This is a genomic window from Flavobacterium sp. GNP010, from assembly GCF_056428945.1.
The window spans coordinates 57,672-102,758 of the sequence record NZ_JBWJVK010000012.1; the positions used below are offsets into that span (position 1 = coordinate 57,672).

At 34.5% G+C, this 45,087-nt stretch carries 33 protein-coding genes, 1 tRNA gene and 2 pseudogenes (1 of these 36 cut by a window edge); 19 read left to right on the forward strand and 17 right to left on the reverse strand.

Annotated features, from left to right (window positions below):
* The 7 genes and pseudogenes from AC061C_RS07020 to AC061C_RS07050 all read left to right on the forward strand — a co-directional run.
* Positions 1 to 507, forward strand: the 3' end of a protein-coding gene (locus AC061C_RS07020; protein WP_478290579.1) for an N-6 DNA methylase. The gene continues 804 nt to the left of window position 1, outside the view; only the last 507 of its 1,311 coding nucleotides appear in the window; the start codon falls outside the window, past its left edge; its stop codon occupies positions 505 to 507.
* Positions 508 to 737: 230 nt separating this feature from the next.
* Positions 738 to 2,396, forward strand: a pseudogene (locus AC061C_RS07025) (type ISP restriction/modification enzyme).
* Positions 2,397 to 2,942 carry a proton-conducting transporter membrane subunit gene (locus AC061C_RS07030; RefSeq protein ID WP_478290580.1) on the forward strand — a complete coding sequence of 182 codons (546 nt, stop codon included), beginning with the start codon at positions 2,397 to 2,399 and terminating at the stop codon, positions 2,940 to 2,942.
* A gap of 99 nt (positions 2,943 to 3,041) precedes the next feature.
* Entirely contained in the window at positions 3,042 to 4,298 is a 1,257-nt protein-coding gene (locus tag AC061C_RS07035; RefSeq protein ID WP_478290581.1) for a Shedu anti-phage system protein SduA domain-containing protein, read from the forward strand.
* Positions 4,299 to 4,300: 2 nt separating this feature from the next.
* Positions 4,301 to 5,968, forward strand: a complete 1,668-nt coding sequence (locus tag AC061C_RS07040; protein WP_478290582.1) for a coiled-coil domain-containing protein — start codon at positions 4,301 to 4,303, stop codon at positions 5,966 to 5,968.
* 100 nt (positions 5,969 to 6,068) lie between these two features.
* Positions 6,069 to 6,893, forward strand: a complete 825-nt coding sequence (locus tag AC061C_RS07045) for a Fic family protein (RefSeq protein WP_478290583.1) — start codon at positions 6,069 to 6,071, stop codon at positions 6,891 to 6,893.
* Entirely contained in the window at positions 6,893 to 7,162 is a 270-nt protein-coding gene (locus AC061C_RS07050) for a Fic family protein (protein ID WP_478290584.1), read from the forward strand. Before AC061C_RS07045 ends, AC061C_RS07050 begins: the two co-directional genes overlap by 1 nt.
* A gap of 245 nt (positions 7,163 to 7,407) precedes the next feature.
* On the opposite strand, the gene AC061C_RS07055 is transcribed toward AC061C_RS07050, so the two are convergent.
* From AC061C_RS07055 to AC061C_RS07080, 6 genes are all read right to left on the reverse strand, one after another.
* Positions 7,408 to 7,494: transfer RNA gene (locus AC061C_RS07055), tRNA-Ser, on the reverse strand.
* Between the two features lie 55 nt (positions 7,495 to 7,549).
* On the reverse strand, positions 7,550 to 8,578 hold the full coding sequence (locus AC061C_RS07060; RefSeq protein WP_478290606.1) for an asparaginase: 1,029 nt from the start codon (positions 8,576 to 8,578) through the stop codon (positions 7,550 to 7,552).
* Positions 8,568 to 9,704 (reverse strand): 1-acyl-sn-glycerol-3-phosphate acyltransferase, encoded by a 1,137-nt coding sequence (locus tag AC061C_RS07065; protein WP_478290585.1) that lies wholly within the window; start codon positions 9,702 to 9,704, stop codon positions 8,568 to 8,570. Before AC061C_RS07065 ends, AC061C_RS07060 begins: the two co-directional genes overlap by 11 nt.
* Before the next feature lie 65 nt (positions 9,705 to 9,769).
* On the reverse strand, positions 9,770 to 10,537 hold the full coding sequence (locus tag AC061C_RS07070; RefSeq protein WP_478290607.1) for a TatD family hydrolase: 768 nt from the start codon (positions 10,535 to 10,537) through the stop codon (positions 9,770 to 9,772).
* 115 nt (positions 10,538 to 10,652) lie between these two features.
* A complete protein-coding gene (locus tag AC061C_RS07075) occupies positions 10,653 to 11,378 on the reverse strand; it encodes a tetratricopeptide repeat protein (RefSeq protein ID WP_478290586.1) in 726 nt (241 codons plus the stop codon).
* A gap of 6 nt (positions 11,379 to 11,384) precedes the next feature.
* Positions 11,385 to 11,966, reverse strand: a complete 582-nt coding sequence (locus tag AC061C_RS07080; protein ID WP_478290587.1) for an RNA polymerase sigma factor — start codon at positions 11,964 to 11,966, stop codon at positions 11,385 to 11,387.
* Positions 11,967 to 12,320: 354 nt separating this feature from the next.
* Between AC061C_RS07080 and AC061C_RS07085 the strand changes: the two genes are divergently transcribed.
* From AC061C_RS07085 to AC061C_RS07105, 5 genes are all read left to right on the forward strand, one after another.
* Positions 12,321 to 13,298 carry a hypothetical protein gene (locus AC061C_RS07085; RefSeq protein ID WP_478290588.1) on the forward strand — a complete coding sequence of 326 codons (978 nt, stop codon included), beginning with the start codon at positions 12,321 to 12,323 and terminating at the stop codon, positions 13,296 to 13,298.
* 210 nt (positions 13,299 to 13,508) lie between these two features.
* Positions 13,509 to 15,461 (forward strand): PKD domain-containing protein, encoded by a 1,953-nt coding sequence (locus AC061C_RS07090; RefSeq protein WP_478290589.1) that lies wholly within the window; start codon positions 13,509 to 13,511, stop codon positions 15,459 to 15,461.
* A 145-nt stretch (positions 15,462 to 15,606) separates the two neighbouring features.
* A complete protein-coding gene (locus AC061C_RS07095; RefSeq protein ID WP_478290590.1) occupies positions 15,607 to 18,234 on the forward strand; it encodes a CHAT domain-containing protein in 2,628 nt (875 codons plus the stop codon).
* On the forward strand, positions 18,231 to 18,671 hold the full coding sequence (locus tag AC061C_RS07100; RefSeq protein ID WP_478290591.1) for a retropepsin-like aspartic protease: 441 nt from the start codon (positions 18,231 to 18,233) through the stop codon (positions 18,669 to 18,671). The genes AC061C_RS07095 and AC061C_RS07100 overlap by 4 nt, the downstream gene beginning before the upstream one ends.
* Before the next feature lie 52 nt (positions 18,672 to 18,723).
* Positions 18,724 to 20,235, forward strand: coding sequence for a T9SS type A sorting domain-containing protein (locus AC061C_RS07105; RefSeq protein WP_478290592.1), 1,512 nt, complete (start codon positions 18,724 to 18,726; stop codon positions 20,233 to 20,235).
* Between the two features lie 174 nt (positions 20,236 to 20,409).
* Here the strand turns inward: AC061C_RS07105 and AC061C_RS07110 are convergent, their stop codons facing one another.
* The 4 genes from AC061C_RS07110 to AC061C_RS07125 all read right to left on the reverse strand — a co-directional run bounded on the left by AC061C_RS07110 (position 20,410) and on the right by AC061C_RS07125 (position 28,408).
* Positions 20,410 to 23,298, reverse strand: a complete 2,889-nt coding sequence (locus tag AC061C_RS07110; protein ID WP_478290593.1) for a T9SS type A sorting domain-containing protein — start codon at positions 23,296 to 23,298, stop codon at positions 20,410 to 20,412.
* Between the two features lie 397 nt (positions 23,299 to 23,695).
* Entirely contained in the window at positions 23,696 to 24,958 is a 1,263-nt protein-coding gene (gene odhB, locus AC061C_RS07115; protein ID WP_478290594.1) for a 2-oxoglutarate dehydrogenase complex dihydrolipoyllysine-residue succinyltransferase, read from the reverse strand.
* A 67-nt stretch (positions 24,959 to 25,025) separates the two neighbouring features.
* Positions 25,026 to 25,619 carry a hypothetical protein gene (locus AC061C_RS07120; protein WP_478290595.1) on the reverse strand — a complete coding sequence of 198 codons (594 nt, stop codon included), beginning with the start codon at positions 25,617 to 25,619 and terminating at the stop codon, positions 25,026 to 25,028.
* Positions 25,620 to 25,636: 17 nt separating this feature from the next.
* A complete protein-coding gene (locus tag AC061C_RS07125) occupies positions 25,637 to 28,408 on the reverse strand; it encodes a 2-oxoglutarate dehydrogenase E1 component (protein ID WP_478290596.1) in 2,772 nt (923 codons plus the stop codon).
* A 120-nt stretch (positions 28,409 to 28,528) separates the two neighbouring features.
* Here AC061C_RS07125 and AC061C_RS07130 point away from each other — a divergent pair, with 120 nt between their 5' ends.
* Positions 28,529 to 29,071 carry a hypothetical protein gene (locus tag AC061C_RS07130; RefSeq protein WP_478290597.1) on the forward strand — a complete coding sequence of 181 codons (543 nt, stop codon included), beginning with the start codon at positions 28,529 to 28,531 and terminating at the stop codon, positions 29,069 to 29,071.
* Between the two features lie 24 nt (positions 29,072 to 29,095).
* Here the strand turns inward: AC061C_RS07130 and AC061C_RS07135 are convergent, their stop codons facing one another.
* Entirely contained in the window at positions 29,096 to 29,482 is a 387-nt protein-coding gene (locus tag AC061C_RS07135) for a hypothetical protein (RefSeq protein ID WP_478290598.1), read from the reverse strand.
* A 142-nt stretch (positions 29,483 to 29,624) separates the two neighbouring features.
* Positions 29,625 to 30,599, reverse strand: a complete 975-nt coding sequence (locus AC061C_RS07140) for a polyprenyl synthetase family protein (protein ID WP_478290599.1) — start codon at positions 30,597 to 30,599, stop codon at positions 29,625 to 29,627.
* A 267-nt stretch (positions 30,600 to 30,866) separates the two neighbouring features.
* Here AC061C_RS07140 and AC061C_RS07145 point away from each other — a divergent pair, with 267 nt between their 5' ends.
* From AC061C_RS07145 to AC061C_RS07165, 5 genes are all read left to right on the forward strand, one after another.
* A complete protein-coding gene (locus tag AC061C_RS07145) occupies positions 30,867 to 31,388 on the forward strand; it encodes a YceI family protein (protein WP_478290600.1) in 522 nt (173 codons plus the stop codon).
* 139 nt (positions 31,389 to 31,527) lie between these two features.
* Complete coding sequence (locus tag AC061C_RS07150) at positions 31,528 to 32,124, forward strand: TetR/AcrR family transcriptional regulator (protein ID WP_478290608.1); 597 nt, start codon at positions 31,528 to 31,530, stop codon at positions 32,122 to 32,124.
* Position 32,125: 1 nt separating this feature from the next.
* A complete protein-coding gene (locus tag AC061C_RS07155; RefSeq protein WP_478290601.1) occupies positions 32,126 to 33,466 on the forward strand; it encodes a TolC family protein in 1,341 nt (446 codons plus the stop codon).
* A gap of 5 nt (positions 33,467 to 33,471) precedes the next feature.
* Entirely contained in the window at positions 33,472 to 34,539 is a 1,068-nt protein-coding gene (locus AC061C_RS07160) for an efflux RND transporter periplasmic adaptor subunit (RefSeq protein ID WP_417976584.1), read from the forward strand.
* A gap of 64 nt (positions 34,540 to 34,603) precedes the next feature.
* Positions 34,604 to 37,771, forward strand: coding sequence for an efflux RND transporter permease subunit (locus AC061C_RS07165; protein WP_478290602.1), 3,168 nt, complete (start codon positions 34,604 to 34,606; stop codon positions 37,769 to 37,771).
* 103 nt (positions 37,772 to 37,874) lie between these two features.
* Here the strand turns inward: AC061C_RS07165 and AC061C_RS07170 are convergent, their stop codons facing one another.
* The 5 genes from AC061C_RS07170 to AC061C_RS07190 form a co-directional block, all read right to left on the reverse strand.
* A complete protein-coding gene (locus AC061C_RS07170) occupies positions 37,875 to 40,505 on the reverse strand; it encodes a hypothetical protein (RefSeq protein ID WP_478290603.1) in 2,631 nt (876 codons plus the stop codon).
* Positions 40,505 to 41,323 (reverse strand): GLPGLI family protein, encoded by an 819-nt coding sequence (locus AC061C_RS07175; RefSeq protein ID WP_458566433.1) that lies wholly within the window; start codon positions 41,321 to 41,323, stop codon positions 40,505 to 40,507. Before AC061C_RS07175 ends, AC061C_RS07170 begins: the two co-directional genes overlap by 1 nt.
* Before the next feature lie 58 nt (positions 41,324 to 41,381).
* Positions 41,382 to 41,714 (reverse strand): hypothetical protein, encoded by a 333-nt coding sequence (locus AC061C_RS07180; RefSeq protein WP_458566432.1) that lies wholly within the window; start codon positions 41,712 to 41,714, stop codon positions 41,382 to 41,384.
* Between the two features lie 652 nt (positions 41,715 to 42,366).
* Positions 42,367 to 42,807, reverse strand: a complete 441-nt coding sequence (locus tag AC061C_RS07185) for a LexA family protein (protein ID WP_086455031.1) — start codon at positions 42,805 to 42,807, stop codon at positions 42,367 to 42,369.
* Positions 42,798 to 44,072 carry a Y-family DNA polymerase gene (locus AC061C_RS07190; protein ID WP_478290604.1) on the reverse strand — a complete coding sequence of 425 codons (1,275 nt, stop codon included), beginning with the start codon at positions 44,070 to 44,072 and terminating at the stop codon, positions 42,798 to 42,800. Before AC061C_RS07190 ends, AC061C_RS07185 begins: the two co-directional genes overlap by 10 nt.
* Positions 44,073 to 44,473: 401 nt before the next feature.
* Here AC061C_RS07190 and AC061C_RS07195 point away from each other — a divergent pair.
* Positions 44,474 to 45,087, forward strand: a pseudogene (locus AC061C_RS07195) (hypothetical protein); the annotation flags it as partial.

Below are 45,087 nucleotides of genomic sequence, written 5' to 3' on the forward strand. Positions count from 1 at the left end.
GACATTGCAGGTTACGACTTAGATACACGCTTGGTTTGGATAGTAGATGAATTAATTTCTATTTTCTTGGCTAGTGATGTCGAGGATATTATGAAGAACTTCGGAAGAAGCACCAAGCAAGAAGATCCTGTGGTGCATTTTTACGAAACCTTTCTGGGTGAATACAATCCAGCCTTACGTAAAGCTCGTGGAGTTTGGTACACGCCACAACCTGTAGTAAATTTTATAGTTCGTGCTGTAGATGATATTTTAAAGACCGAGTTCAATTTACCACAAGGTTTAGCTGATACCAGCAAAATTAAAATCAAGAAAAAAGCCGTTACTCAAACAGGTGTAGGTGCTAAATCTAAAATTGTAGAAGTAGAAACCGAAGTCGAAGTTCACAAAGTACAAATCTTAGATCCCGCCACCGGAACGGGAACCTTTCTGGCCGAAGTGGTAAAACACATTCACAAGAAATTAAAGGACAACAAGGTATTTGGAGCAAGTACGTTACTAACGATTTAATACCACGTTTAAATGGTTTTGAGTTATTAATGGCCTCTTACGCCATGGCGCACCTCAAAATGGATATGTTACTCACCGAAACAGGCTATAAACCCACAGATGACCAACGTTTTAAGATTTTCCTAACCAATAGTTTAGAAGAAGCCCATCCCGACTCTCAAACCTTATTTAGCAGCTGGTTGAGTGACGAAGCCGACCAAGCCAACGCTATAAAACGCGACGCGCCTGTTATGGTTGTAATAGGGAATCCGCCGTATAGTGGAGAGAGTGCCAACAAAGGCGAATGGATTATGAACCTCATGGAAGATTATAAAAAAGAACCAGGTGGTAAAGAAAAACTAAAAGAAAGAAATCCTAAATGGATAAATGACGATTATGTGAAGTTTATGCGTTTTGGGCAACATTTTATTGACAAAAACGGTAGCGGAATTTTAGCATTTATTAATCCTCATGGCTTTTTAGATAACCCTACTTTCAGAGGAATGCGATGGAATTTACTGAAAACTTATGATAAAATTTATACCATAGATTTACACGGAAATAGCAAGAAAAAAGAAGTTTCACCTGATGGTTCTGTTGACCAAAATGTCTTTGACATTATGCAAGGAGTTTCCATTAACTTATTTATAAAAACAGGGAAGAAAAAAGTTGATGAATTAGCAGAAGTTTTTCATTATGATTTATTCGGAAAGCGAGATTTGAAATATGATTTTCTATCAAATAATTCAATCAAAACTATTGATTATAAAAAGTTACCAAATGTGGAACCTAATTATTTTTTTGCAAGTAAAGATTTTGAAGTAGAAGAAGAATACAATTCAGGCTTTATAATTAGTGCCCTTTTTCCTTTAAACAATGTTGGAATTGTTACTGCAAAAGATATTGTTTTAATTAATGAAAATTGTGAAAATTTAATTTCTAATGTCAATAAAAATTACAACATTGAAGTAAATACTAATTTACTTCAAAAAATAAACTATAGACCATTTGACAGAAAATATATATATTATGATGTAAAAATTATAGAAAGAGCACGCCAAAAAGTAATGCAACATTTAGTGAATAATAAAAATTTAGGACTAATTATAGGAAGACAAGGACAGGTTGTTGGAAGTATGCCGTAGAACTTATCTTTTATCACTAATACAATTACTGACTTTAATTTATATTATAGAGGTGGTGGCGTATTATTCCCACTCTACCTCTATCCAGAAAAAACCGACCAACCAAGTTTATTAGATGAAGTGGTTCGCACGCCTAATCTTAATATGGAAATTGTAAATCAAATGGCGGAGCAATTGGGTTTGCATTTTAATCCAGAGGAATTTGATGGCACGACAACCGTAGAAACCAATCAGTTTACACCACTAAATATTTTAGATTATATCTATGCTGTATTACACAGTCCAACATATAGAGAGAAATACAAAGAGTTTTTAAAAATTGATTTTCCAAGAGTACCGTATCCCAAAAATCAACGTCAATTCATTGATTTGATCGATTTGGGTAGTCAATTACGCCAAATCCATTTACTAGAAAGCGAGACAGTAGAAAATTACATCACAGAATATCCCGAAGATGGCGACAATATTGTAGGTAAACCAAAGTACGAACAACGCAACTTTGTAATGGAGAACGACACTATAACCCATAATGATACTACCGAGCCAATGGGACGCGTGTACATAAACGAAACCCAATATTTTGACAACGTTCCCAAAGTCGCTTGGAACTTTTACATAGGTGGCTACCAACCCGCTCAAAAATGGCTCAAAGACCGCAAGGAAAGAGAATTATCCTTTGAGGACATTCTGCATTATCAAAAGATTATTGTGGCGCTGAGCGAGACCGATAGGATTATGAAGGAAATTGATAAGATTGAGATATAGATGGAAGATTTAGAAGAAAAAGAAAGACAAGATTGGATAGATTACCGTAACGCTGTTTCTGAAAATAAATGTAAAAGTCAAGGTGATTTCGAGAAATACATCAACCTACTTGCTTCGGGAGGAATTGTATTATCATTAACTTTTCTAGAAAAAATTATTACCGTTGATAAGACAATATTTAAAGCATTTTATGTAATTGGTTTAATTCTTCTTGTCGTAACATTACTTTCCAATCTGTACTCACACTATAAATCTATTATAGATTCTGATTTAACAATTCAAGAAATTGACGAGAAAAAGTATGAGGAAGTTTTTAAAAACATAAAAAAGCGTAATACAATAATCAATCGATTAAATAGAACCTCAATATGGAGTTTAATAATTGGAGTGATTTTCATTTTAACATTTGTAACTATAAATTTATTCAACATGAGCGACAAAACAACACCTAGACCAACGACGCAACCAGCACCCTCAACAGAAGAAAAGGGTCGAACAATTCCACAACCTCCTCAAAGCAGACCAAATAATGATCCTAAAAAATAAAACATGCAAACCTACATGGTTTAGAAAATCGACCAAATTGGTTATGCGTTAAAAGCAATAAGTAAAGAAGAGATTAATATAGTTGAGAATAGTTAATTTATGGGAAGATTAGATACGTTTAGTAAGCCTTTTGATAATTTGTTTAATATCTCAAAAAATGATATTACAAAGCTATTGATAAAAGAAAACAATGAGAGGACTAATTGTTATCTACAAGATTCAGGCGGAACATTGTATGGTGGATTTATTATCAATGAAACAAAAACCACAAAAACTATTTGCAAAGTTTCATTTTATAAATCAAGTGAGTCGAAAAACTATTTACCAAGACTAGAATTTAGAAAAGAAGACAACAAAGGGCAACCAAAAAAGCCTATAAAAGACGACATTATAATTAAATTTTCAAATAGCGATGAAGTAAAAAACTTTTGGATTTTGGTAAATTTTCTTGATGGCTTTAAGGAATTTGTAGACACAGGAGATTTTCAGACAAAATACAAGGCTGTGAGCTTTGATAATTATGTAATTGAATTTAAAAACAAAACTGAAGAAGAAAAAATAAAAGAACTTAAAGAACTTGTTGAAAACACAAAACTATCAAACGAGGATATAAAGGCTATTTTGAATAATCATAGAAAAAAAGCATTATATGGGTTTTATTGTTTGTTAAAAAATCACAAAGTCCATGATGAAAATCCTTTTGAATATTATAGGAAATCTAGAAATATTAGAGAAAAAGGTGAAGAGGTAATATGGCATAGTTTTTTGAAAGAAAACGATTGGATAATAGGATTAAATGTTGATATCAAATTTATTAGAGATTTTCTTTCTGAGCAAAAAGTCGGTACCGAAAACTCAAAAGGCTCTGGAAGTCCCAAGGTAGATTTACTAGGAATTTCATACTTCACAACTTTAATCGAATTAAAAACATCAAAAACCAAAATTTTTAAAGATAGTAAAACTTCAAATTCAAGATCTAATACCTGGGATTTTTCAACTGAGTTTATTGAAGCATATAGCCAAGCTTTAGCACAAAGAACAGAAATAAGATCAGACAAAGATTTTATAGATGAAAACAAAAACATTTTAGACACAAAAAAATATAGAATCTTAGATCCCAAAGCTATACTGATAATTGGTAATAGAAATTTAGAATTTCCTCATAATAGAAATTTAGAAAACGAATATAAAACAGATTGTTTTGAAAGACTTCGCAGAGATATTAGAAATTTAGATATAATAACTTATGATGAGTTGTTTGAAAGAGCATTTCATATTGTTTTAAATACTAAACTTCCTAACGACTGGATTGCTATAAATGAGAGCACTTTTATTAAAGATATTTTAAAATTATAAATTTGAATTCTAGTTATCCCACCAATTCAGAACAAGACAACGACTGGGCAAAAAACCTAGAAGGTGACTATGTCCATATTTCTCAAGCACAAAGTGGTGCTCAGGGCTATTATTGTCTAGGGTGTGGAAAAGAAATGTTAGCAGCTAAGGGTATAATTAAAAAACATTATTTCCGCCATGTTGTAAAAGATGCTGATAATTCCAAGAAAGAGTGTGTTAATAGTAGTAGAGAATATAGAGAAAAACTCGCTTATTTTTATTTTATGCGAGTCAAGAAAATTACTGTTCAGGCAGTTTATAAATATCCTCCAAAAGGTATTGAAGGTTTTCCTTATTTAATTGAAGAAAAGGAAACAATTTATGCACACAGAGTTGATAGAGAAGTAACTTTTTTTGAAGATGAGAATGGTATAATTCACAGTGGTAAAAATACTAAAGTTGATGAACGCTATTTATGGATTCGACCCGATGCTGTATTTTATGATGTCAATGACAAACCAATTTTATTTATTGAGTTCATTGTCACACACAAACCTGATTTGAATAAATTAAGGCGTTTAGGAATTAATACGGTACAAATAATTGTTCCAAAAAAAACAGAAGAAGAACTAGAAAAAGAAATAAGCAGAGCATCTAAAGTAAAATGGACCTATAATGAAATCGAATCCGACACCGAATATATACCAGTTTCCAAAGGAAATTCAGAAGGAATACCATCAATTGATGAAGAGCAAAGAAAGCTTTTTGAAGAATCTTTTGCCTGCCGAAGAGCGCAAGTTGAGAATCTCATACGGTCAATTACAAGATGTGTGGAATCTCAATCTTACAAACGAGTTGAACACCAATTTGAACGAGAAATATCAAGAATTGAGGAGGCTACAAAACGACATAGAGAAAGACTGGACGAATTGGAAAGAAGATATGAGGAAAAAATATTCGCTGAATTTGAAAGTGAAATTAGATCAATTGAAGAAAGAGGAAGAAATCTTAGAGAAAAAGAAAAAAAATGGCGAGAATACTATTCAGATGTGGAAAGCAGATTTTATTCAAAATCAAGAAAGCTTAAACAAGAACAAGAAATTACTAGAGAACAAATCTCATCAAAATTCGGAATTAGGAATACTGAAGAAGGAATTAGAGAAGAATATCATGACCGAATTAAAAGTATTAGAGAAGAAGAAGAATATATTGCAAGAGAAGAAGAGCTCTTACTCAATCGAGAAAGAGCAAGTAGAGAAGAGGAAATCAACTATAGAGAACACATTAAACAACTTGATTCAGAAGAACAATCTAGATCTAAATCAAAAATTAATAGAATTTCAAAACAAATCGAAGATATTGAAAGAACAATGGAATCCTTATCTGCAGATTTTGAACGAGAAAACGTTAAGTTGGAAAGAGAATATCTCAACCTTGAAGAACAGCTTAGAGAAGGAATTAGAAACAGAAAAACAGGAAATCGATCAAGACTTGAAGAATTTAGAAAATCAGTACTACAAGTCATGGATGGAGAAATCCCTTTTGGAATTGAATTGTCCGACAGAATTAAAAAACTATCTGAAGCACGAAGATTTTTATACAATTATGAAGAAAGAAAACGCTCTGAGGAAAGACTTAGAATCATTATCGAATGTATTCGAAAAGGAGATTACAAAAAATGGGATCGATGAGAAATGGTTTCTTGAGAATTTCGAAAAGAACCATTAAAATAAAAGCCTATTTTTGAAAAAATAATATTCTACTAAGTTTTAAATTATACAGATTGAAAAAATGAGCCAATTTAAACTTCCTATATTACCTTTTGAACAAGATGTAGAAACTAAAGTAGTCCTAAAAAAACTAGCCTTAGCACATCGAGCTCTTGCTGAACTTAATGGAGTTGCCGAAACAATCCCTAATGAAGTTATTGTATTAAATACTTTGTCATTACAGGAAGCAAAAGATAGTTCTGCTATTGAAAATATTATAACTACACATGATGAATTATTTTCAAGTGACAGTATTGCGCGACAATTTGCAAGTACAGCTGCGAAAGAAGTTTTTAATTATGCCACCGCTTTAAAGGAGGGTTTCAAGTCGGTTCGTGAAAATAAAATCTTAACTAGCAATCAAATTATAGAAATTCAGGGTGTTTTAGAAGAAACAAAATCAGGCTTCAGAAAACTTCCAGGAACAGAATTAAAAAATGGTCAAACTGGTGAAGTCGTTTATACCCCACCTCAAGTACATGAAGAAATAGTAAACCTGATGCGTAATTTGGAAATTTTTATTAATGATGATGAATTAACCGATTTAGACCCATTAATAAAAATGGCTATTATACACCATCAATTCGAAAGTATTCATCCTTTCTACGACGGAAATGGCCGTACGGGCAGAATAATAAACATTCTGTACCTTGTAAAAGAAGATCTACTTCATTTACCTATTCTATATCTAAGTAGGTATGTTAATCAAAACAAAGCTACTTATTATCATCTATTACAAGAAACTAGGATAACTCAAGATTGGGAACCTTGGATTCTTTTTATGCTTGAAGCAGTTGAACAAACCTCTATTCAAACAACAGCAATTATTCGAGGGATAAAAAACTAATGATGGACTATAAAAAAGAAATTCGTGTAAACTTACCCAAAATTTATTCTCAAGATTTGATTAATAATTTGTTTAAACATCCCTACACAAAAATCGATTTCATTGTTGAAGACTTAGGTATTACCAGACAAACAGCCTCAAAATACTTGGATCAATTAATAGAATTAAAATTGATTACTTTACATAAAATTGGCAAAGAAAACTTTTACATTAATACTGCGCTTTATGAATTTTTACAAAATGCGCCACAAAAACTCAAGTTCAAATAATTCAATTTTGTTGACACGTTTGTCTTGTCATGTTAAAATAAAAGAAAAAAGTTAACACGTTACAATAGTCATGTTAAACAAATCGATAAAATATAACTTATTTAAATAGCTATTGCTATCCATTTAAAACACAAAAAAACCAACTGCAGCAGTTGGTTTTTTATTTAAAGCTTCGGTCAAATATGGTTTTCTGGGTGTGAAACTGGGTGAAAAAACCGTAACACACTGAAAATCAGATGATATTGCAGAGAGGATGGGATTCGAACCCACGATGCAGTTACCCACATACTAGCTTTCCAGGCTAGCTCCTTCAACCACTCGGACACCTCTCTATTTTGGTTTGCAAATAACACAAAAAAAACTGGTTTAGAAAAGTAAAATCTAATATTATATCATTTCACCTCTTAAAGAAGTCTCATACACGGTTTTGAAATCCTTTGCAGGGATATTTTGTCCCAATAAATACATCAATTTTGTAATTCCAGCCTCGGTGGTGATGTCTTTTCCAGAAATCACCCCTATTTCTTTCATGCCTGTACTGGTCTCGTATTGTCCCATATTGACACTTCCGCCAGAACATTGTGTGACATTTACAATATGTAAACCTGTTGAAATTGCTTTTCTTAATAGATTTAGAAACCAATCTTCGGTTGGGGCGTTTCCAGCTCCATACGTTTCTAAAACAATCCCTTTTAGATTTGGAATATTCAAAATCGCCTCAAGCACAGCTTCGCTAATCCCAGGAAACATTTTTATAATGGCTACATTCGTATCTAAGTTTTTGTGAACTATAATTTCGCTAGTAGCACTTTTGGGTAAAAAAAGATCAGCGCTCCATTTTAAATGCACTCCTGATTCTACTAATTGTGGATAATTAGGTGACGTAAATGCTTTAAAATGCTCTGCATTAATCTTCGTCGTTCTGTTGCCGCGGTATAATTTATATTCAAAATAAAGCCCTACTTCACTGATTACCGGACCGTTTTCATTTCGCAAAGAAGCGATTTGAATGGCCGTGATTAAATTTTCTTTGGCATCAGTACGCAGATCGCCAATTGGCAATTGAGAACCAGTAAAAATTACTGGCTTTACTAAATTTTCGAGCATAAAACTCAATGCTGATGCAGAATAAGACATCGTATCAGAACCATGAAGCACGACAAAACCATCAAACAGCTTGTAGTTATCAGCGATTACGGTGGCGATTTTGGCCCATTCCGCTGGATTCATGTTAGAGGAATCAATAGGATTTTCAAACGAAATGGTTTCAATCTCACAGTCCAACTGTTTCAGCTCTGGTATGCGTTGCAATAATTTACTAAAATTGAAGGCTTTGAGAGCGCCTGTCTCAAAATCCTTGCTCATACCTATGGTTCCACCGGTGTAGAGCAAAAGTATTTTAGCTTTATACGACATCATGGTATTTTAAAGTACTAACAACCGGATTGGCGTACATAGCCAAAAAGCCCTCTAGAGCGACTGGATTGTCATGATCAATTCGCATTTCAAGACGACGTTCAAATAATGACTTTTCATTTTCGCTGTACAAATGTGCGTATCGATCTGTTTTGTGTACAATATCGTAGGCAATAAAATTCGTTGGCCAAAGCTGGTAATTACTTAAAATAGCATCATCTATAACTTGTGCCAAAGCGACCACCTGCTTGTTAGAACTGTCATTATCTGCCTTGATAACATCAATTTCAGTGTCTAAAACTTTACCTACGTGAATATGAATGCGTCTTTTTTGCCCTAGAGCACCACTAAGAATCGTCATGAAGTCTTCGTTCTTTTCCTTAACATACACTTCATTATTGGCCTCAGCCATTAATTGTGGCATTTTCAATGCATCAGTAGGATCGTACTCATAGGAAATAGAGACCGGAACAATTTTTACTTTTTTGAAATAATCCATTAAGTTTTTTTCATCAGAACCCATTCCGAGCATTTTCAAAACTCCTGGATTGGTTTCGTCATTGCCGTCCTTGGTTCTACCTTCGCGTTGCGCAATCCAAACTGATCTGTTTTCGTGCTGTAACAAGTTTCCGATATATTCTGATAGTAATTTAGAACTCTGCAACATCTCTCTTGGCGTTAAGCCGCGTTGTACTAAAAAGTTTCGGTTTAGTTTTGCTAAGGTATTCAAAAACGCTTTTTTGACTAAATTATCACCAATAGCCGATGCTGTCATGACCAAACCATGCTCAAACAGAGCCGTATTTAGCAAGGTTGTATCTAATAAAATGTCCCGATGATTGGATATAAATAAATAGGAAGTATTGGGTTGTAAGTTTTCAAAACCAGAGGTGGTTAAGCCATCAGAACTTTTTTCCAGTACTCTTTGTACAGACTGGTAAATAAAATTACACTGAAAATCCCTAATAGAGTGCGTTTTTCGAAGTTGTTCTTTCCACACCTCATCAGCAACATCTGGAAAAGTAAAGTTCATCAATGCTTTCATCATAGGATGATTCACTACGTTTTGAAGAGCTTCGTTTATTTCGGAATCATAAAAAGGCCGAATAGCGTCAAATTTCTGCATTTTGGTTCTCAATTTTTGTGTGGGCAAATGAACAAAAAAAATATCAAAATAAGGTAAATTCTAGTTTAAATCCCAAAAATAGCTTTCGAATTTGCTGTTGTAATTGCCGCAATTTCATCTGCCGAAAGGCCATAAATTTGAGCCAACTTATCGACTACACTAACAATATAACTGCTTTCATTTCTTTTACCGCGGTACGGAACTGGTGCTAAATAAGGGGAATCTGTTTCTAGAACGATGTGCTTTAGTTCGATTTGTTTCAAAAACTGATCTACTTTTCCATTTTTAAAAGTCACCACGCCGCCTATTCCCAACTTCATGTTGTACGAAATCGCTTGTAATGCCTGCTCATGCGTACCTGAAAAGCAATGAAAAATTCCAAATAAATCATCCGACTTTTCTTCTTCCAAAATCTCAAAGATTTCGTTAAAAGCGTCTCTACAGTGAATCACGATAGGTAGTTTGTAGTGTTTTGCCAATTGGATTTGTTTTCTAAAGGCGGTTTGCTGCTGAAGCAAATGGGTTTTGTCCCAATACAAATCGATACCAATTTCGCCAATTGCATAGAATTTTCGTTTGGCTAGTTCGTCCTCCACATGTTGTAATTCCTCCAAAAAATTATCCTTCACATACGTTGGGTGCAGTCCCATCATCAAGAATACATTTTCAGGATAATCGTTTTCTAAGTCGTACATGGCTTGTGTACACGTAGAATCGATTGCAGGAATAAAAAAACGAGAAACACCCGCATCCATAGCGCGTTGCATCATTTCGTTGCGATCTTGATCAAATTCCTCTGCGTATAAATGGGTATGCGTATCGGTGATTGTTATCTGTGCTTCCAATGGTATCGTTTAAGGCTGCAAAATTACAACTATTACATAAAGAAGACACAATTTAGCACAAAGGAAATAGTGAAACTATAGTGAAAATCGTTGCAACAGCATTCTAATCTAGTTGCTGAATCAAATCCTGAACTTGATCATAATTTTCATAATCTGCAGGAATAGTCAATAAGATCTCTTTACAGGATGTGTAGTCTTTTTGTTTTAATTTGGCCAAAGCCAAGCTCCAAATAGCCTTGTTTACATAAATGGAATTTCCTGATTGCAGTGCTTTAAAAACAACTTCAGATTCTTTTATATTATTATTTTCTAACAATGCTATTCCATAAAAATACTGAATTTCAGGAGTTTTATCTACCTTTAAGAGTGCTTCAAAAATAGGAATTGCCGTTGCATACTCTTTGGCATTAAATGCAATCTCCGCTTTTTTTAAGGTACCATCTGCTTCACTTCTCTCCGTAAAATAAGCATTTTCGTGTTGGTTATACTCTTCAAAACTTGGGTTGGAATTAAATTGAGAAACAAACAATCCCATCATTACAACAACCGACGCTGCCACGGCGTACATCCACGGTTTAAAAAACACCACTTTTGGACGATTGGTTTCAGATTGGTTACTTGCAATGGCTTTCAGATTTGCTAAGAAAGCATTTCGCTCTTGCTCGATTCCAAATTTATTTGCTAATTGTCCTTGTATTTCTTGAAAAGTTTCGAATGCCGATGCCAACTCTGGGTTTTCGATTAAATTTTTCTCGAATAGTGACTGTTCTTCACGAGATAATTCACCCTGAAGGTATTGATCAAATACGATATATTGTTCCTCGTTCATGGCTAGTTAATTTTTTAATGATTTAAAGCGATTGGTTTCTTGAATCCACTGCGTTAATTGCCCCGTACACAAGGATTTTTTCTTGCGGACATAACCATAGGTTACATTCAGTTTTTGGGCCACTTCTTCCATAGATTGTAAAGAAAAACTCAACTGTAAAACTTCTTTACATTTATCGCCTAATTTTTGAAACATCAAATCGAAAAGTTGTTGTTTCTCATCGAAAAGTTCCGTTTCAGAGCACATTACTTGTGTGGATTCAGTAGTAGATGTAAAATCCTCTTGTAATGTTACCCCTTTATTAGCTGATTTTTTCAACTCATTTAACCATTTTCTTTTGCAGAGTAAAAAAAAGTAAGCATCAAACGGACAGGTGAGCTGCAGTTTTTTGGCTTTGGCTTGATTAAACAAGAGTATCAAAACTTCTTGAACTACATCTTGAGCCTGATCTTCATCACCAGAATTGTTCCTAATATAAGAAACAACTTTAGGAACAAACTTTTTATAGATGGATTGAATAACTGCCGAATTGTTATTCGCAAGTCCTTCAATATACATCTGGTCGGGATGAAGCTCAGTTTTAGCCATATAAAAATATTTATCTGCTAATGTAAAAAAGAATCTGAAATAAATTCAGATTAAAGGGGTAACAAATACAAAACCAACTTGATATAACGGTATAGATCAACAATTGGAACTTATAAAACATTTAGATTATGAAAAAGTTGAAAAAAATAGGGATTAACTTCATCACAAAACTTTGGGCATTAATTACACGATAATTAATTTTCAAAAACAAGGTAACAAATTTTACAACAAATTGATATAGTTAAGAAGCCCAAGAAATCAACAAATAAAAAAAATCGAAAAATAGGGTAACAATTTCAAACCAAAAAGTATCTATTAAAAAACAAGTAAACAACAATTTAAAAATTAGAAATTATGAAAACAAATTTTAAAAACATCGGATTAGTATTTTTAGCAACAATTGCATTCGTAAGCTGTAACAACGATGACGAAATGGCAAGCACGCCACCATCAGCAGCCGAATTTACTGCTATTACAAAAGAAGCTTTAACAGGCAAAACACAAAAATTTACTGCAACAGCAGGAAGCGGAACCATCAGCTTGACATCAGCAAAAGGTGTATCAATTACCATAAACGGAAACGCACTTACTAAAAACGGAAGCCCTGTAACAGGCCCAATCGACATCACTTACGTAGAAATTTTTGACAAAGGATCTATGTTGGTTACTAACAAACCTACAATGGGAATTATGGCAGATGGCAAACATGCCATGCTAAAATCTGGCGGAGAGTTCTTCATCAAAGCAAGTCAAGGCGGAGTCGATTTAAAAACTACTGCTAACATTATCCTTAACGTTCCTAATACGTTGACCGGTGGTCGAGATGCCTTAATGACTTTATGGGAAGGCGTAATCGACACTAAGGATGAACTTGCTTGGAAAGATGCTCGAGATGCTGCAGGAGCTAATGGTGTAAAAGGCGGTGTAGAAGCTATGCAGAACGGGTATTACGTTTCTTTTGGAAACTTTGGCTGGACCAATGTAGATCGTTTTTATAGCGACCCAAGACCTAAAACATCGATTCTTGTGGGTGCTCCAGAAGGATATGACAATACCAATAGTGCTATTTACTTATCGTATGATGGCGAAGGCACAAATGCTCTTGCAAAATTAGACACCTTCACTGCTGCTGGATTATTTAGTGAACACTACGGACAAGTTCCAGTAGGCTTAGCGTGTCACATCATATTTGTAACGGAGGACAACGGACAATGGAAATACGCTATTAAAGGAGTTACAATTACATCCGGAGCCGTATACAACTTTACTCTTGCTGAAACTACAGTGGGCACCGAAGCTCAATTAATAGCCGCAATCAATGCTATTCAGTAACTTACAAAAATATTTTTTTTAGAAAAGTGGTGATTTGCTCACCACTTTTTTTTACATTTAAAAGATTTTTAACAGTCACCAGTGCCAATTTCAAACCAAATAAGTTAGTTCTTAGGAGCTAATCCTGCTATCCGTTGCAATCTTTTTATTCGCCAAAAAGGCCAATAAAAAGGATTTCCACTGCTATCAGGGCTAAAAAAAAACCAGAATATGAAACCACTTTTAGTATTCGCCGTTTGCCTTTGGTCAATGCTGTTGTTTTCGCAAGCAAAAGTCAAAGATACAGTCACCCGAAGAGCTTCTATTAATTACAATCAAAAAGGGAATCTCGTTTCTTTCAAACCAGAAACTCCGCCACTTATCCCTATTGCTGGCGCACCTAAACCTAGTTATTCCTATTTATGGGAATTAGGAGATGGTCATTACAGCAAAGAGGCCGAACCCAAACACACCTACAAAAAAAAAGGAACCTATACTTCCCGCTTGACCGTAACTAACAATTATGACAACGGAAAACCTCCAGCCACAAGGCCTAAAAAAGTCGTTGTAAATGAAATAGATACTGATTCCTATAAAAATATTGCGTCTATAGAAGAACAAAATGGATTTGCAATTCAAAAAAATAGAGATCCAATACCGGAGCAAGAAATTGTGGTAATTGTGAGTTATCAAAATACGGAAAACTATGTTTCGAACGGTAAACTCTATCTTTTTTACAATGAAAAACAATTCAAAAACAATAATTTTGAATTGGTTGACTTCAGGACGCATGCCGGCGAACGTGAAATCAAAGAAAATGCTATCACATCTGTGAACGACCTTGATAATTCTGATTCCTATTTGGCCTCCAGTTCTCCTTTGGCTCCAGCCAAAAAACACAAAAACACTTCATCAGAAGAAGACTTAGATGCTAGTTTAAAAATAGCAAACGAAACCTATAAAAATGTTTCTATTCTAGAATTTGACGATTGCGATCCTAGTGAAACCCGCAATGTTTTTTATACTTTCCAAACTACTCCAGAAATGATTAAAGATACTAGTGCAACGATTACCATGCGCGGTATATTTGTCCCCAATCGAAGTTTTAAAAACCACAAGATTAAGAATCTGGAGATGGAAATCGTTACTTCTCATGATCCAAATAAGATGGGCTCCAACGGAAGCTTTATGAATTATAGATTGGTCCGCTTTAAGAGAGTAAATTTTAAAGCTCGTTTTCAAAATAACGGTGAAGGGCCCGCAAGAATGATCCGACTTGAAACCGATATTCCGACTATGCTAGACAAGAAAACTTTTCAAATAGAGGACATGTATCCCAAATGCCCTATTTGTCCCAAAGACGAAATACCAACCGTGAGTTGTTTGGATACAATCATAAAACAAAACCAAATCATTTTTACTTTCAAAAACATTTATCTTCCAGGAAGCAACCAAAAAAATGTCAAAGAAATTGACAGCACCAAAGGATTTGTCAAATACTCGATGAAGTTCAGTGAAGATTTTCACAAAATAAAAACCAAAAGTAGAACGGCAATTATTTTTGATAAAAACGAACCCATCCTAACCAATTATGCTACCACTCGATTCCTTCCGGGAATTTCGGTAGGGATTAAAACTGGATATAACTGGTATCCTAGTTTAGAAAATTCTAAAAGTTATTTTATGGGCACAACGCTTTCGCCCTTTAAATCCTATCGTTATTATTGGCAAGTCGAATTTTTGAACAGTCTTCACTCCTATTCGAGCGAAATCACGGTACAAGATGCTATAACTACAACGCCTAATGGTGTGCGACAATTGCAACGCACAACCACTGAAACTAGTAATGAAAACATCAATTGGGAAGTTCCTGTATTGCTGCGTTACAATATCAATAATTACATTGGCGTTGGAGTCGGTTTACAAGCCAATGTAAATGCAGGGGCAAAACAAAATACAAACCAAAAAATAGAAAACTACGAAGGCACTACCGATAAATTTTTGATTAGTAGTCGTTCAGAATCTTCATCAGCTTCTCAAACTTTTACTAGTATTAAAAGTGGTCTCATCTTAGACTTAACCCTTGGAGCTGCTAGAATTGGCCCGAGTTTAGGCGCAAGATATGTTATAAACTTTAAAGAAAATTTTAGTTATTTTCAGTTGTATGGGATTTGGAAATTTTAGAAAATAATAACTTAAATTGAGTGGTTTTTTACTAATTTTTTATTGGTGAAATCTGAGAAATCTTTACGTGTCCAAGATTAAGAATTCGTTACTACCCGATTGAACATTGCCAATAGCATCGCTTAAATGACCTTACATTCCTTATATGGTTAAAAATATTTTTCTTCTTCTTCTACTGTTTACGACGCTAACTATTTTTGGACAAAAACCAAATACAGTAGAAGATAGGATATACACAGCACTTGATGCGTTTACCGCAAATCCTAATGAAGAAAATTTAAATACATTAGAGACGTTTCATAAAAGCATCGCCACCGCGCTCGATGTAACGTCTAACAAAAATACACTCTTGGCTTACGTTGTTCTAAATTGCAACAAAGCCTACTATGAAAATCAATTTGGCAAAACCAATCAAGCTATTTCCAGTTATGAAAAAGCATTAGAAGTTTTTCAAAAAAATAAATTAGCAAATTACGATATTGTAGATTTTTGCTTGAAACCATTGGGGAATTTATATACCATTGTGGGCGATTACGACAATGCAGAAAGCACTATTAAACAATACTTTTATCTTGCTTCTAATGCTAAAAATCAGCAACAGAAATTAGCAGCAATTTTAAATTTATCTAATGTGTATCAAAGTTCTGGGCGAAGTTTATTAGCAATAGAATTACTTGAAAAAACGATTCAAACAGAGCGATTATCAAACATTCAAAAAGGTATTTTACTGAATAATTTGGGCAATAATTATGTGTGGAGCTATAAACACTCTAATTCATCTAAACCAATTCCTGGTATTTTCAACAAAATAGAAAAAACCTATTTTGCTGCAATCCAATTGTTGCAATTTGAAAAATCGCAATCTGAAACACTTGCAAATTGTTATCGAAACTTAGCTGCATTGAACTTGCAATGGCGAAAAATCAAGTTGGCTAATTCCTATTTTAAAAAAGCTAACACCTATTTTTCTGAAATTCCCAATGTATCTCCGCAAAAACTAGCCAAATTCAGATACGAAGAAGCTAATTTGTTATTAGAACAAAAAAAATACGGTGAAGCGACCGAAATTATTTCTGATGTTTTCAAGATATTAATACCTAATTATTCCAATCGAGCAAGCATTTTACCCAACTCAAAATTCCTTTATGCCGAAACAATTTTATTGGACGCACTTGATTTGCAGGCAGTTATTTTTTTAGAACAAAATCAACCTAAAAAAGCCTTACAAGCTTATGCACTTTCGTTTCAAATCGAAGATTTATTTGCCCATTTACTCATTTATGAAAACTCTAAAATAATTAGCCAAATTCGCATTAGAAATCGCACCGAAAAATGCCTTTCTATATACGAGGCTCTGTACCAAAAAGAAAATAAAATCGCCTATATAGAAAAGGCTTTCCAACTTGCGGAACGAACCAAATCTGGTGTTTTAAGAAATTTTCTTTCTAATAAAAAAACAGCTTCAAGAGAAGAAAAATTACAATTGGAACAATTACAAAATTGGAATAATACCATTCTAAAAGAACAACAAAAAGGAGATTTGGCAAACGTATCGAAAATAAACGCAGCCTTAAAAAACCAAAACGAATTGATGCTTTCGCTAAAAAAAATCAGAAGCAAAAATCAAAGTAGTAGTGAAGAAAACATCGATTTGAAAAGCTTGTATTTGAAACTAAAAAAAGACAATACTACACTGATAGAATATTTTTCGGGATATAACAAAATGTATTCCTTTACTATACTTGATAATACAATTTCCCTAAACTCATTTAGCAATGCTGCTGAAACGAGTGTAAAAATCATGCAATTTATCGACTATTTTAACAATGCTAATTCTATTACAAATGATATTGCAGGCTATAATCATTATGGAAATAGTGCTTATAAATTATTAAAATTACCTAGAAATACGATCGCGGAGAACCTCATCATTATACCTGATGGCATTTTGAATTTTCTACCTTTTGAAGCGTTGATAACAAAAGAATCGGCAACGACAAATTTTGCTAAAATGCATTATTTACTCCATGATTTCAAAGTTGGGTATACTAATTCGGCCACATTTTATTTAAATGAAAAACCAATTCAACATCAAGAAAAAACGGTTTTGGGTATATTTCCCATCTTTGAGAAAACTAATTATACTTTGACCTATTCTAAAGAAGAATTGCAATCGATAAAAAATAATTTTAAAGGCAAGTACTTTCAAAACTCCACAGCTACATTCAAAAACTTTAAAGAAAATGCTGGCAGCTATTCCATTTTACATTTGTCTACCCATGCATCTTCGGGAGATACTGAAACTCCTGCCAATATAAAATTTTACGATCAGGAAATCTTATATTCCGAATTGTATACTTTAAATATCAATCCTGATTTAGTGGTTTTAAGCGCTTGCGAAACGGGAATTGGAAAACTATACAAATCAGAAGGTGCTATGAGTATTGCCAGAGGATTTCAATTTGCAGGAGCTCAAAACTTGTTATTCTCGCTCTGGAAAGTAAACGATTATACAACCGCTTTATTTATGGACAAATTTTATACCTACATTTATAACGGCAGCTCCTATTTAGAGGCAAATCACCAGTCTAAACTAGATTTTTTAGCCGATACAAACATATCAAACACGAAGAAATCACCCTATTATTGGAGCGCTTTTGTGTACTACGGCGCATTGACAAATAAGACTGAAAGTACAAATTATATCTTTTACGGAATTGGAATGTTGCTACTGATTGACTTATTTTTGTTTTACAACAAGCTCCAAAAATGAAAAACCTCCAAAATATTCTTAAAAAAGAAAACTACAAAAAAATAAAATTCAAGATTACCAAGACACAACATCTTTTGGTAAAAGCAAAAATAAATGGTGTAGCAGGGAATTTCATTCTGGATACAGGAGCTTCAAATAGCTGCGTGGGATTTGAGAGTGTCGATTTATTTGCATTAGAAGCTAAAAAATCAAAGACAAAAGCAGCGGGAGCTGGAGCAACTGGAATGTTTACACAACTGGCTTTAAAAAATAAATTACAACTTGGTTCTTGGAAAGATTCTAATTTTGAACTCGTTATTTTTGATTTATCACATGTAAATGAAGCGTTAACGCAACACAAAGCAAAACCCGTTCATGGAATCATTGGAGCCGATATTTTGATGAAAGGAAAAGGAATCATTGACTACTTTAACAATTGCTTATATTTGCTAAAATAATTTATCTTAAAAATCATACAATTGCTCTCATTCTTATAACAACCATTCACTTATGAAGAAAATTTTACTTTCTCTTTTTTTATTCACGTCATTAAGTTTTTATGCTCAAGTTGCTAATTTGACGAATTGCGCAGACAATAAAATTTTTAACTTAACACAAAACTACACTTTACTAATTGGGACTTTAAACCCTAATCAGACTGCAGTAACCTACCATCTTACGGCCGCAGATGCCTCAAGCGGTACGAATGCAATCTCTAACCCTACCAGTTTTACCATTACTGCTACTCCAGCTAACGGAGTAATTTCACAAACCATTTATGCAAGAATTAATAATCTTGGCAACAGTACCACAAATTACTTTAATTTGATAGTAAACACCGCTCTAATCCCTACTGCGACGATCATTAAACAAATAGATTGTACAAGCAAAGGTATTCTAACAATTACAGCATCTGGTGGAACTGCTCCATACACGTATTCTAAAAATGGAAGTGCATTTACACCAAATAACGTTTTTGATAACTTAGTTGCTGGCGCCTACGCATTCGATGTAAAAGATGCCATTGGTTGTGTAAATACATCTAGTATTGTCATAACTATTCCTCAACCTACTCCTCTTTTCATGACTGCTGCTAAAATCGACGTAAATTGTTACGGCAATGCAGATGGCTCTATGACAGTATTTACTACTGGAGGCTCTATTCCTTATAGGTATGCATTAAATAATGGACCTAGCCAAAACGGTTCTATGTTTACAGGTTTACCAGCTGGAACGTATGTCATAACCGTAACAGATTCTAATAATTGCATGGCTACTATTACAACAACTGTAACAGGACCAAGTCCTTTAACAGTCACAACTGTGAGCAACAATCAAACTGTAACCGCTACTGGATCTGGCGGAACACCACCTTATTCATATTCAATAGATAATGGACGAACTTTCACAGCTAATGCTACCTTTAATAATCTAGCTCCAGGAAATTACCTTGTTTCTACAAGAGATTATAATGGATGTATAACCCAAAATGCAATTGTTGTAAATACGCCTTCACCTTTAATAAATGGACAAACCAAATTAACTATAGAATTTAAGGCTGGTCAAACACTGGCCGATCTTGTCATTGAAGGTCAAAATATTAAATGGTATTTGAATCAGAATCCATTGGCTGGAAAAACAAATAAAACAAGTGAAGCTCCTTTGCCATTAACTACTGTCATTGTAGATGGAACCACCTATTATGCCTCACAAACCATCAATGGAATTGAAAGTATAGAAAGACTCGCGGTAACTGTAAAATCAGGCACATTAGGAATAGATGAATTGGCATTCAAAAACTTTTCTTATTATCCAAATCCCGTGAAAAACGGTATTACAATTTCAAATGATTCCGTTATTGACGAAGTTACTTTTATCTCTGTTAAAGGGGAAACGCTTTTAACCAAGAAACTAAATAGTTTGAGTGCTGAAATTGATACATCTAATTTATCTACAGGCGTTTATTTTTTAAAAGTAAAATCAGGTGAAGTTAAAAAAACAGTAAAAATCATAAAAAATTAACTCGTTACAAAGCATCAAAAAACCCGACTTGAGCATAACAAGTCGGGTTTTCTTTTATTTCGAAAAATTATATTCTTTGTTTGTAAAACTCCAATACTTTTTTAGGATTGTTGTCCATCAATAATTCTATTGAATTTTTCTAACATTTTTCTTCTACTACTAATCCAAACAAATTTATTCTTTGATCAGTTTCTGGATAATTACTTTTCCGTCAATACTTGTTCGAACGATATAAACACCTTTTGAAAGTTCATTTGTTTGAAGTATTGCAGTATTATTTTTTGGATTTTTAACCAAAACTTCCTGACCTAAGATATTATATATACTCACATTTTCTATAGTACTATTGGCTTCGATCGTTAAAACATTCGAAACTGGATTTGGATACATCATAACTTTTGCCGTTTCAAAACTAGCCAAACTTAACGTGCTCGCTACCTTACTGAAATACACATTATCAATATAAACAGTTCCCGCTGGTGCTCCTGATAATACTAATTGAGCAATATGTGCTTTGGTAATCAAGCCAGTAAACTCCGATAGAGGAATATCATAACGGTTCCATCCAGATAATGTAGGCGTACGCGTTACCTCAAACTCTACATCATTGCCTCCTTGATACACCCCATCTGAACCAAAATCTACTAATTTAACTCTAAAAGCAGTCAAATCTGGTGACCACACATCAATATGAAAATACAACATTTGTGAAGCATCTAGCGAACCAGTTACATCTACACCAAAATAATTCAAATTTGTATATTTTTTAGTATCATTTCCAGCGATTTGCATATCAGTTAAAGTACTTCCAGCGGACCAATCGGTTCTCCAAGTGGTAACAGGAATGTTTGAATAGGCATTACTAAACATAGAAATAATATTGGTTGCCGCAGTTGTAGGCGTTGGTGCTGCAACAGTAGGTTCTGTCGGTGTTACTACTACAGTTGATTTATAAAAGTAAAAATTGTCTAAATAAACCGTTGTTCCCGCAGGAGTAGAGGACAAACTCATTTGAAATACGTTACTAAAGTTGATTCCAGGAAAGTTAGAAGCGTTCAATAGTACATCAAAACTATTCCAACCTGCTGCAATTGTTAAGGTCACTCCAGATTCAACTGGACCCGGATTTATTAAATTGATTTTAACAGAAGTTGCACTAGAAGACCATAAATCAACGTGCATTTTAGTCATATCGGAAAGGTCAAAAACCTCTGCGCCAGGCAATGTAATTCCTTGATAATTGAAATTACTTAATTTTCTTGTATTGTTGGTAGCAATGACTTCATCAGTAACATCCGTAGACTGACCCCAACACTTACACCAATCGCCTGCCTTGTACACTGCATAAGCGTCACTGTAAATAGATTTTACATCTGTTGTAACTCTAGCTGGAGGCGTTGGTGCGGCAACAGTAGGCGCAGTGGCAGCAACTGGAGCCGCTATTTTTGCAGAAAAAGTGATATTATCCACATAACATACATGATTCGCCGATCTTGTTGTCCCTTCTGGAATAAAATCTGGAAATACAATAATTTGATCAATACCTGTAGAAACACCTTCTCCTATTTTACCTGCAAAATTGAACGTTAACTCTTCCCATTCGTTTATTTTAGTATTAGTAACCGAAATCTCTCCGGTAGAACCGCCATCAGGACGAGCAAACTTTATCCCTACCTTACTAATTACATCCTTGTACACCATTACTTTTATCGTACTATTGGTTTCATTTAAAGTAAAGGTTCCAATACCATTGGTACCAGAAGCATGAGCTGTTTCGAAACCAGTATACCAAGCCCCTGCAACCAATGCCGTAAATTTTGCCGCTGTATTAGAGGTATTTATTCCTGTTTTATTTGGATTTGGAGCTAATAAAGATGCGGTTGAAGCTCCCGATGGATTGTCAAAAGAAGTCAAAACCCAAGTTGATCCATATTCTCCTGTTTCGAATGTAACAGGTGCATAAGGAGCAGCAGCTGGCGGAGCCACTATGGCTACCTTGTTAAAATAGACATTATCGATGTAGATTGTTCCTGCAGAACCTGAAAATACGAATTGTGCAACATTCGATTTTGTTGTTAAACCAGTAAATTCTGATAGCGGAATTTCTAAGCTGTTCCATCCGCTTAAGGCTAAAGTACGTGTTATTTCAAACTCTTTATCATCACCACCTTGGTAGGCACCATCAGCTCCAAAATCGACTATTTTCACTTTGAATGTTGTCACATTTGGCGTCCATACATCGATATGAAAGTTTAACATTGTTGAAGCATTAATTTTATTGGCTTCCGTAATTACTCCAAAATAACTTAAATCTGTATACTTTTTAGTATCATTTCCGGCAACTTGAATATCAGATAAAACATTTCCTGATTGTCCCCAATCTGCTCGCCAAGTATCTACTGTAACATTGGTATACGCATTACTAAATAACGAAATTACATTAGTCGCAGCAACTGTAGGAGTTGGCGCAGCAGCTGTTGGTATAGTTGCAGCAGGTTTTGCAGAAAATGTTACGTTATCAAAATAACTGATTGTTTCTGTAGTTCTTTCTTTAAAATCTAAAAAGAGTATGATTTGATCAATATTTATAGTTTCGAACAACCCTATCTTTCCAGAGAAATCAAAAGTCAATTCTTCCCATTCGTTAATTTTTGTATTGGGTACTTTAATTTCTGGTTGTGCACCACCGTTTGCTATTGCAAATTTGATAGCCACATCACTGATAACCGTTTTGTACACCATTATTTTTACAATACTGTTAGAAGCACTCAAAGTAAAAGTGCCTATTCCATTTGCACCCGAAGCATGGGTAGTTTCAAATCCTGCATAAGGCGCTGCGCCAGAAACTGTAGTTCCTGCTACAAATTTTCCAACCGTTGCAGAACTGTTGATTCCACCTGGAAATGGATTAGCTACTTTAGAGTATCCTGCTCCACTTCCATTTTGAAAAGTGGTAAAGGGCCAAGTAGAACCAAACTCACCTGTCTCTAAGGTAACTGGTGCGTTTTGTGAATATCCTATCGTAAAATACAACAGGGAAATAATTAGAGTAATGTTCTTCATATTGTTGAGTTAAGAGTTATTCTCAAAGCTATGAATGTATTGTGTTGCGATTTTATAAGAAAAGTATCTAAAAACTATACAACGAAACAAAGAATTATCAAGAACAAAACACACCTCAAATAGCAGTATAACTGACGCTTAGCTTACATTAATGCCGTTTAGAAGAACTTACACAAACCTTTACAACCCAATATTGTTGTGGTAATGTTATGGTAAATAAATTATTTTTTAGACTTATTTTTAAACAAAAAATAATTTTTTATTAAATTAAAAACCATAATCATAAATAAATTGCAAAAAAAATAGCTATTTCTAAATCAGAAGTCGCAAAAAAATCCCGTCTGAGTATTAAACTAGACGGGACTATATAGGAAAGCATATCTTGACAAAAGTCAACTTATAACTCTAACGCTTTTTTAGGATTGTTATCCATTAATAATTCTAAAGGATTTTCTAAGGCTTCTTTCACAGCAACCAAGAAACCAACAGACTCACGACCATCAATAATTCGGTGATCATAAGAAAGTGCAACATACATCATAGGATGAATTTCAACTTTTCCGTTTACAGCAATAGGACGCTCGATAATATTGTGCATTCCTAGTATTCCTGACTGAGGAGGATTGATAATAGGAGTACTCAACATACTTCCAAAAACACCACCGTTAGTAATGGTAAATGTTCCTCCAGTCATGTCGTCAACCGTAATTTGACCGTCACGAGCTTTAAGTGCTAATCTTTTTATATCGGCTTCAACACCTCTAAAAGTTAAATTTTCAGCATTACGCACCACAGGAACCATCAATCCTTTTGGTCCTGATACTGCGATTGAAATATCACAAAAATCGAAAGCAATCTTGTGATCACCATCCATCATACTATTTACATCTGGGAATAATTGCAACGCTCTGGTTACAGCTTTTGTAAAGAACGACATGTATCCTAAGCCAATCCCACCATGTTTTGCTTTAAATGCATCTTTGTATTCATTACGAATCAAATTGATAGGTGTCATGTTTACTTCATTGAAAGTAGTCAACATGGCTGTTTCATTTTTGGCTGCTACTAATCTCTCTGCTACTTTACGACGTAGCATCGATAATTTTGTACGCTCTGTTCCACGAGAACCACCAGTTGGAGTTCCCATAGAAGGCACTGCATTTACGGCATCTTCCTTAGTGATTCTTCCCGCTTTACCTGTTCCTGTTATGGATGCTGGCGCTATATTTTTTTCGTCTAATATTTTTCTTGCTGCTGGAGATGGAGTTCCTGAAGCGTAAGTTGCTGCTGGAGCTGCTGCTACGGGAGCCGCTTTTGGTCCCGAAGTTTCGGGATCTGCTTTAACTTCAGCTTTTGGTCCCGAAGTTTCGGGATCAACAGTTTTTGTAACTTCAGCTACTGGAGCATCACCTGAGGGTTTTGCTCCGTCTGTATCGATATGGCAAACTACCGCTCCCACTGCTACAGCATCACCTTCTTCTGCTTTAAGAGTAATAATTCCGCTTGCTTCTGCTGGCAATTCTAATGTTGCTTTGTCTGAATCAACCTCTGCAATTGCTTGGTCTTTCTCTACATAATCTCCATCTTTTACTAACCACGTTGCAATTTCAACTTCTTTAATTGATTCCCCTGGTGATGGGACTTTCATTTCTAAAATCATGTTCTATTATTTTAAATTATGAATTTTAATTCTTCTAACAATTACTCGTTTATTTATCGCAATTCAATTACTTTTCTGCTTCTAAATTTGAAACATAATTACTATTTGCTGTCATTAATAAATAAACCTCTCCTTCTGCTTTTCGTTTGGTATATTTCTCCATTGAACGCTTTACTAAATCTTCTTGATCTTTTTTAGCTTCAGCCAATTCTTCATCACTTATTATATATTCCTTAGCACCTGAAATAGCTTTTAATATACCTTCTTTCTTTCTCTCATACTTTTTGATATTCTTATAATTATTAGAATCATTATCAAAAGGTATTAATTTTACAGCTGCTTTAAAAGCACCCATTTGAGGTTCAGAATCAATTATATAAACTTTTCCCGCTTCTAATTCTGCTTCCAAAAAATCTGTGTTTTCAGATTTAGACCAAAATAAATGCTTCCCAGGTTCGCATTCATAAACCAAATATTTTCCATGATTAAATTTGCCTAAATATTTTTCCCCATCAAAATATTTAAAATTGATTAAAAAGCCTGTTGCAGAAGCTCTTGTGAAATACACAAGTGACTTACCCTCGCTCGGTTTTTTTAATTCTTGAGAATAGGAAAAACTAAAAATTAAACTAAAAAATAATAAGCTGACGAATTTCTTCATAATTGAAAAATTTGAGTTTATCTAAATAAATTTTTATCAAATACCATTTTTATAGCATCAGCATGACGACGTTTTGCTCTTGTATAACTTCCTGCGGCTGGTGCTGCATAAGCCTTTAAGGAAGCCAATCTCCATTTTACTAGATCGAAATTCATTAACATATAACTGTAAGCACCCATGTTTTTTGGTTCTTCTTGTGCCCAAACGTAATCATCTGCATTTGGATATTGCGCGATAATCGCTTTTAATTGTTCTACTGGTAAAGGGAATAATTGTTCGATTCTAACAACTGCAACGTCTTTACGACCATTATTTTCTCTCTCAGCAGTAATGTCGAAATAGAATTTCCCTGTACAGAAAACTAATGTTTTCACATCTGCTTTATTTACGGTTGTATCATCAATCGTTTCTTGAAAACTTCCGGTTGCTAATTCCTCAACTGTAGATACACATCTAGGATCACGCAACAAACTCTTTGGTGTAAACACCACAAGTGGTTTACGGAAGGTGGTTTTCATTTGTCTTCGCAACAAGTGAAAAAAGTTGGCTGGCGTTGTACAATCGGCAACATACATGTTATGTCTGGCGCAAAGTTGTAAATAACGTTCCATTCTAGCCGAGGAGTGCTCTGCTCCTTGACCTTCATAACCGTGTGGCAATAATAAAACAATTCCGTTTTGATTGTTCCATTTGTCTTCACCACAAGAAATATATTGGTCGATCATAATTTGGGCTCCATTACTGAAATCCCCAAATTGTGCTTCCCAAATAGTCAGTGTATTTGGATTTGCTAACGCGTACCCATAATCAAATCCCAGCACACCATATTCAGATAAAAGAGAGTTATAAACATTAAACTTCCCTTTTTTATTTTCGATTGCATTCAATACGATAACTTCCTCTTCAGAATCTTCTACTTTAACAACAGCATGACGGTGAGAGAAAGTTCCACGCTCTACATCCTGACCAGAAATTCGAACGTCAAAACCTTCGGTCAAAAGTGCGCCGTACGCTAGGGTCTCAGCAGTTCCCCAATCGATGGTGTTGTTGTCGTATCCCGTTTTTCTATCAGTAACAATTTTACTGATCTTGTTGATAAATTTCTTATCTGATGGTAAAGTAGAAACCGTTTTTATAATAGAATCTAATGCTGCTTTGGGAAATGAAGTATCATATTTTTGCAACATCTGGGCATCTGAAACCTGCTCAAAACCTTTCCATTCATTTTTCATAAACGGTGTAATGATAGTTAAATCCTTTTTACGAGATTCTTCTAAATTTACCTCTAAATTAGATTTGTATTCTTGCTCTAATCCTTTTACAAAAGTGGCATCAATTACACCCTCAGCAAGCAATTGCTCCATATAGATGTCTCTTGGATTCTTGTGCTTGGCAATAATCTTGTATAAAACGGGCTGTGTAAAACGAGGTTCATCACCTTCGTTATGACCGTATTTTCTATATCCTAATAAATCGATAAAAACGTCACGACCAAACTCCATTCTAAAGTCTAGTGCAAACGACATCGCGTGTACTACTGCCTCGGCATCATCTGCATTGACATGCAATACTGGCGAAAGCGTCACTTTGGCCACGTCTGTACAATAGGTTGAGGAACGTGCATCTAGATAATTAGTAGTAAAACCAACTTGGTTGTTGATGACAATATGAATTGTACCTCCGGTTTTGTAACCGTCTAGTTGCGCCATTTGAACTATTTCGTACAAAATTCCTTGACCTGCAATAGCTGCATCTCCGTGAACGGCGATTGGTAATACTTTTGAGAAATCGTTAGGGAAATATTTATCTTGTTTGGCTCTTGTGATTCCTTCAATTACAGCACCTACTGTTTCAAGATGCGAAGGATTTGGCGCTAAATTGATATTGATTTTTTTACCGGCACTGGTTACTTTATCAGCTGTAAGACCCAAGTGGTATTTTACATCTCCGTCAAAATATTCTTGGTCATAATCTTTACCGTCAAATTCACCAAAGATATCTTGAGTAGATTTTCCAAAGATATTGGCCAAAACATTCAAACGACCACGATGTGCCATTCCCATTACAAATTGCTCCACTCCTTTTTCGGCAGCTTTTTCAATCAAAGCATCCAATGCTGGAATAATAGACTCTCCACCTTCAAGAGAGAACCGTTTTTGACCTACATATTTAGTGTGCAAAAAGTTCTCAAAGGAAACCGCTTGGTTTAATTTATTGAGAATTGATTTCTTTTCCTCTATCGAAAATTTAGGCTGATTGTCATTTACTCCTAATTTTTTCTGAATCCACTCAACCACTTCTGGTTTTCGAATGTACATGTACTCTACCCCAATGTGCTGACAGTAAATCGTATCTAAATGAGTGATTATTTCCTGAAGGGTACACGGTTGGATATTGATCACTTTAGCAGCATCAAAAACCGTATTTAAATCCGCAGTTGAAAGTCCAAAGTTTGAAATTTCAAGTGTTGGCGATGAAGTACGTCTTTCTCTTACAGGGTTTGTTTTGGTAAACAAGTGCCCTCGTGAACGGTAACCATCAATTAATTTCAAGACATTGAATTCTTTATGAATTTTATCCGAAATCAAACTAACATCCATGTTAGTAGCTGCAAAATTTGCTATTTGCTCGACTGGGTTTTCCTCATTATAAGTCGTCATCCCAAAGTCGAAACCTTGAAAAAAACTCCTCCAACTTGGCTCAACGCTGTCTGGATTCTCTAAATATTGATCGTATAATTGTGCGAAAAATTCGGTGTGTGCTGCGTTTAAAAATGAAAACCTATCCATAATATTTAGTGAATATACCTTTTTTGTTAAAATAGTTTGGCAAAAGTACGATAATACAATAAATTTATAATTTATTTTAAGATACTTTTACGTTGAATATTGTTAAAAAACCTGAAACTTATGACTACAAATCGCATTTTGAATGATTTTAGCGCAATTTTGATGCTGCTTTCCATTATACTATCCGGTAGTGTTTTTGCACAGCAAAATGATAGCACACCGAAGATGGAAAATCAATTTTGGAAAAACGTGCAGTTTGGTGGCGGGATCGGTTTGGGATTTGGGTCAGGCTTCACCGATATTTCTGTAGCGCCAAGTGCCATTTACAACTTCAATGAATACGTCGCTTTCGGGGCGGGATTGCAGTACAAATACCTAAAACAACGCGACTTTTTTGCGTCTCATTTGTATGGAGGAAGCATAATTGCACTTTTGAATCCCATAAATGAAATTCAACTCTCTGCTGAATTGGAGCAATTAAGAGTCAATGTAAACGGGGATGGATCTAATACAAATTCTCAAAATTATTGGAATACAGGATTGTTTGTGGGAGCAGGTTACCGTTCTGGCAACGCCACTATTGGTGCGCGTTACAATGTGCTAACGGACAAAAACAATATTTATGGCAGTGCTTTCATGCCTTTTATTCGTTTTTATTTTTAATGCTTAGGCGCATTCAGTATTAACTTATTCTAATTTTCTAGTTTCCGAATTGTTCAAGGTTGAGTATTTATTCCTGAACCATACTTTTTGCCATTCTCTTTTTAAAATTAAAAAAGCAACTTGCTCCGCCAAAATTACCAAATCAGAACCGTCGAGTTTTTTTATTTCTTCTTCGGACACATCAATAATATAAAGCAGGTTCAAATATTCAGCAAACTTGTATTGAATGAGGCGGTAGATTTTTTCATGCAATTGAATCTTTAATTCGGCAGCAGTAGTACTCATTGGGAAATCTACTGCTTCATTAGCCAAATTAAAATCCTTGTTGAGCTGCTCGACTAACTTCAAATATAAATTTTCTGCTTCGACTTCACAAAGTAATAAGTCGGTATTTTTTGGAACTATAAACATATCTTTAAAATTTCAATGGCAATATGAATAGCAATTTTCAATATTGTTGTTGTTGTGGTACAATTTATTTCTGGTTAATTTTAAATACCAACTTTCAAAATCAACGTTGCTATTAATTATTGAAATTGTTATTGAAATTGAATTACACTTTCCTTCCCATTAAATTCTCTCCAAATGCCTTAAGCATAGCTTTTTTATCGTCACTAACATTCATTTGATCCAGCATTTGAAACGCTTTAAACGTAAAATCCTGAATCGCATCTTGCGTTGCTTTTGAAGCCCCAGAACTATTAAAAAGAGCTTTCACACGTTCTATTTTATCGGTGCTGTCTTCGGGTTGGATAGCAAATAAACGCTTTAATTCCTCAGCTTCTTCTTGGTTTGAAAAAGCAACTGCTTTAAGATATAAATAGGTTTTTTTATTTTCGATAATATCGCCACCTACTTGTTTGCCAAAGGTTTCTGGATTTCCAAAAGCATCTAGAAAATCATCTTGCAATTGGAAAGCCAAACCTAAATTTAATCCAAAATCATAAATCAGATTTGCATTTTCAACAGAAGTTTCTGCAATAATAGCACCCATTTTCATAGCTGCTGCTACTAAAACTGCTGTTTTATACTGAATCATTTTTAAATATTCAGGAATGGTAACATCTGTACGATCTTCAAAATCAACATCCCACTGTTGCCCTTCGCACACTTCAAGCGCAGTTTTGCTGAACAACTTTGCGAGATCTCTAAAGATGAGCGGTTCATATTGTTCAAAATATTGGTATGCTAAAATCAACATCGCATCACCAGACAGAATTCCGGTATTGATATTCCATTTTTCATGCACTGTTTCGTGTCCTCTTCGCAATGGCGCATCATCCATAATATCATCATGCACTAATGAAAAATTATGAAAAACCTCAACGGCCAATGCTGCAGGAAGTGCTTTTTTATAATCGGCATCAAAAACCTCAGCACTCATTAGCGTGAGCACTGGACGCATTTTTTTTCCGCCAAGATCCAAAATATAATGAATGGGCTCGTATAAATTTCTAGGCTCTTTAGTTTCATATTGCGATTGCAAATAATCCGAAAGAAACTCTTGATACTGCTGAATGGTATGCATTATTTTTTTGTTTAAGTTTAAAATTCATACCGTTTTGGGATGTCCTAACATTTGAATTCTATAGTCACAAAGAAACTCAAAAAACTTGAAACTTACTAAATTGTTAAAGTTACTCAAATGTTAAATAAATCAAAATACTTTGGAAACTTATTTGGTATTTAAAGTTTCCTTGTTACATTTGTACTCGAATTTAACGGTCCCAATTTCAACCTCAAATTTTATTACCTTTTATTACATCTGGTAAAGTTTAATCAAACCGCAAGTATTATGAAAACCAAATGGAACATTGACTCCAATCAATCTGATGTTCAGATTAAAATGAGACACTCAATTATCGCTTATTTAGGTGGATCGATCAATTCATTTGGCGGCTATATTGATATTGAAAATAATGAAATTGAAGACGCATCGATTGAATTCTTTTTAGACGTAAATAAAAAAGATGCTAAACTGGCACAAAAGAATGCTCATTTAAAAATGAATAATTTGTTCGATGTTCATGAATACCCAATGATCAGCTTTAAATCGACTTCGTTCCAAAAAATAAATAACAATATTAATTTTTTAAAGGGCAATTTAACAATCAAAAACATCACTAAAATGGTGGAACTTGATGCCGAGTTTATAGGAATCAATGCGTATAACGGTGCTAAAAAAGCAGGATTTGAAATCACTGGAAAAATAAACCGACAGGATTTTGGCCTAACGTACAACACCTTTACGCAAACTAGCGGATTGGCTCTAGGTCAAGATATTAAATTAATTGCAAACCTAGAATTTACCGTTTAAGACACTAATCTAAAGGGAATGTTAAAAAGCTGTAAATTTAATGGAAACTATTTTAGTTTCTAAAGTTTCCTTTGTAGCTTTGCATTTCTATAAAAATGCTATTTTATTACAAACATCACACTCATTCAGCATACCCAATATGAAAGATAAAATTATAAATAAAGCTAAGGAAATGTTTTTGAAACTCGGTTTCAAGAGCATCACTATGGATGACATTGCAGGCGAAATGTGTATTTCTAAAAAGACAATTTATAAATATTTTGCTAATAAGGAATTGTTAATTGAAGAAAGTGTTCAAGTCATTCATACAGAGGTAAATGCTATTATTACTGATATTACCTCGAAAGATTTTAATGCTATAGAAGAGAATTTTGAAATCAGACGAATGTTTGATGACATGTTCAAAGCCACTGACACTTCACCGATATACCAACTGAAAAAACATTATCCTGAAGTATATCAAAAAGTACAAACCTATCAAATAGAAATGTGCCAAACTTGCTTTCGAGAAAACATTAAAAAAGGAATTGCACAAGGCCTTTACCGAAAGGAAATAAATATTGATGCCTATGTTACTTTTTATTACGCCCTTATTTTTACAATCAATGAAAACACAAGGTCTGAACGTGAAGCTTTTGCACTAGAAATGCAAGCACTAGAATACCATACCAGAGCCATGGCAACTGACAAGGGCATACTAGAATTAGAGAAAAATTTAATTAAATCAAGCCTATAAAATGAGAAATACAATTATACTAATGACCGTGCTGCTTTCCTTAAGCATTCATGCACAAGAACTAAAAAGCCTTACCTTAAAAGATGCCATTGTATACGCACTGGAGAATAAAGCCGATGCAAAAAAAGCAAGATTACAGATAGAAAAAGGAGAGTATGAAATTAAAGAAGTGCGTTCAAGAGCTTTGCCACAAATTGCTGCAAATGGAAGCTTGAACTACAATCCTATTTTACAAACTACCGTACTTGACGGAGCTGGATTCGGTCAACCTGGCACTACCATTCAAGCTGCATTTGGTCAAAAATGGAACTCTACAGCAGGAGTTTCCCTTAATCAAGCCTTATACGACCAAGCTGTATTTGTAGGTTTGAAGGCAGCAAAATCAACTCGTGAGTTTTACCAAATAAACGCGCAATTAACCGAGGAGCAAGTTATAGAGCGTGTGGCAAATGCCTACTACCAAGTTTACGTAACACGCCAAAACTTAACGGTACTGGACAACAACCTTAAAAACACTACAAAAGTTAAGGACATCATAAAAGGACAATACGATAACGGATTGGCTAAAAAAATTGACTTAGATAGGACTATGGTGCGTATATCAAACATAAATACGTTGCGCCAGCAAACCATAAATGCGGTTACACTGCAAGAAAATGCCTTGAAATTTTTTATGGGCTTGCCAGTAGATACTCGTATTTCTATTCCAGAAACGGAATTCGAAATAACTCCAAATGCGCTTTCATTGGCTCCAGATACTACAACCAGAACCGAATACTTATTGCTTAAAAAGAACGAGCAGTTACTGGAATACCAAAAAAAATCTATTGAAGCGAACTATTACCCAAGTTTATCACTTACAGGAGGGTATAACTTCATTGGTCAAGGTCCTGAGATGCCTTGGCTCAAGAAACCTTCAGATGGAGTTTATTGGTCAGACTTTGCTTCGGTAGGGCTCAATTTACGTATTCCCATATTTACAGGATTTGGAACAAAAGCAAGAGTAAGCCAAGCTGACAATAAACTTGCTTCTATAAAAGTAGACTTAGAGGAAACTAAACTAGCATTAGATTTACAATATACCAACGCTAGAACACAAATCGAGAATAGTATTGTATCGATCAACAATCAAAAAGAGAATGCAAAGCTAGCGCAAGAAGTTTTAACCAATACCAACAACAATTATATTCAAGGTTTAGCTTCATTAACGGATTTACTTGAAGCAGAAAGCGAACTTGTGGTTGCCCAAAACAATTATACCACAGCGCTATTAGATTACAAACTAGCAGAAATACAAGTAATAAAAGCAAAAGGAGAACTAAAAACATTAACCAATAAATAATCAAAATGAAAAAAATTATCATAACCGTAGTTGTAATTGCTGCCTCACTAGGGATTATTGCTTACATACTTACTAATAACAAAAATGAGAACGAAGCTAAAACAGCTATTGTTGCTGAGAAAAATGCGACGGTATCAGTACGAACTGATGTTGTAAAAACAGAAGAAGTTTCTCTTGACTTTGTTTCTAATGGAAATTTTGAACCTGTTCAAGAACTGAAATTCTCAGCTGAAAAGTCAGGTAAAATAACCAAAATATTAGCGAAAGAAGGAGATTACGTGAGCGTAGGGCAAACTCTTGCTATTGTACGTAGTGATGTGGTAAATGTAAATGCTCAAAACGCAAACGCAATTTATCAAAACGCAGTTGCTGATTACAACCGATTTGAAAATGCCTTTAAAACCGGTGGTGTAACCAAGCAACAACTAGACCAAGCCAAACTACAAATGGTAAATGCTAAGTCACAATTAACACAAGCCAACATCAACGTGGGTGATACTAGAATCAAGGCACCAATAAGCGGATTTATCAATAAAAAACACATTGAGGTAGGTTCTATCATTACAGGAATGCCTGCAACACAATTATTTGACATTGTAAACGTATCAAAGTTAAAATTGAAAGTGAACGTGAATGAAAGTCAAGTTGCAGGATTAAAAGTAGGAAGCACAACTAATGTAGTTGCAAGCGTATATCCAGACAAAACTTTTTCTGGTAAGATCACCTTTATTGCAGCAAAAGCGGATGAAACTTTGAACTTCCCTGTAGAAATAGAAATTACAAACAATGCTAGCAAAGATCTAAAAGCAGGAATGTACGGTACTGCTACTTTTGCGTCTAACCAACAAAAACAATCCTTGAAAATTGTTCCAAGAAATGCTTTTGTAGGTAGTGTAAGTAGCAACCAAATTTTTGTGATTGAAAATGGAACCGCCAAATTAAAAACAGTAACTGCTGGTAGAATTCTAGGCGATAAAGTAGAGATATTAAACGGCCTTGAAGACGGCGAACAAGTAATTGTAACCGGTCAAATCAATTTGCAAGACGGAAGCAAAGTGGAAGTTATTAAATAAGTCTTAAAGTCGAAAGTCTTAAAGTCATCAAGAAACAGTTCAAAGCCTAAAGCACCTTAACAACATGAAATTAGCAGAAATATCCATAAAACGTCCTTCGTTAGTCATCGTATTGTTCACAATACTTACGCTAGGCGGACTATTCAGCTACAGCCAATTAGGCTATGAGTTGATCCCAAAATTTGAAACCAACGTGATTTCGATTGCAACGGTTTATCCCGGAGCATCACCCAGTGAGGTCGAAAATACCGTTACCAAAAAGATTGAAGATGCGATTTCGTCCCTAGAAAACATCAAAAAAATTGATTCTAAATCTTTTGAAAGTTTATCCTCGGTTTCGATAACATTAACATCTAATGCTGATGTAAATATCTCTATGAATGATGCGCAGCGTAAAATAAATGCCATCATAAACGACTTACCAGATGACGCTCAGGCGCCTTCACTGAACAAGTTTTCGTTGAGCGATTTACCAATTATGACCATTGGTGCCAACGGAAAAATGGACGAAGTTGCTTTTTACGACTTAGTAGACAAGAAACTTGCGCCAGTACTTTCTCGTGTGCAAGGAGTAGCTCAAGTTAATATTACCGGCGGACAAGAGCGAGAAATTCAAGTGAATCTGGATGCAGTAAAAATGCAAGCCTACGGACTTTCTATTCCACAGGTACAACAGAATATTTTATCCTCAAATTTAGATTTCCCTACCGGAAACATCCAAACTCGGGAACAAAAAATATTAATTCGTTTAGCTGGAAAATATAAAAATGTTGAAGAGTTAAGAAACTTAATTGTGTCCTCAAGAGGTGGAATCCAAGTTCGTTTAGGCGATGTGGCAGATGTACAAGACACGCAAAAGATTACGGAGAAAGTGGCTCGTGTGAACCAGAAAAATGCCATTATTTTACAAATCATTAAGCAATCAGATGCCAACGCAGTTGCTGTAAGTGAAGAGTTGGTAAAAACTATTGCGAAACTGGAAGGAGAATATAAAGCTGCCGACTTAAAACTAGAAATTGCCAAAGACAGTACAATTTTTACCCTTGAAGCAGCTGATGCTGTAGTGCACGATTTACTTATTGCAGTGCTTTTAGTAGCTTTTGTAATGTTATTCTTTTTACATAGCATTAGAAACTCCTTGATTGTAATGGTATCCATTCCTGCTTCGTTAATTGCCACATTTATTGGGATTTACTTAATGGGTTATACTTTGAACTTAATGAGTTTATTAGGATTGTCTCTCGTTGTAGGTATTCTTGTGGATGATGCGATTGTAGTTCTTGAGAATATTTACAGGCACATGGAAATGGGCAAAAACAAAGTTCGAGCTGCCTATGATGGTACAGCCGAAATTGGTGGAACTGTAGTATCGATTACGCTTGTAATTGTGGTTGTATTTTTACCAATTGCATTGAGTTCTGGTCTGGTTTCTAATATTATTACGCAATTTTGTGTCACGGTAATTATATCCACTTTATTGTCATTAGTAGCTTCGTTTACTATTATTCCATGGTTGTCATCCAGATACGGAAAATTAGAGCACATCACTGGTAAAAACCTTTTTGGAAGAATCATTCTTGGTTTTGAAAGTTATTTAACCCGTTTCATCAACTGGATCTCTGGATTACTAACATGGTCTTTGGATCATTATAAAACAACACTTGCCATTGTTTTAGTTGTATTCTTCAGCTCAATTGCATTGGTACCAGCAGGATTTATTGGTGGTGAGTTCTTTGCAGCATCAGATAGTGGTGAATTTTTAGTTCAAATCGAAATGCCAAAAGATGCTTCGCTAGAACAAACCAACTTTATGACGCAAAAAGCAGAAGCCTTTTTAGACAAAGAAGATTTTGTTCACAGTCAATTTACTATTGTAGGTCAAACTAGTGGCGGTATGGGAGCTTCACAATCAACTGCTTACAAATCAGAAATTAATGTGAAAATGGTTGAATTAGACCAGCGTGATGAACCTGCAAATGTTTACGCTGCAAAAACCAAACGTAAATTAGAAAAAATACTAGTGGGTGCCAAAGTAAAAACGGTTCCCGTAGGTATTTTAGGAACAGCTGAAGATGCTACTTTAGGACTTATTGTAACAGGTCCAGATGTAGAAAGTGCTATGAAATTTGCTATTGCTGCCGAAAAAGAATTGCGCACTATTCCAGGTGCAACAGAGATTGAATTATCGGTAGAGGACGGAAATCCTGAAGTAAGCGTAAAAGTAGACAGAGATAAAATGGCTGCACTTGGTTTGAGTTTACAAACCGTAGGTATGACTATGCAAACTGCTTTTAGTGGAAACACAGACGGGCGTTTTAGAGCTGGAGAATACGAATACGACATCAATATTAAGTACAATGCTTTCGACAGAAAAAGTATTGCTGATGTTAGCAACTTGATTTTCATCAATGATATGGGTCAACAAATCGAGTTAAATCAATTTGCAACGGTAACTGAAGGTTCTGGTCCGAGCCAATTAGAGCGTAGAGACAAAACAGCGTCTGTAACTGTTAAAGGTCAAAATGTTGGTATCTCTTCTGGAACGATTGTATCACAATGGGAAGAGAAAATTGACAAGTTGGAGAAACCAGTTGGTGTAGACTATATTTGGGGAGGACAAAAAGAGAATGAAACAGAAGGTTTTGGAACCTTAGGAATTGCTTTATTGGCTGCTATTATTTTGGTTTACTTAGTAATGGTTTCGTTATACGATAGTTTTGCACACCCATTTGTGGTATTATTTGCTATTCCGCTTTCGTTTATTGGAGCATTATTAGCCTTGGCTTTGACCAATAATACGTTGAATATTTTTACTATTCTTGGGGTGATTATGTTAATTGGTTTGGTTTGTAAAAATGCGATTATGCTTGTGGATTACACCAATCAGCGAAGAGCTGCGGGCGAGAGCATCAGAACCGCATTAATTCAAGCGAATCACGCACGTCTTCGTCCAATTTTGATGACAACCATTGCGATGGTATTTGGTATGTTCCCAATTGCATTAGCATCTGGTGCTGGTGCCGAATGGAAAAATGGATTGGCATGGGTAATTATTGGTGGATTAATAAGTTCATTATTCCTAACCTTGATTATTGTTCCAGTAATTTATGAAATCATGGAGAAATTAATTGCCAAATTCTCTAAAGGTCAAAAAGTAAATTATGAAGCTGAGATGATTGCTGATTACGAACACAGAGAATTAAATGAGGACGGAGTTACTCCAAAACACTAACACCTTCTCACATCATAACAAACGACCTGCTCTTGATAGATGCAGGTCGTTTTTTTTGTAAGTATGTTGCGTGCAAATCTCAAGTTTCGATATTTAGAATTTATCACAACGAAAATCTAACTTTGAATAACAATTGCCTTGGTCTTAATAGAAAATTAGTTGCCACATAACTAAAATCATTAACATTGATAGTCTTGAAATTATTGGTGCCAAAAACATTGTTCACTTGCGTCTCAAAATCAATTTTTTTCTTTTGAATCGTATATCGATAAATAAAATCTGCAAACACATTTTCGTCTCTTTCATTGAACAAGGTCGTGTTTACATACTCTGACTTTAGACCTAAATATTGTTTGTTTTTCAAATTAAAATTTAGATTTAAAATATGACTTTGTTGTTTTACTTGTGGTTGTTTTTGTTCCTCTAATTTGTTATTCGAAAACGTCCAACTCCCTGCGTATTCCAAGTTAAACCAATCCGTTAAATCGGTATCTATTTTACTTCCAAAAATCAAATTTTGATTTGCAATGTCTACTAAATTACCATTAATAAATTGCTGAAAATCCTGCAAAGCAAAACTGCTATTAAGCGTTAGATTTGATTTAATTGCTGAAACATATTTCCCAATTCGGGTTGAAAAATTATGACTGTATCTTGTATTTAATTGCTCAATCGCCTCAATTGAAACTGCTCCATTTCCTAAAACTTCACTTTGATACAGTAAATTATTCTCACTTTGTACATTGCTGTAGCTGGTATTAAAAAAAAGTGACTTCACAGGATTCCTAAATGAGACTCCCACATTAAAATTTTGAATTTTGGATTGTGGCAAGGGAGAATCAATTCTTTTAATACTTCGGTAATTTTCTAAAATATAACCGTAATGCAACTGGTTTATAGTACCAAATTGATTCGAAATTCCTGCTGAAGAATTAATTTTCCAAAAGGAATTTATATCATAGTTGACCGTCAGTCTAGGTTCGAAAGTAGTTTGGCTTAGGTTTTCCGATTGTTGAAGTGGAGCGTCTTTTATTGTGTACGAATGAAAATTAATTGGGGTTGACAATTCAATTCGCCAATTCGCTTTTTTAAATTGAGTTTGCAAATCAACATATATTTTAGAACGAAACCAATCTAAAGTATTCGAAAAATCAGGACTTAAAACACTATTGCTTGATGTAGCTATATCACTATTGAGTTTTTGATTCTCTAATTGCAAACCTACTTTTGACTCCAATGTAAAATACTTTACCGCTTTGATCATCGATAACATATTGTTTGTGTAATAGGTGAGTAAATCTGTATGTTGTGTAACGGAGTCGTACGGCTTATTTTCGTTAAGTAAACCTTCAAACTGTCCGGGATTTACGCGCAGTTCTTGTGGAGTTTTGTTTAATCCTAGGTATGAAAAAAGTACAAGCTTTTGTTTTCCTAATGAAAATATTGATTTCAAATTATTTGAAAACCTAAAATATTCATTACTCAACTCCTGCTTTAAACCTTCATTATTCAAAACGATATTCCCGCGCTGACTATCCCAAAAGCCTTGAAACTCCAGACTGTTTTTGAAATAATTTTTAGTTGTATTTTTTTGAAGTGTAAAATTTGTTTGCAAGGAATTGTAATAAAATTGATTGAACTTTTCCTCTAACAAATCAATTGTACCCGAAGGCGTAAAAAACTGCGTTTTGGTAAAACCCTTTTGCTGTTGATAATCGTTCAAATACGAAACATTCACACGCAATTCATAGTCTTTCTTTAGCTTTTGCAAATAATTGCTTGACAATAAGTGAATAGAATTATCAAGCCATCTCTTTTCAGAAAATTTCGGATTTGCTAATTGTTGTACTGCAAGCCAATCTATTTTCTCTGAATTGTTTTCAAATTGATTTAATAAATCTACAATCGTTAACTTTTTAAGCTGCGACGCTACATTATCTCCTGTATTATTTGTTTGATAGGTAGTGAGCATTTGTCTTCTTTTAGAGAAAAGCATCGGAGTAATATTGGCATCCCAAAGCAACGGGCTAAAGCCACTTCCAAGCCTCGCTTGACCTGTAAAAGTATAGGTGTTTTTAAGTTTGATATTGAGCGCCGTTCGATCAGAAAACTGTAAACTATCCAGTGTTTTTATAGGCTGATGGTTCTCCAGAATTTGTACTTGAGAAACCTCTTGATAAGGCAGGTTGTCATTAGCTAGATTGTATTTGCCCTCTAATAAATCTAAACCTTCAATGTAATATTTGTTGATTGCTTTGCCTTGATATAAAATTTTACCGTCAGGAAGCACTTCAATTCCGGGCATTCTTTTTAGCACATCACCAATGCTTCGGTCTTGCTCTTTTGAAAATGAATTTACCAAATAGCGCAGCGTATCCCCTTTTTGTAAAATAGGTGCTGATTTAACAGAAACCTCCTTTAAGACAAATGACTTTTCAGAAAGAATGAAATTTTTAGTTTGCGTAGTATTATTAATTGCACTTAATACGGTTTCATATCCCATGCAGCGTACCTCCAAATCTACTTCAGGATCAGTACTGACAAAGGTAATTGCAAACATACCCTTACTATCTGTAATAGCATAAGCAATGATAGCAGATGATGATTTTTTATAAATGGATACACTTGCACTAACAATTACCTTGCCTCGTGTTTCCGAAATTTGCCCTTTAATTACGGTTTGAGCATACAGGCAATTACATAAAAATAACAGCAGCCAAAAAACTATTCGCATTAATCTGTAAGTTCCATAGGATTGTTTTCAAACTTCATCTTTTCCTTGGCTCTTTGATCGGCTAAATCAAGCATTTCTTTTGGAAAAGTCATTCCACCCGAATTAATCAAGGTCGATGGTTTTTCCTTGTATCTCTTTTTTAGTTGTTTATACTCTTCATAAGTTATTTGAGTAGGTTTTTGTAATTGATCGGCAGTGTTACAAAAACTGGAACTGTTTTTTATACTTGCAACATTAAATTGATAATGTTTATTGGTATCGTAAATTGACAAAATTAAACCCGGCAAACCATGAAATTTATATGGTCCATCGGATATACTAATATCTGTGGTATACCATGCCACATACGTTCTACCCGCAAACTCAGTTGTTGCTTTTTTACAGCTATAGCCCAATATTTCTTTTTGCTCCTCATGTAATTTCCAGTCAAACTTATCTAAATTTTGATTGTAAGTAAAAGTGCCTTGTCCAAATCTATCAGTAATAATCGTTTGATTATTACTATATTCTTTTATAACTGTATAATTTATTTTCGGTCTCGGTAGTGACTTTCTATCAGGAATTGTTTGAGAATTAGCATAATTATTAGCCATATCAAACACCTTTTGCAGATTTAAACTAAGATAGTATGAAAAGTCGGTTGCGACATTTAATACCATCTGCTCTTTCTGTTTGCTAAGAGTATCCTCTTTATTCACCTGGTATGAATAATCATAGGTGATTTGATAACGTAAAGTGTCTTTTGGGAAATTTTGAGCGTAAATTAAAACTCCTGAAAACAGGAAAACAATTGTAAGAAAAAGTGATTTTATATTCATTTTTAATATTTTAAAAAAAATATGGCTGAAAATCAGCCATATCTAATGTTTATTATGACTAACAGCCAGTTACAATAAATATTACTGCAGATGCAGTAAGAAAAGCTGAATATGGAGTATAGACAGTACTATCATATTCTACAATCCACTCATTCCCGCAATCATCAAGGAATAAAAAAGATTTATCCAACTTAACAAACTTAACAATATTTAACGTACCACTATTTACCATCTGTATAAAAGTGGCATAATCAATTTTTTTAGAAGTTTTTAAATCTAAATTTTTCTCATTTACTAAGCTTTTCACTTGTTTTTCATTGATTGTGCTATTATTTGCAAAAGCAAATGATCCAATCATAGCGAACGCCAGTGTAAACATTAATTTTTTCATAATTTATAGTTTAATAGTTGCCCCATTTAGGACTTGAGCGGTTAGTTTTGGTCCTTGCAGGAAGGTTTATTGTGATTACCTATCACTATTCTATTTTTAATTTTCTTTGGGTTAAATAAACAAATTCCCTCAATTCGTAGCTACTGAATATTTTTTACAATAAAACCAATCATATCTTATTGCAAGACAAATCTGGTAAAAAAAAGCAAAATAAAGTGATTTTTAACAAATAATTAACAATATTATTCGTGTTTTTTAAAAATAAGATCCTTAACATCCTATAATTTGAAAAAATTAGCATCGGAATATTGAAAAGTCTATACTCTTTTCTAGTAAAGTACATGTAGCGTACAAAGTTGAAAAAATCCCTGATTACGACCACCGAGAATTAAGTAAGGAGGGAGTTACACCCAAGCACTCAATGCCATTAAGTTAAGTGTTTATTTGTCATTCCGACGAAGGAGGAATCTCTGTTTGTTGCGCACGTTTGTTGAGATTCCTCCTTCGTCGGAATGACACAATCGTAGGGATTATTCCTTAACTTAATGATATTGCCCAAGCACTAACGACTTCTCGGATTACAAAAAAACGACCTGCTCTTTATAGATGCAGGTCGTTTTTTTTTGTAATAATTAAGTACCAATTAAATGGCTTATAGCTTTTTAATCACATACGTCACAATACCCCAAATGATGAGTTCGTTTTCCTCGGTGACTTTTATGGGTGGATAATTTGGGTTTTCTGGCATTAGATACAAACAATCCTTTTCAACCTTCATTCGCTTGACGGTAAACTCTCCATCAATAAAACAAATGGCAATTTTGTTGTTTTGTGGCTCTAAGCTTCGATCAACAACAAGTACATCCTTGTCATCAATACCGGCATCAATCATAGAGTTTCCTTTGACCTTAATATAAAAAGTAGCCAGCGGGTTTTCACTCAATTGTTTGTTCAAATCGATACTCATTTCCATAAAATCAGCGGCTGGTGATGGAAATCCTGCTGAAACTCCTTCGTTTATAAAAGGAATGCGCAATTCACTTTCAAAATCAGGAAAGTAAAAAGTAAGTTTGGATGTTTTATTTACTGGCATTTTATTTCAAGTATATCTTTAAAACTGGTGGTATATCTAGGTGACAAATGGTTTTGTTTCATATTCCAAGTCAAACTTAAATTTTGTGAGGCTAGTTTTATTTTCTTGTCGCCTATTTTAGCATTCAACCCATCAATTACTTTCATTAGTTGTAAATGTTTGGGATTTTCTTCCTCAAAAAGATCAAACTGTTTTTTATTTTCATCAATAAGTTCAGTAACAATTACACCTGCTTTTTTAAATTTTAAATGCTCATTACCTGCATGAAGTTTTTTCAGTAAGGCTATCGCAGCATTGGCAATGGTCAATGTAGAATTAGAACCATAAGGTAATGTTACGGCGCAATTAAAATAATATTTAGATGTTTGTATGCTGTGTTTGTCTACAACTAGCATGACTATTATGGTGTGGCAACATGATTTTTGCTTGCGTAATTTCTCGGCACATTGCGCTGCAAAAGTAGCTACACGTTCTCGTAATAAATCAAACTCCGCAATTTGTTTAGGAAAACTTCTGGTAGTAGCAATGCTCTTTTTTTGGGTAGCAATAGGCTCTAGGTCTAATACTGATTTGCCTTCTAGTTCATACTTTAAACGCATTCCTAGTACACCCATTTCTTTCTTTATCCAAGCCTCATGTTGGGGTGCGGTAAAATCAAGAGCCGTTACTATATTTCTAGCTTTCATTTTCTTATTCAGTCGATGTCCTATTCCCCATACATCTTCAATCTTAGTCCATTTAAGGGCTTTTACTCGTTTTTCATCACTGTCTATAACATAAACACCTTGGGTTCTGTCTTGGAATTTCTTAGCAATTTTATTGGCTACTTTTGATAATGCTTTTGTTTCGGCAAAGCCAATGCAAACCGGAATACCTACCCATTTGTGTACTCGGTTCTTCATTTGAATTCCATACTGGTGATAGTCCGCGATTGACAATCCATCAAAATTTAAAAAAGCTTCATCAATACTATAAATCTCTAAGTTTGGTGTAAACTGCTCCAGAACCTTCATTACTCGATTGCTCAAATCACCATACAAGGCATAATTTGACGAAAATAATTGCACATCATGCTGTTTTACAATTTCTTTTATTTGAAAAGCGGGCGCTCCCATTGCTATTCCTACCGCCTTCGCCTCATTACTTCGTGAAATAACACAACCATCATTATTAGACAAGATTGCAACAGGTTTCCCGTTGAATTTCGGCTGAAAAACACGTTCGCATGAGGCATAAAAATTATTACAATCGACTAAAGCATACATCCTGCAAAATTACTCAATATCCCTCGATGCGACTTCGTAACAGAAGTTAATTTTAAACACTGTTGATAAGTAGTTTTGTGTAAAACGATTATCCAAAAAGAACTTTTTATTCTTGTTTTAGAATTATTTCTGGTTCAGAATCAAAAGAACAAGCAGTGAATAAAAAAGCGAAAGCCTTAAATTAATCTTAATAGTATCCTTTTAGTAAAATTTTTTTATGTTTTTATTAAATTACAAATTATTGATTTTAAATACTTTAAAAACAAAAAGTCAATAAAAGCTATAAAACTAAGAAACCATCATTCAAATTTTTGGCATGCTACTTGAATATACCTAATCAAATAAGTAAAAAGCGAAAGCCGAAAAGCTCAAGAGTAGGCAAAATTCAAAATTGAAGTATCATGAAAAAAATTACCTTTTTAGTTGCTAGTATTTTCATATTTGGAGGTAGTGTAGCAAGCGCAACAGAAAAAATCGATTTTTCTGTACAGAGAAAATCTCTAGTAGATTTTAGAAATGATGATCCGATTGTGTTCACAGAACGAGGAATTGAATTTTATGTGTTTCCTGACGGGCAACTAGATTTTAATACACGTCCTACAACCAATGGCGACATGTATTACAGATCAAAAGGCAAAAACGGTGTCAACAAAACGTATGGTGCACCAGGAAATAGCCGAAAAGGCAATTATGGCGTAAAAGTAGAACATGACAACCTAGGCAGAGTAAGACAAGTGGGAAATGTGTTCATTAACTACGATGCTAACGACCGAGTAAAACGAATAGGATCTGTATACATGACTTACAACCGTTATGCCTTAGAGCGAGTAGGTGGTTTAGAAATCATTTACAACCGTCGTGGTCAAATTGTTGATATTGTTGGATCTGTAAAAGGAGGTGGCCGTTATGCCTACAACCAAGACAACGATTATGGTTATGATCACAATACGAATGATGATCGTGATGATGATAATGATGATGACCATTACTATTACAGAACAAATGGTACAAAAGC

What these genes read in the sequence shown, in the direction of transcription:
- AC061C_RS07030 (WP_478290580.1), top strand. Translation starts at nt 2,397, where the DNA reads ATGGAAGATTTAGAAGAAAAAGAAAGACAAGATTGGATAGATTACCGT.
- AC061C_RS07035 (WP_478290581.1), top strand. Translation starts at nt 3,042, where the DNA reads ATGGGAAGATTAGATACGTTTAGTAAGCCTTTTGATAATTTGTTTAAT.
- AC061C_RS07045 (WP_478290583.1), top strand. Translation starts at nt 6,069, where the DNA reads ATGAGCCAATTTAAACTTCCTATATTACCTTTTGAACAAGATGTAGAA.
- AC061C_RS07050 (WP_478290584.1), top strand. Translation starts at nt 6,893, where the DNA reads ATGATGGACTATAAAAAAGAAATTCGTGTAAACTTACCCAAAATTTAT.
- AC061C_RS07060 (WP_478290606.1), bottom strand. Translation starts at nt 8,578, where the DNA reads ATGTCGTATAAAGCTAAAATACTTTTGCTCTACACCGGTGGAACCATA.
- AC061C_RS07065 (WP_478290585.1), bottom strand. Translation starts at nt 9,704, where the DNA reads ATGCAGAAATTTGACGCTATTCGGCCTTTTTATGATTCCGAAATAAAC.
- AC061C_RS07075 (WP_478290586.1), bottom strand. Translation starts at nt 11,378, where the DNA reads ATGAACGAGGAACAATATATCGTATTTGATCAATACCTTCAGGGTGAA.
- AC061C_RS07080 (WP_478290587.1), bottom strand. Translation starts at nt 11,966, where the DNA reads ATGGCTAAAACTGAGCTTCATCCCGACCAGATGTATATTGAAGGACTT.
- AC061C_RS07085 (WP_478290588.1), top strand. Translation starts at nt 12,321, where the DNA reads ATGAAAACAAATTTTAAAAACATCGGATTAGTATTTTTAGCAACAATT.
- AC061C_RS07090 (WP_478290589.1), top strand. Translation starts at nt 13,509, where the DNA reads ATGAAACCACTTTTAGTATTCGCCGTTTGCCTTTGGTCAATGCTGTTG.
- AC061C_RS07095 (WP_478290590.1), top strand. Translation starts at nt 15,607, where the DNA reads ATGGTTAAAAATATTTTTCTTCTTCTTCTACTGTTTACGACGCTAACT.
- AC061C_RS07100 (WP_478290591.1), top strand. Translation starts at nt 18,231, where the DNA reads ATGAAAAACCTCCAAAATATTCTTAAAAAAGAAAACTACAAAAAAATA.
- AC061C_RS07105 (WP_478290592.1), top strand. Translation starts at nt 18,724, where the DNA reads ATGAAGAAAATTTTACTTTCTCTTTTTTTATTCACGTCATTAAGTTTT.
- AC061C_RS07110 (WP_478290593.1), bottom strand. Translation starts at nt 23,298, where the DNA reads ATGAAGAACATTACTCTAATTATTTCCCTGTTGTATTTTACGATAGGA.
- odhB (WP_478290594.1), bottom strand. Translation starts at nt 24,958, where the DNA reads ATGATTTTAGAAATGAAAGTCCCATCACCAGGGGAATCAATTAAAGAA.
- AC061C_RS07120 (WP_478290595.1), bottom strand. Translation starts at nt 25,619, where the DNA reads ATGAAGAAATTCGTCAGCTTATTATTTTTTAGTTTAATTTTTAGTTTT.
- AC061C_RS07125 (WP_478290596.1), bottom strand. Translation starts at nt 28,408, where the DNA reads ATGGATAGGTTTTCATTTTTAAACGCAGCACACACCGAATTTTTCGCA.
- AC061C_RS07130 (WP_478290597.1), top strand. Translation starts at nt 28,529, where the DNA reads ATGACTACAAATCGCATTTTGAATGATTTTAGCGCAATTTTGATGCTG.
- AC061C_RS07135 (WP_478290598.1), bottom strand. Translation starts at nt 29,482, where the DNA reads ATGTTTATAGTTCCAAAAAATACCGACTTATTACTTTGTGAAGTCGAA.
- AC061C_RS07140 (WP_478290599.1), bottom strand. Translation starts at nt 30,599, where the DNA reads ATGCATACCATTCAGCAGTATCAAGAGTTTCTTTCGGATTATTTGCAA.
- AC061C_RS07145 (WP_478290600.1), top strand. Translation starts at nt 30,867, where the DNA reads ATGAAAACCAAATGGAACATTGACTCCAATCAATCTGATGTTCAGATT.
- AC061C_RS07150 (WP_478290608.1), top strand. Translation starts at nt 31,528, where the DNA reads ATGAAAGATAAAATTATAAATAAAGCTAAGGAAATGTTTTTGAAACTC.
- AC061C_RS07155 (WP_478290601.1), top strand. Translation starts at nt 32,126, where the DNA reads ATGAGAAATACAATTATACTAATGACCGTGCTGCTTTCCTTAAGCATT.
- AC061C_RS07160 (WP_417976584.1), top strand. Translation starts at nt 33,472, where the DNA reads ATGAAAAAAATTATCATAACCGTAGTTGTAATTGCTGCCTCACTAGGG.
- AC061C_RS07165 (WP_478290602.1), top strand. Translation starts at nt 34,604, where the DNA reads ATGAAATTAGCAGAAATATCCATAAAACGTCCTTCGTTAGTCATCGTA.
- AC061C_RS07170 (WP_478290603.1), bottom strand. Translation starts at nt 40,505, where the DNA reads ATGCGAATAGTTTTTTGGCTGCTGTTATTTTTATGTAATTGCCTGTAT.
- AC061C_RS07175 (WP_458566433.1), bottom strand. Translation starts at nt 41,323, where the DNA reads ATGAATATAAAATCACTTTTTCTTACAATTGTTTTCCTGTTTTCAGGA.
- AC061C_RS07180 (WP_458566432.1), bottom strand. Translation starts at nt 41,714, where the DNA reads ATGAAAAAATTAATGTTTACACTGGCGTTCGCTATGATTGGATCATTT.
- AC061C_RS07185 (WP_086455031.1), bottom strand. Translation starts at nt 42,807, where the DNA reads ATGCCAGTAAATAAAACATCCAAACTTACTTTTTACTTTCCTGATTTT.
- AC061C_RS07190 (WP_478290604.1), bottom strand. Translation starts at nt 44,072, where the DNA reads ATGTATGCTTTAGTCGATTGTAATAATTTTTATGCCTCATGCGAACGT.